Genomic DNA, 45,940 nt, shown 5'->3' on the forward strand with positions numbered 1-45,940 from the left:
AGAACCACGGGCCGCACCCGTTCACCATTCGTGACCTGGTGATGATGGATCGCGTAGGCGATCCTCAGCTGTCGCCCGATGGTCGCTATGCCCTCTACACCGTGCGCGCCACCGATTACGCGGCCAACAAGGGCGTCACCTCGATCTACCTGCTCGACCTCACACGTGGTGGCGAGCCGGTGAAGCTGGTGGAGAAGGCCTCCTCGCCGCGTTGGGCACCGGATGGCAGCGCGTTCTATTACGTCGCCGCCAAGGATGGCGTGGCGCAATTGTGGCGTCGTGGTACTTCGGCATCGGCGCAAGCCGTGCAGGTGACGCACGCGCCGCTGGACGTGGACGGCTTCAAGCTTTCGCCGGACGGCAAGCAGGTGCTGTTGACCTTTGGCGTATTCACCGATTGCGCCGACCTCGCCTGCACCAAGGAGCGCCTGGATGGCCGCGCCGCCGACAAGGCCTCCGGCACGGTGTACGACAAGCTGTTTGTGCGCCACTGGGATACCTGGGCCGACGGCCGCCGCGCGCAGCTGTTCATTGCCGACCTCGACAAGCCCAGTGAGCAGCCCTTGCTGCTGACGCGCGGCATCGATGGCGATGTGCCGAGCAAGCCGTTCGGTGACGAGGGCGAGTTCAACTTCTCGCCCGATGGCAAGACGGTGTATTTCAGCGTGCGCATCGCGGGCAAGAGCGAGCCGTGGTCCACCAATTTCGATGTCTATAGCGTGCCTGCCGACGCCTCGTCCGCACCGCGCAACCTCACCGCCGAGAACCTGGCGTGGGATGCATTCCCGTTGCCCTCGCCGGACGGCAAGACGTTGTACTACCTGGCGATGAAGCGTCCGGTCTCCGAGGCGGATCGCTTCGGCATCATGGCGCTAGACCTGGCTAGCGGCCAGAAGCGCGAAGTCGCGCCGAACTGGGATCGCTCGGCGGGTGGCCTGCAGATTTCCGCGGATGGAAAGACCCTCTACACCACTGCCGACGACAACGGCCAGCGCCCGCTGTTCGCCATTGATGCCGCCAGTGGCAAGGTCACGACCTTGGTTACTAATGGCGACGTGACGGGCTACTCGGCGGGCAAGGGCACGCTGCTGGTGCAGCGTGACGACCTCAAGCGCTCCGCTGACCTCTATGTGGCCGATCTGTCGGGCAAGGGCCTCAAGCAGGTGACGCACTACAACGCTGCGCGCCTCAAGAATGTGCAGATGGGCGAGCCGGAGTTCTTTACCTTCAAGGGTTGGAACAACGAAACCGTGCAGGGTTATGTGGTGAAGCCGGCCGGCTACAAGCCCGGCAAGAAGTACCCGGTGGCCTTCATCATCCATGGCGGCCCGCAGGGTGCGATGAGCAATGGCTGGAGCTATCGCTGGAACCCGCAGACCTACGCCGGTCAGGGTTTCGCGGTGGTCACGGTGAACTTCCACGGCTCTACCGGCTATGGCCAGGCCTTCACCGATTCGATCTCGGGCGACTGGGGTGGCAAGCCGCTGGAAGACCTGAAGGCGGGCTGGGCTGCGGCGCTGTCCAAGTACAGCTTCCTCGACGGTGACCGTGCCTGCGCACTCGGCGCCAGCTACGGCGGTTACATGATTTACTGGATCGCCGGCGTGTGGAACCAGCCGTGGAAGTGCCTGGTCGACCATGATGGCGTGCTCGATGCCCGCGCCATGTACTACGACACCGAAGAGCTGTGGTTCGAAGAGCGCGAGAACGGCGGCACGCAGTACGAGCACCCGGAGAACTACGAGAAGTTCAACCCGGTCAATCACGTGAAGGATTGGCGCGTGCCGATGCTGGTGATCCACTCGGCCAAGGATTTCCGCATTCCCGATACGCAGGGCCTGGGGGCCTTCACGGCGCTGCAGCGTCGCGGCATCCCGAGCAAGTTGCTGCACTTCCCGGATGAGAACCACTGGGTGCTCAAGCCGCAGAACAGCGTGCAGTGGCATGAAACGGTCAATGCTTGGCTCAAGCAGTGGACGGCGGAAGACGCCGACAAGAACGCGGCTAAGTAAGCACGTTGGATAAAAAAATGGCGGCCTCCGGGCCGCCATTTTTTATGGGTGAAGCAGGCCGAGCCCGCGTACCGTTACAGCCACCTCGCCCGCTTGAGAAACGCGTAGATGCTGCCCACCAGGGTGGCCACCACCGCGATGATCAACGGGTAGGCCCAGGGTTTGTGCAGCTCGGGCATGTTCTCGAAGTTCATGCCGTACCAGCTCGTGATCAAGGTGGGGGCGGCGAGCATGGCGGCATAGCCGGCCAATCGCTTCATCACTTCGTTCTGGCCGAACGTCACCAGCGACAGGTTCACATTGATCGCGGCGGCGAGCATTTCGCGCATGGCACTGATGGATTCGTTCACGCGGAACACGTGGTCGTAGACATCGCGGAAATAAGCGCGCAACTCGTCCGGAATAAGTTGGGGGTGCTGGCGCACCAGTTGGCTGATGATGTCCTGCTGCGGCGCCACCGCCAGGCGCAAGGTCATCAGGTCGCGCTGCATGTCGTAGAGGCGGCGAATGGTGCTGCGCTTGAAAGTGTCGGAGAAAATGTCCTTCTCCAGCTCCTGGAGCTCTTCGCGAAAGTCGCGCACGATCGGCAGCAGGTTGTCGACGATGTAGTCGAGCACGCCATAAAGGCCATAGCTGGGGCCAAGCGCGAGCAGCTCCGGCGTGTGTTCGCAGGTGCGGCGTGCCGGCGCGTAGGAGAGCGATGCGCCGTGTCGCACCGTCACCAGGTAGCGCGCGCCCAGGAAGATGTGTGTTTCGCCAAAGGCGATATGGCCGCTGATCAGTTGCGCGGTTTGTACCACGATGAACAACGAATCGCCGTATGCCTCGATCTTGGTGCGCTGGTGTGCGTGCTGGGCGTCTTCGATCGCCAGGTCGTGCAGGTCGAACTCTTCCTGGATCTTGCTCAGCAGTGGCGCATCGGGCTCGTGCAAGCCCACCCAGACAAAGGTGTCGGGCTCCTTGAGCACCTCGCTGATATCGTCGAGGCTGATGTCGCCGATGCGTTGCCCATCGAAGCGATAGGCCACGCAGTTGATCACCATCGCGTTGCTGGGCGTGGATGAAGTCGGAATGATGGATGCCATGCGCGGATCATGCCCGGGCGACTGCGAAGACGCCATGACGGATGCTTAATGAACAGTGCGCATGGCCCCGCGCGGGTGGCGCAGGCACCACGCCAAGGCCAGCCAGATCGGCAGGCCAAACAGCAGCCAGGGTTGATTCTGCTGCACCACGCCAGGCATCAGGTGCAGCAGCACCGCGGCGAGGCCAGCCAGCAATTGCAGCACGATCAGCACATCCGTGAGACGTCCTGCCGCCACGCCGCGACGTGAACGCCACAGTGCCGCCAGCAACGCAAATGCCACCGGGTTGAACAGCAACAGGTTGGCGTTGGCCCAGGCCGAATGATGCGTGGTCAGCGTCCACAGGATCAGCAGGGCGACGCCAACGAATCCGGCGAGCACCAGGTAGATCGAGCCAAGAATGGCGTAGGCCAGCGGCGCGTATCGTCGTGCTGCCAGCAGTACGGCGGCAAATGCCAGGCCGGCGATGCCCAGGGGAAGGCGCAGATCGGGCGCCTGTGCCGGCGGCGCATCCAGGCGGTTGGGCGAGAGCACCTGTTCGGCGAGCACCAGCGGATGCGCATTCCCGGTGTCATCGGGAACGGTCACGCTGGTGATTTCTTTCTGCAGCACCATCGGCAGGAAGCTTTCCTGCCAGGCGTTGATCGGATGATCCGCGTACGGCCCCAGGCCGAGGTCGAGAATGAGCATCAACCACGCCTGCTGGCTCATCAGTCGCGCGGTCTGCTGGCGATAGGTCATGCCGCCAGGGCGAGACTCGAGCTGCTTGTGCAGTGCGCCGCCCAATGCCTTGTCCAGCGCATCGCGTACGCGCGTGGCGCAGTTGTCGGCGTAGTAATCGTAGTCGTAGCGAACGTTTTCGGGGCGCAGGTTCCACAACAGGAAATCACGCAGGTCGGCCGCCTGGGCGGGCGTAAACGCCAACGGCTGGCGCGTGACCGAGCGACCGACGCTGACGTAATACTGCTGGTCGACGTCCGTGGGCGCGGCATCCATCAAGTAATGCATGCGCCCGGCGGCGAAGTGCAGCAGAAAACCCTTCTCGTCAAAATCGAACACACCGTAGTTGAACGTGACGGACTCGCCGCTGGCGGTGTCCCGCAGTTCGATGGCGTCGTGGCCGAAACGCTCCCAGTAGGTGTCGCCGGGGCCGTAGGTGATCAGCGACACTTCGAGGTTGGCGCCGGGCGCGTTAGCGACCCCCGCGCGTGCCGACGGCGCCCAGAGCAGGGCGCCGCACAGGAGCAACAGACAGGTGGCGAGGAGTCGGCCTAGGCCAGGAAAAGCACGGGACGAGGGCGTCCTGCCACGGTGATGCACAGTCAGATGTCCTTGCGACGGGTCACGCGGAACGCTTGCACGCGGCGGTCATCGGCCTCGGTGACGTGGAACAGGTAATCGCCGATGGCGATCTCCTCGCCCACTTCCGGCAGATGGCCGAACTCGGAGGTGCACATGCCGCCGACGGTGTCGAACTCCTCGTCGGAGAAGTGCGCGCCGGTCTGCTCGTTGAAATCCGCGATGGGCGTGAGTGCGCTCACGACCCAGCCACCGCCGGACTGCTCATGCATGAGCGTGGGCTCTACCTCGTCGTCATGCTCGTCGTCGATCTCGCCGACAATCTGTTCGAGCACGTCTTCGATGGTGATGAGGCCGGCCACGCCACCGTATTCGTCCACCACCAGCGCCATGTGGTTGCGCGTGTGGCGGAACTCGGCGAGGAGCACGTTGAGCCGCATCGATTCGGGGATGAGCACCGGCGGCCGCAGCACGCTGGCGATGTCGAAATGATCGCCGTTGCCGTTGCCAACGAAGCGGAGCAGATCCTTGGCGAGCAGGATGCCAAGGATGTCGTCCTTGTCCTCGCCGTGCACGGGAAAGCGGGAGTGGCCGGATTCGACCACGGTACTGATGATGTCGCTCAGGGGCGCTTCGGCCGAAAGCATGACGATCTGTGCGCGCGGCACCATGACGTCGTCCACGCTCAGCTCGGTCACCTTGATCGCACCCTCCACCATGGTGAGGGTATCGATAGACATCAGGCCGTTGGCCTGGGCGGTGCGCAGCTCGTCAATGAGCTCCTTGCGGTTGCGCGGCTCGCCGGAAAACATGTGGCCCAGTCGATCCCACCAACTGCGGTGGGCCGGGCCGCTGGTACTGCCAGGGTCCTCGTTCATTACTCGTGCGGATGCTGCCCCATGCGGGGCGGAACCCTCAGTCTAGCGGAAAATTCGTGACGATTCAGGAACAAGGCCGCGCCGCCCGGTGCCTGGGCACTCTCCGGCCAGCAGGTGAAAGCCCCCGTGGCTGGGCCGTTGCCAGGGCATTTCCCGGCTTTTGGCGGCGCCGGCCGGCAGCGCCAGGCGGGCGTGGCGCTCAGGCCTCGTACGGGTTGGCGATGCCCAGGCCGGCCAGGATGCGCGTTTCCAGGGCCTCCATGGCCTCGGCTTCGGCGTCCTCGATATGGTCATGACCCAGCAGGTGCAGCACGCCATGCACAGTCATGTGCGCCCAGTGATCGCGCGCCGGCTTGCCCTGTTCGGCCGCCTCGCGCAGCACCACCGGGGCGCAGATGGCGAGGTCGCCGATCAGCGGCAGGGCGATGCCCGGCGGCAGTTCGGCGGGAAAGGAGAGCACGTTAGTCGCGTAGTCCCGGCCGCGGTATTCGCGGTTCAGCACGCGGCCTTCCTTGGTATCGACGATGCGGATGGATAGCTCGGTCGCCTTGCGGCGCCGGGCGCCGCGCAAGGCGGCCTCCACCCAGGTGCGAAAGCTGGCGGAGGTCGGCACGCCCTTGCGCGGCGCCGCGTAGCCGACCGAAAGCGTCAAGGCGGGCCCGCTCACTTGGGCTGTTCCTCGGACGCCTGCTCGAAGGCCTCGTACGCACGCACGATCTTGGCAACCAGCGGGTGGCGGACCACGTCGCGCGAGGTGAAGAAGGTAAAGCTGATGCCATCCACGCCGCGCAACACCTCGATGGCGTGCCTCAGGCCCGAGCGCACGTGGCGGGGCAGGTCGATCTGGCTGACGTCGCCGGTGATCACCGCCACCGAGCCGAAGCCGATGCGGGTGAGGAACATCTTCATCTGTTCGACGGTCGTGTTCTGCGCTTCGTCGAGGATCACATACGAGTCGTTGAGCGTGCGTCCGCGCATGTACGCGAGCGGCGCGATCTCGATCACGTTGCGTTCGATCAGCTTGGCGACTTTCTCGAAGCCCAGCATTTCATAAAGGGCGTCGTACAGCGGACGAAGGTAGGGGTCGACCTTCTGGCTGAGGTCGCCCGGCAGGAAGCCGAGCTTTTCGCCGGCTTCCACCGCCGGGCGCACCAGCAACAGGCGCTGCACGCGATTGGCTTCCAGCGCCTCCACGGCGCTGGCGACGGCCAGGTAGGTCTTGCCGGTACCGGCCGGACCCACGCCAAAGCTGATGTCGTGCGTGGTGATGGCGTGCAGGTAGCGGGCCTGGTTGGGGCCGCGGCCCTTGATCACGCCGCGCTTCACCTTGATGGTGACTTCCTGCGCACCTTCGGCGGCATCGTTGACGATGGCGTCGATGCCCGATTCGGCCAGGTGCAGGTTGATGCGGGCGCCGTTGAGTGCCTCGCTGGCGGTGACGTCATACAGCGCGCGCATCACCTTTTCGGCGGCGCGCGCGGCGTCTTCCTCGCCGATCACCTGAAACAGGTTGCCGCGATGGTTGATCTCCACGCCCAGGCGCAGTTCCACTTGGCGCAGATGTTCGTCGAAGGGGCCGCAGAGATTGGAGAGACGGGCGTTGTCTTCCGGCTCGAGGGAAAAATCGCGTTGATTGAGGCCGTTGGTCATGAGAATTCAAAGATGCCTGTGCATCACATAGACGTCGGTGGGGCCTTGCGTGGCGTGGCGAAACGCGCCCGGTACCTGGCCGACGATGCGGAACCCGTGGCGTTGCCACAGGCGAACCGCGGACGTGTTGGTGGATACGACGAAGTTGAACTGCATGGCGGTGAAGCCCGCGTCGCGGGCCTGCACCATCGAGTGCTCGCACATGGCCGAGGCAACGCCCTGGCGGCGCGCCGAGGCTGACACCATGTAGCCGGCGTTGGCGACATGGTCGCCCAGTCCGGGCTGGTTGGGCTTGAGCATGTAGCACCCCAGCACCTGCTTGCCGCGCTCGGCCACGAAGCAGCGGCTGGGCGGCAGTACCCACCAGTCGCGTGCCTGCTCGAAGCTCAGGTCGGGCGGGTAGCTGTAGGTGTCCCCCGCGGCGACCACGCTGTGAAAGAGCGGCCACACCAGCGCGAAATCATCCGCGCCGATTTCACGGATCGTGATGGGGGTTGCCGTCACGAGGCCAGGGCGATGTCATCGGCCAGCTTGACGCGGCCGCGCAGCGAATTGCTCATGGCTTCGGTGATCACCACATCGATGAACTGGCCGATCATGCGCGCATCGCCCGGGAAGTTCACGAAGCGCATGTTCTCGGTGCGGCCGGTGAACTCGTTGGGGTTCTTCTTGCTGGGCTTCTCCACCAGCACGCGCTGCACCGTGCCCACCATGGCCTCGTTGATCAGGCGTGCGTTGTCGTTGAGCTTGGCCTGCAGGCGCGACAGACGTGCGTGCTTCACCTCGGGCGAGGTGTCGTCCGCAAGGTTGGCTGCCGGCGTGCCCGGGCGGGCGGAGAAGATGAAAGAGAAGCTCTGGTCGAAGCCGATGTCGTCGATCAGCTTCATGGTTTTCTCGAAATCGTCGTCCGATTCACCGGGGAAGCCCACGATGAAGTCCGAGGAAATGCAGATGTCCGGGCGCACGGCGCGCAGCTTGCGGATCTTCTGCTTGAACTCCAATGCGGTGTAGCCGCGCTTCATCGCGGTCAGGATGCGGTCGGAGCCCGCCTGCACTGGCAGGTGCAGGAAGTTGCACAGCTGCGGCACGTTGGCATAGGCCTCGATCAGCGAGTCGGAGAACTCCAGCGGATGGGAGGTGGTGAAACGGATGCGGCCAATACCCTCGATCTGCGCGATGGCGTGGATCAGCACGGCCAAGTCAGCGGTGCCGCCGTCATGGGTGGGGCCGCGATAGGCGTTGACGTTCTGGCCCAGCAGGGTGACTTCGCGCACGCCTTGTTCGGCCAGCTGCGCGACTTCGACGATCACATCGTCGAACGGCCGGCTGATTTCCTCGCCGCGGGTGTAGGGCACCACGCAGTACGAGCAGTATTTGGAGCAACCTTCCATGATCGACACGAAGGCCGTCGGGCCTTCGGCGCGCGGCTCGGGCAGGCGGTCGAACTTTTCGATCTCGGGGAAGCTGATGTCCACCTGCGGCTTGCCGCTGTGGCGGCGGGCTTCGATGAGCTCGGGCAGGCGGTGCAGGGTCTGCGGGCCGAACACTAGGTCCACGTATGGCGCGCGCTTGATGATGTCCTGGCCTTCCTGGGAGGCCACGCAGCCGCCCACGCCAATGAGCACTGGCTTGCCGCCCTGCTTGTGTTCCTTCCAGCGGCCCAGCTGGCTGAACACCTTTTCCTGCGCCTTTTCGCGTATGGAGCAGGTGTTGACCAGGATCACGTCCGCCTCGGACTCGTCCATGGTCAACTCCAGGCCATGCGATGCCTTGAGCACGTCCGCCATCTTGGCCGAGTCGTACTCGTTCATCTGGCAGCCGTGGGTTTTGATGAAAAGCTTGCCGGTCATGGGCTTGGGTACCGTTTGATGCAGGGTGGCGATGGGGCGCCGAACCGTACAGTTTACTCGCCTGCCAGAATGGCTGCCAGCCGAGCGCGCAAGGTGGATCAAGCACTTGCGCGCGGGGCGGCCGGTGGCGGGGCGATGAGTTTGTCCTGTCGCACGAAACAGGCGTTTCTGGCTTGGCGAGCCCGTCGCGGAGGGGCAAACTGCGGCCGGAGCGTGGCGCCGGGTAGGCTTGCGCCTTAACGGTGTGGAAGGGGGAGGTATGTCGTCGTGTAACCGTCGGGGGCTTGTTCCCCAGGCCAAAGGCCGTGACTAGCGCGCCCATTGCCCAATCGGGCCGATCGGTGCTGCGGCTGCTGGCTGCCGCGGGCGGCCTGTTGCTGGCATGGGCGTGGCCGTATGGCGCGGCTCAGGCCGGTGCCCTTTACCGGTGTACTGGCAGTGCCGGCGAAGTGGTGTTCAGTAGCACGACAGATGGTTACCGCGGTTGCAGCCGAATCGCGGGTGCGCCCGAGCCGGTGCGCCGCAAGCCTATGCCTTCCAAGCCCGCGCCCATCAAGACGCTCCAGCCCTCGCTGGAAGGCGTGCAGGGGGCGGTGGTGAAGGCCGCTGTGCCCGTGGCTCCGCCGGTCAGCTCGCTGGCCTGGGTGCAGGACTCGGTAGACACCACCGCCAAGATCGTGCCACCCGCCGCGCCCAAGGCACCCGTCGGCAAGCCGGGGCAATGGAGCTACAGCGAGGCCAGTCCGGCACGCAGCGCCACCGTGCCGGACAAGCCTGTGGCCAATGTCTCGACGGATGGCGATCGGGTGTTGCGTGGCGCGGTATATCGCGTCACCCGCAAGGATGGCAGCGTGGAGTACACCAACCTGAAGCCGGCGGGGCAGGGGCCGGCCGTCACCATGCTGTTCACCTACATTGCCACCTGCGTGGCCTGCAATCTGCACTCCAATATCCATTGGGATTCCGTGGCCCTCAACCTCACGGCCTATGGTGATGTGATCGCCCTGGCCAGCCGCGAATCCGGGGTGGACGAAGCCTTCCTGCGCGCGATCATCCACGCGGAGAGTGCGTTCAATCCTCGCGCCATGTCACTCAAGGGCGCGCAGGGCCTGATGCAGCTGATGCCAGGCACGGCCTCGGACATGGGTGTGCGCGACGCCTTCGATACGGCACAGAACATTCGGGGCGGTGCCCGCTATCTGAGCCTGCTGTTGCGCACATTCAACGGCAACGAACAACTGGCCGCCGCGGCATACAACGCGGGCCCGGGGGCGGTGCAGCGCTACAACGGCGTGCCGCCCTACGATGAAACGCGGGTTTATGTGGAGCGTGTGGGAACCTTGCGCCGTCGCTATGGCCAGGCTATCCGCCCGTCGGGCGGCCACGCCCCGGCGGTCGCCGGGGTGTCAACCATCCAATGAGGCGGTTGGGCGCAGTGCCGGTCGCTGCGCCAGGATCACTTCGATATGAAACGGCGCGCCGTTGCGCAGGCCCGACACTTCCACCTTGCTGCCCGGTTTGAGCGCGGCCTCGTGGCGGCGCAGGTCGGCCGGGTCGACGATGTCATCCGAGCCGATGCGTAGCAGGATGTCGTGCGGCTGGAGGCCGGCCTGCGCGGCGGGGCCACCGGGGTAGATATCGGTGACCTGGGCTCCGCGTGCCGCGGCGGGCAGGCCACTATCGGCGGCGACGGGTACGAAGGTGTAATCGGCGCCCATCCAGCCGCGCACCACGTGGCCGCTGTCGATGATCTGGTCGAGCACCCGCTTGGCGTTGCCCACGGGGATGGCAAAGCTGATGCCCTCGGCGTTGGCGGCCTTGCCGATCAATAGCGTGTTGATGCCGACCAGTTCGCCCTCGGTGTTCACCAGCGCGCCGCCCGAATTGCCGAGGTTGATCGCGGCATCGGTCTGGATGAAATCCTCCGGGCTGGCACTGCTCAGCTGGCGGCCGATGGCGCTGACGATACCCATGGTCACGGTCTGGTTGAGGCCGAGCGGATTGCCGATGGCGAGCACCACGTCACCGGTGCGCACTGGGGTGTGGTCGGCAATGCGAATGACCGGCAGGTTGCTGGCGTCGATCTTCAGCACGGCCAGGTCGGTTTCCACATCGGCGCCGACGACCTTGGCCTTGGCGACGCGGCCGTCATACAGCAGCACCTGGATATCGTCGGCGTTGGCGATCACGTGATTGTTGGTGAGTACATAGCCTTCGCTGCTCACGATTACGCCGGAACCCAGGCTTTGCTCGCGGCGCTTGTAGGCAGGGCCGGTAGGGCGACCGCCAAACAGGCGTTGCAGCACGGGGTCGGTGTACATCTGCACGGCCTGCTCGGTCACCATCTTGTTCGCGTAGATGTTCACCACCGAGGGGGCGGCGCGCGCTACGGCATCGGCATACGACACTGGGCCGCTCACCCGTGTCGGCGCGATGGACGCTGCCGGGGGCGCGGTCACGGCGGCGCCGAGGCCGACACGTTGTCGCAGGCGGTTGCCCACATCCGGCCAGATCAGGCTGATGACGAAAGCAGCCGCCAGCCCGAGAACTGCGAAACGGGCGATAAAGGCGAGCGTGCCTGCGGCATGTTTCATGTCGTTATGCGTTTCGTGGCAAGGCGTTAGGGTGGGTGATGCGTTACGGGCACGGGCCTCGCCCGTTGATTGTACGAGTCATGCCCTGACGCTACACTAACGCGATTTTGCGGGAGCCGGGTTCTGCTGGCACTTGCGAAGCGGGTCGTCCCGGGAGCTTCCCGGTGCGCAGGGTGCCCGGGAGCGAAATGTCTGTAGCTTTCGCTACATGCAGATCGTGCTGGCCGCCGCGCGTGCCTGCTGTTTGTTTTTTTGGGGGGAGTTGCTAGGGTTTTCCGGTCAGTGGCAGGGGCAGCTCTGCCGCCGTACGTGTCGACGCGCTTGGCAAGCACCTGTGGAACTTATTAAGTTCCGCGTCTCAGTGGCATGTAAGTACCGGAGAACCTGATGGCGAATGAAGTCGTCGATCATGGTCGCCGCCGCTTCCTCACAGCGACCACGGCCGTGGTCGGTGGTGTGGGAGTCGTTGCAGCTGCCGTGCCTTTCATCAAATCGTGGGAGCCTAGTGCGCGGGCCAAGTCCGCAGGCGCTCCGGTAACGGTCGATATCAGCAAGATCGAGGCGGGCCAGAAAGTCACTTACCCCTGGCGCGGCCTTCCGGTCTTCGTGGTGAATCGCACCCAGGCCCAGCTCGACGCGCTGCCCAGCCAGGACAGTCGTCTGGTCGACGCCAAGTCCTCCGGCAGTTCCGCCGAGCAGCAACCCAAGTACGCGCAGAACGAAAACCGCTCCATCAAGCCCGAGTGGCTGGTGTTGGTGGGTCTGTGCACCCACCTTGGTTGCGTGCCCGACTTCGTCCCGGTGATGAAGCCCGAGCCGTTCGATCCGGACTGGAAGGGCGGTTTCTACTGCCCCTGCCACAAGTCGCGCTATGACATGTCCGGCCGCGTGTATGCCGGCGTGCCGGCGCCCAAGAACCTGCTCGTGCCGCCGTACCACTTCGTGGACGACACGCACATCCAGATCGGCGTGGATCCGAAGGAGGCAGGCTGATGGCCAACGTATTCACGCGTATCGGTGATTGGTTCAACGAGCGGGCACCGGGCCTCATGCCCGCCTACCGCAAGCACATGACCGAGTACTACGCGCCCAAGAGCTTCAACCTCTGGTACTACTTCGGTTCGCTCGCTCTGCTGGTGCTGGTCAACCAGATCGTCACCGGCATCTTCCTCACCATGAACTACAAGACGAGTGCGGCGGAAGCCTTCAACTCGGTCGAGTACATCATGCGCGACGTGGAGTGGGGCTGGCTGATCCGCTACATGCACTCCACGGGTGCCTCGCTGTTCTTCGTGGTCGTGTTCCTGCACATGTTCCGCGGCCTGATGTACGGCTCGTACCAGAAGCCGCGCGAGCTGGTGTGGCTGCTGGGCATGCTGATCTTCCTCGCCCTGATGGCCGAGGCGTTCATGGGCTACGTGCTGCCGTGGGGCAACATGTCGTTCTGGGGTGCCAAGGTGATCATCTCCCTGTTCGGCACGGTGCCCGTCATTGGCGGCACCCTGGTCGAATGGATCATGGGTGACTACCTGCCGGCGGATGCCACGCTCAACCGGTTCTTCGCCCTGCACGTGATCGCGCTGCCCATCGTGCTGCTTCTGTTGGTGGTGCTGCACCTGGCGGCGCTGCACGAAGTGGGTTCGAACAACCCCGATGGCGTCGATATCAAGCATGGCCCGAAGGGCAATCGCTGGGACGCGAACAAACCTGCCGACGGCATTCCCTTCCATCCGTACTACACGGTGAAGGATCTGTTCGGCGTGGGCTTCTTCCTGATCATCGCCGCGTTCATCATCTTCTTCGCGCCGACCTTTGGCGGCTGGTTCCTGGAGCATGACAACTTCGTGCCGGCCAACAACCTGGTCACGCCGAGCCACATCAAGCCGTCGTGGTACTTCACCCCGTTCTACGCGATCCTGCGCATGATCCCGTCGTTCTTCAGCACGGCCTTCTGGGGTGTGCTGGGCATGTTCGGCGCCATTGCACTGCTGTTCTTGCTGCCGTGGATCGACGCGGGCAAGGTGCGCTCCATTCGCTATCGCGGCACGGGTTTCAAGGTGGCGCTGATGGCCTTCGCGATCTCGTTCATCGGCCTGGCCCTGGTGGGCGCGGGCGTGGTGGGCGAGAAGCTGGTCGAATGGGTGCCTGACAACGCGACGTTCTGGGAGAACGCCTTCGGTCGCGTCATGACCATCATCTACTTCGGGTACTTCGTGTTCCTGTGGTTCTACACGCGCCTGGGTTGGGAAAAGACCAAGCCGGTCCCGGAACGGGTGGTGTTCGACCATGACTAAGCGACGGTCCTCGATGAAGAAGCTGATCTCCTCGTTTGCGCTCGCTGTGGGTCTGTGCGCCGCGGTTTCCCCGGTCATGGCGGAAGAGGGCGGGTTCGTGCCGTCGGGCGCCAACATCCGTGACCAGGCCTCGCTGCAGCGTGGCGCCAAGTTGTTCTTCAACTATTGCGTGGGTTGCCACTCACTCAAGTACGTGCGCTATTCGCGCATGGCTGAAGATCTTGGTCTGAGCGAAGACGAGGTGATGAAAAACCTCAACTTCACCGGTGCCAAGTTCGGCGAGCCGGTGATTTCGCCCATGCCTGAAGCCTCTGCCCAGCAGTACTTCGGCAAGGCGCCGCCGGATCTTTCGCTGGAGGTGCGCGCGAAGGAGCAGGGAGCCGACTGGGTGTTCGCCTACCTCAACTCCTTCTACCTGGACCCCACCCGTCCGGTGGGTTGGAACAACACCGTATTCCCCAACGCTTCCATGCCTAACCCGCTGTGGGAGCTGCAGGGCCTGCAAACGGCGGTGAAGAAGGAAGGCGGCGAGGAGGTGGAGAAGCTGGAGATCTCCCACCCGGGCAAGCTCACGCCGGCGCAGTACCAGCAGGCTACCCGCGACCTGGCGGCTTTCCTGGAATACGCCTCCGAGCCGGCCGCGCTGCAGCGCCAGCGCTACGGCATCTGGGTGCTGCTGTTCCTGGCAGGCTTCACTTTCCTGGCGTATCTGCTAAAGAAGGAATATTGGAAGGACGTCCACTGAGACAGCCTTTCAAAGCCTGAGGTACGGCGGCCTGGGGCCGCCGTACCCGTCTAAAGCCGATGGGGAGATCGCGCATGGTCCAAAGCGCTCGCTCGCGTACCGCACTCACCCTCTACACCACCGCTGACGGCATCCAGTGCCATAGAACGCGCCTGGTGCTGGCTGCCAAGGGCGTCAGCTACGAGCGGGTGATGGTGGACCCGGCCAAGCCGCCGGAAGACCTGTTGGACCTCAACCCCTACGGCAGCACGCCAACCCTGGTCGACCGCGACCTCACCCTCTACAACACCGCCGTCGTCTGCGAGTACCTGGACGAGCGGTATCCGCATCCACCGTTGATGCCGATTGACCCCTTGTCGCGCGCCCGCCTGCGTCTGGCGACGGTGCGCATTGAGCTGGACTGGCTGCCGGAGATCGACGCCATACGGGCAGGCGGTCGCCCGGCTGACGCGGCGCGCAAGCGCTTTCGCGAGCACCTCTTGGCCTCGCTTCCGTTGTTCAAGGCATCCAAGTTCTTCCTCAACCCCGAAATGAGCCTGACTGATTGCCTGGTGGCTCCGGTGGTGTGGCGCCTGCCCTGGCTGGGGGTGGACCTGGGTCGGGAGGGTAAGCCGATCCTGGACTACGGCGAGCGCCTGTTCGCCAGCCAGGGCTATGCCCGCAGCATGACCCCCGAAGAAAAGGCCATGCGCCCCTGACGGCTGGGCCGCCTCCCCTGGCGGGAGACCCGTCACGCCTGCGTCACTTTGCCCCGGCTTGGCTTAAACTTGCGCCATTCACATGGCCAGGCCGCGGAGCGATCCGCCGAGCCGGCCCCAAGCAGGCTCCCGAATGACCGACGACAAGCTTCCGCCGATGACGTCCAATCGCCCTTATCTGTTGAGGGCGATCTACGACTGGATCACCGACAATAACCTGACGCCGTATGTTCTGGTGGATGCCGGCCGGGAAGGCGTTCGGGTTCCGCCGCAGGTGGTAAAGAACGGTCAGGTCGTGCTGAACCTGGCGATGCGCGCGGTGGCAAACCTGGACCTGGGCAACGATTGGATCAGCTTCCAGGCACGCTTCTCCGGGGTGAGCCACAACATCCATATCCCCGTTACGGCCGTGCTGGCTCTGTACGCCCAGGAGAACGGTCAGGGCATGATGTTTCCCGCCGAAGAGGGCGGCGATAACCCGCCGCCGCCTTCTGATCCCGATGACACGCCGCCTTCGAGCGATGGCGATCAGGCTGGCGAAAAGCCCAAGCGCAGCGCGCCGTTCCTGCGGGTGGTGAAGTAACCGTGCTCAGTGCTGCCGGCTGTCGGTCGGCAGCCGGCGCCGCAGGGGCACCACGTTGTCCGTTGTGGTCGGCGTGTTGTGCTCGGCCTGCATGCCGGGCAGGTGGCTCTGGATGGTGGGCAGGCTTAGGCCGGTGAGGGTAGGGCCGATCATCCACAGGCGGCCCGGCTCGCGGTCGTCGCCATCGATGCTTACCTCGAAGGCATAGCTTCGCTCCAGTTGCAGGGCGCCATGCCCCCGGCGCAAGCGCAGGCTGCGCAGTCCTACGCTTTCGTCGAGCAGTTGCAGGCCATGCTGGCGGCATTGCCGACGCGCTTCCTCTACGGCTTGCTCGCGAGCACGGCTGAGTTTAAGCCAGGCGCCTACGATGCCCAGCAGGGCCAGCAGCAGGATCAGGTTGGGAAGATCGCTCATGGGGCCAGAGTGTAGGCGGTGGCCGGGGCTTGCAAGCCCCGAGCCAGGTTACGCGCTTGCGCAGTCAGGTGAGGAGCGTGGTTCAGTCCAGTTGGAGGCGAAGCGAGAGATCCACCGCGCGAACATGCTTGGTCAGGGCGCCTACGGAGATGAAATCCACGCCCGTTTGGGCGTATTCGCCGATGGTCGTCAGGTCCACGTTGCCGGAGATTTCCAGCTGCGCCCGCCCTTTGGCGATGGCGACCGCTTCGCGCATCAACGGCAGCGTGAAGTTGTCCAGCATGATGCGGTCGGCGCCGGCTTCGAGTGCTTGCTGCAGCTCATCGAGGTTCTCCACCTCGATCTCCAGTAGCAGCGAGGGGTGCAGTCGACGGGCGGCCTCGGCGGCGGCACGAATGCCGCCTGCGGCGATGATGTGGTTTTCCTTGACCAGAATGGCGTCGTACAGGCCCACACGGTGGTTATGGCCGCCGCCGCAACGCACCGCATACTTCTGGGCCAGGCGCAGGCCGGGCACGGTCTTGCGCGTGTCGAGCACGCGCACGCCGGTGCCTGCCACCGCGGCCACGTAATCCGCCGTGACGGTCGCCGTGCCAGAGAGCAGTTGCAGGAAATTCAGCGCCGAGCGCTCGGCGCTCACCATGGGGCGGGCGCGGCCATGAAGGCGACAGATGACGCTGTTGGCCTGCACGCGATCCCCATCGCCTGCCGACCATTCGATCTGCACCTCCGGGTCCAGGCGCCGAAAGCAGGCATTAAACCAGTCGACGCCGGCGATCACTGCCTCTTCGCGGCAGGTAAGTGTGGCGCTGGCCAGCGCGTACGCCGGCAGCAGGTCAGCGGTGGCGTCGCCGGTGCCGATGTCTTCGACAAACGCGCGCTCTACGTCCGCCCGGATCAGGTCGGACGCAGGAGGAACAAGGTGATGGAAATTCATTCGTGAGTCGGGCTATTGGCCGTGGCGGGCTGGCTTAGGCGACCGACGATGGCATCCAGCGCTCGGTCGAACAGAGCTGTGGATTCAAGCACACGAGCGGTGCCTGCGGCGAGAGCCTCGGCCAGCTCGTGCGGCGCATAGTCGGCTACCTTGAGGCCGCGACGGTTCACGAACAGGTAGCGGCCGCTCATGGGGCTGATCCAGGAGAGCTTGGCGCGTTCGAGATTTTCCGGCCCGCTGGCAAATTCCAGCCAAGTTCCCGGCTTGAGCTCGGCCACCAACTCCATTTCGGGCGAATCCAGTACCGGTTCCGGCTCAGGTTCGCTGCGCGCCAGGTCGGCGTCGCTTTCGGCGATGGGCTGAATGCTTTCGGGGATGGGCAGGTTCGTGGAAGTCTCCACGGCCAGCACCTCCGCCTCGGGCACGGCTTCGCCGAGCTGGTGGCGGTAGTAGGTGTGCAACTGGGCCAGCAGGCGATCGATGTCGCTTTCCTGGAACGCCACATTGGCCAGCCCGCGACGCAGGGCACGCTCGATACCCGGCAGCATCTGACGTAGCGCGCGGCGCTCATCCGGCGTGCGCGCGGGTTTGGTGCTGTCGATAAAGTCGTTGGTGAAGCGCAGCGCGTCGCGGAACTCGCTCGATTCCTCGCCCTGGCGCAGGATGGTGAGTACCAGGTAGTTAGCCCAGGCGCGCGACAGAATGCCGTGGATCAATGGCGGAAGGTTGTGTCCATCGATGCGCGTGAGGATCTCGCGGGCGGCACGGCGACGCGCCTGCTCCAGCTTTTCACGGCCACGAGTGGATTCAGCCACACGCTGCTCGGCCAGTTCGGCGCGGCGACGGCTGATGTCCTGGAATTCCTGCAGCTCGGCGCACAGGCGCTCAAAGATGGACAGGTCGTCGTCGAAATCCTGCAGCAAGCGATCGACGATGGATTTGATCTTGTCGTGCAGGCGATGGTCGCGATCGGACTCGGACGACCAGCCCTTGGCCGCGTCGGCCAGGCTGTCGAGCAGGCGGCGAGCCGGGTGCTGACGGTGGGCGAACAGCTTTCGATCGAGAATCGCGGCTTTCAGATACGGGATCTGCAGGCGCGCGAGCATGACCTGCATGTCCGTGGGCAGGTTGCGATCTTCGAGGATGAACTCGAACAGCATGCCGACCAGGTCGATGGTGTCCTCATCGATGGTGGACACTTGGCTGGGCTTTTCGCCGCGCAGCGAGCCGATCTGGGCGAGCAGGTGCTCCTTGAGCGCCAGCACCTCTCCCGCCAGTTCCGCCGCACTGCTGCCGCCTTGCAAGGCAGGCTGCGGGGTGATGGCGGCCTGGCTTTGCAACACGCTGAGCGCGCCGATCAACTCATTGGCGCTGGGCATCTGGATGGCGCCAGCGGACATGTGCAGGGCGGCTTCCGGTCCGGCGCGGCGAGCACTGAACAGGGTGCGCAGGGTTTGCAGCAATTCGTTCGGGGTGGCGCCTTCCTCGTCGGCAAGGAAGTTGCCGCCTTCCATACCTTCTGCAGCGCTGGCCGCGGCATTCGCCGCTGCGGCAGTACGCGGTGCTCCGCCAGCGCGCGACAATTCGTGGCGCAGTTGCGGTAGCACGCCCGCCCGGACCAGCTCGGCGTTGATCTCCTGGTAGAGCTCGTCCAGCGAGGCCAGCACATAGCGGTCGAACAATTTGTAGATGATCAGCTTGACGCGCATTTCCGCGCTGAGCTCGCGCATGGCCTGGCGAAATGCCTGCGATAGCGCGGCAGGGCCCACCGGGTTGGTGGCGTCTTCGATTTTTACGCCGCCGTAGATCACCGACAGGCGCTGATTGACGGCGAACAGGTCGCGCGTGAGGCGCGATTCGTTCTTGCCGATCATGCTGGTGATGGCTAGCGACTCTTCCAACTCGTTGTCCGCCACCAGCGACAGCTCCACCGAGCCCACGGGCAGTGGCGATACGCCGGGGCCCGCGCTGTTGCGCGCACTGGCGGCGAAGTCGGAGAGTTCGCGGGAAATCTGGGTGAGGAAGCCGCGCTCGATCATCGGGCGGCGCTTGCGCACTTCGCGCATGCCGTCGAAGTAGTGCATCTGGGCCGCGTTGTTCTCGGCCTTTTCGGCCAGGTCGAACAACGCATCATCGACATGCTCGAACATGCCGTTGATCAAGATCTGCAGGCGCCGGCCCGCGATGTCCCGGACATTGTTCAAGAGGGCGCCTCCGCGCTCACTGGACGGGTCCAGGCGCTGGCTCAGGCTGACGATATTAGAAGGTTCACTGGCGTCTTTCATCGCCACACCCCTGAAGTGATGCCGACGTGTGCAGTCCATTCCGACACTTACGCCCGAATACAATACGAGAAACCCCTGGGTTCTGTCAGTTATCGCTTCGATATATGTCGACGCGTTCACACAAGACGTAGGGTTTTACGGACGAGCGTGGGGTGGACTCAGGTGGCGGCGGGAAAGTCCCGCAACTGGACAGTGCCGATACCTTCCTCCGGGAGCATGACGGGGATGCCGTCTTCCACCCGATAGACCACCTTGCGATCGGTGGTGATCAGGCCCTCGGCCAGGGCCTGTTGCACGGCTGTGCCGGCCACGGTTTGCACCTGACCCGTTCCGATGGCGCTGTTCAAGGCCTCCAATTCGGGGCGGCTGAGGGGGCGGACCGGAGCCTTGCTTACCGGGCAGCAAAGAATGTCGAGCAGGCGTTTATCCATGGGGTGTGCGGGATCGTGCCGAAACGCGGAAAGGCCGTACAATAACCCTTTTGGATGGCTTGGGTCATGACGTCGACTTCCCTCCCGCCACGCGTGGGTGTTGTGATGGGCTCCCGTTCCGACTGGGAAACCATGGAACATGCGGCCAACGTGCTGGCCGAATTGGGCGTTGCCCACGAGGTTCGAGTGGTTTCGGCGCATCGCACACCTGACCTGCTGTTCCAGTATGCCGACGAGGCCGTCGAACGCGGCATCCAGGTGATCGTGGCCGGTGCCGGTGGCGCTGCCCATCTGCCGGGCATGCTGGCGGCCAAGACCCGCCTGCCTGTGTTCGGCGTACCGGTGCAGTCCAAGGCGCTCAATGGCATGGATTCGCTGCTGTCGATCGCCCAGATGCCCGCCGGTATCCCCGTGGGCACCCTTGCCATCGGTCGTGCTGGCGCAGTGAATGCCGGCCTGTTGGCGGCGGCCGTGCTGGCCCTGCACGATCCGTCGCTGGCCCGTGCGGTGGAGGCCTACCGCAGCCGCCAGACCCAAAGCGTGCTCGACCACCCGGATCCGCGCCAATGACCGCGCGGCGCCAACCCGTTCTCGGCATTCTGGGCGGCGGTCAACTGGCACGCATGCTGGCGCTCGCGGCCGCGCCGCTGGGCGTGAAGACTCTGGTGGTGGACAGCGCCGTCGATGCCTGCGCCGGCCAGGTGGCGCCCCTGGTCGTGGCGGACTGGACCGATTACGAGGCGCTGGAGCATTTTGCCGCCCAGGTCGACGTAGTCACCTTCGATTTTGAGAACGTGCCCGCCGAGACGGCGCACCGTCTGGCCAAGCGCGTGTCGGTGTTCCCGGCGCCGCGCGCGCTCGCCGTGGCACAGGATCGCCTGGCCGAGAAAACCCTGTTCCGCGAGTGCGGTTTGAATACGCCGGATTTCAAGGCCATCGATACGCGCGCCGACCTGGATCAGGCGCTCGCCGTTATCGGTGCGCCAGCCATCCTCAAGACGCGTCGTCTGGGCTATGACGGAAAGGGCCAGTTCCGCATCAAGACCCTGGCCGACGCCGATGCGGCGTGGGCCGCGCTGGGCGCACAGGCCGTGGCCCATGGACTCATTCTCGAAGCCTTCGTGCCGTTTGACCGCGAATTGTCCGTGATCGCCGTGCGTAGCCGGGACGGTGAATTCCGCACCTGGCCGCTCACCCAGAACTGGCATACCGATGGCGTCCTGTCGCTTAGCCTGGCACCGGCTCCGGATATCGAGGCCTTGCAGGGGCGCGCCACCGAGCTGGCCCTCACGCTGGCCGAAAAGCTCGATTACGTAGGCGTGTTCGCACTGGAGCTGTTCGTGAAGGACGGCCAGTTGCTGGGCAACGAAATGGCGCCGCGCGTGCACAACTCCGGCCATTGGACCATCGAAGGCGCGCACACCAGCCAGTTCGAGAATCATGTGCGGGCGGTGCTTGGTTTGCCGCTGGGTGATACGTCCGCGCGCGGCCTATCAGCCATGTTCAATTGGATCGGCGAGTTGCCCGATGCCGAGCCTGTCCTTTCCGCGGTGGATGCGCACTGGCACGACTACGGCAAGCAGCCGCGCGAGGGGCGCAAGGTGGGGCATGCCACGGTGTGTGCGGCAAATGCTCAGCAATTGGTGGAACGCCTGACCGGCATTGCCCATGCGCTTCATCGCGACCAGCAAGCCAACCCGGCGGTCGGTGAGCTGGCCAGGCACTAAGCAGCGGAGTAGGCGCTCCGCCCAATGTCAGGCAAAAAAACGGGGCCTCGAAGGCCCCGTTTTTCTATTCGAGATCCGGGATCAGGCCAGGTTCTTGGCAGCGAAGTCCCAGTTAACCAAGTTCCAGAACGCCTCGATGTACTTCGGACGGGCGTTGCGGTAGTCGATGTAGTAAGCGTGTTCCCACACGTCGCAGGTGAGCAGCGGCTTGTCGCTGCCGGTGATCGGCGTGGCGGCGTTGGAGGTGTTCACGATGCCGAGCGAGCCGTCCGGACGCTGCACCAGCCAGGTCCAGCCCGAGCCGAAGTTACCCACGGCCGACTTAGTGAACTCTTCCTTGAACTTCTCCACCGAGCCGAAGGCCTTGGTGATGGCGTCGGCCAGCTTGCCGGTCGGCTCCTTGCCGCCGTTGGGGCTGAGCGAGTGCCAGTAGAAGGTGTGGTTCCAGATCTGGGCCGCATTGTTGAATACGCCACCGGAGGACTTCTTGATGATGTCTTCCAGCGCAGCGTTCTCGAACTCCGTGCCCTTGATGAGGTTGTTGAGGTTGGTCACATAGGCCTGATGATGCTTGCCATAGTGATACTCCAGCGTCTCGGCCGAGATGTGCGGCTCGAGGGCATTCTTTTCGTAGGGCAGGGGGGGGAGTTCGATCGCCATGAGGTGGCTCCTGGGCGGTGGCTGAGGAAAAGGGGGTCGTGCCGGCGAGGTCGCAGGATACGCGGCCGCCGAGGGACGACTGTTACACTATCGATCTACGTGCATTGTAATGATGAATGACCAGACTATGGACGTTAACGAGCGAATCAAGGCCGTGCTGGCCGAACATGCCATCGTGCTCTTCATGAAGGGCACGCCGCAGTTCCCCATGTGTGGCTTCTCCAGTCGTGCAGCGCAAGCGTTGAAGGACGCGGGTGCGCAGTTCCACGCCGTGAACGTGCTGGCCGATCCCGAGGTGCGTGCCGCGCTGCCGCACTACGCAAATTGGCCGACGTTTCCTCAACTGTTCATCCAGGGCGAACTGATCGGCGGTTGCGACATCGTGGAGGACCTCAAAGCCTCCGGCGAACTCGCGCGCATGGCCTTGGACGTGGCGGGGGCGGATTCCTGATGGCGCTGCCGCTTACTTCCCTGCCGGCCGACTGGTCGCCGGCCGCAGGCAGCCTTGCCGGGCGCGTCATCCTGGTAACGGGTGCCTATGGTGGCCTCGGCGCCGCGGTGGCGCGTGCCGCCGCCCGTGCGGGTGCCACCGTGGTTATTACAGGGCGCCGCAAGCGCCAACTCGAACAGCTTTACGACGCGATGGTGGGCGAGGGCCTGCCGGAGCCGGTGATCCATCCGCTGGACATGGAAGCGGCCACGCCGCGTGACTACGAAGCGCTGGCGGAAGGCCTGGAGCGTGACTTCGGGCGACTGGACGGCATCGTGCACGCGGCGGCGAGCTTCAATGGCCTCACGCCGTTGGCCATGCACAAGCCCGACGACTGGCTGCGTGCGCTGCACGTGAACGTATCGGCACCATTTGCCCTCACCCAGGCTTGCAACGGCTTGCTTGGCCAGGCGGCGGACAGCGCCGTAGTGTTCGTGCTGGACGATCCCCAATTGATGCAGCGCGCCCACTGGGGCGGTTATGGCGTGTCCAAGGCGGCGCTGGAGCGCATGGTGGAGATCCTGCATCAGGAAACCGAGCGCACACCGCTGCGCGCGCATGCGCTGCTGCCGGCGCCAATGCGCACCACCTTGCGCCGCGCGGCCTATTTCGGCGAAGACACCACGCAGCATCCGCTGCCCGACGCCACCGCCGAGGCGGTGATCTATCTTCTTGGCGAGCAGGGCGCGGCGGCCCGAGGCGCGATGCTGGACCTGCGGGTACCAGCATGACAGTTGGCAAGGAATCGCATTGATGGAAACGCAGATGACCACGCTCTCGGCGGCGATCCTGCTGTTTCTCATCATGGATCCGCTGGGCAATATTCCGATCTTCCTCAGCTTGCTGAAGGATGTCGCGCCCAAGCGCCGCCGTTATGTGATGGTGCGCGAACTGCTGATCGCGCTGGGGGTTCTGCTGTGCTTCCTGGTCGGCGGTCAGCTCATCCTCAAGCTGCTGCAGCTTCGCCAGGAGTCGATCAGCATTGCCGGCGGCATCGTGCTCTTCCTGATCGGCATCCGCATGGTGTTCCCCCCGCATGAGGGTGGCATCTTCGGCAAACAGGGCGAGGGCGAGCCCTTCATCGTGCCCATGGCCATTCCGGGCGTGGCCGGCCCTTCCGCCATGGCGGCGCTGCTGCTGCTCACCAATACCCAGCCCGGCCGCACCGCGGACTGGGCCATCGCACTCCTGGGCGCGTGGCTGGCGACCTCGGTGATCTTGCTGTGCTCGACCTATCTGTTCCGCTGGCTGGGCGAAAGCGTGCTCACCGCGCTGGAGCGCGTGATGGGTATGTTGTTGATTGCGCTGTCGGTGCAGATGTTCCTGGGTGGCGTGGCAGCGTATTTGCATCTGACTGTTTGAAACACGGTCAGTTGCCACTGACGCGATCTTTCGGACCTATCCGCATAACCTTGCTGTCATAATCCGCAACCAGCATTTGGGAAACTTTCCCAGGAGGCGGTCATGCTCAGCGTTGAACAGACCCTCACCGAACGTCTGCCATGGTTGGCGCAACATCCCCTGATTCGTCGGCCGGTAGCCGGCATGCTGGGCCGATTGGCCGACGAGGATGGCTTCAACCGCACCCTGGCGGCCATCGGGGAGGCTGAAGGCTTCGATTTCGTCGAGCGCTCGCTCGACCTGCTCGGCGTCAGCTACTACGTCAATCCGCGGGAGCGTGAGAACATTCCCGTGGAAGGCGCCGCGCTGATCGTAGCCAACCATCCGCTGGGCTTCATGGATGCGTTGGTGCTGCTGCAACTGGTGGGCTCGGTGCGCAGCGATGTGCGCATCCTCGCCAACGATTGGCTGATGTCGATTCCGCAGCTTCACAAGCTGCTGTTGCCGGTGGACATATTCGGCAGCGGCGCGGCCTCGCGCATGCGCAATATTTATCGCGCATTGGACAAGGGCGAGGCACTGATCGTATTCCCCGCGGGTGAGGTGTCGCGCGTGCGCCCGTCAGGCGTCAGCGATGGACGATGGTCGGATGGCTTCGTTCGTCTGGCGCAGCGCAGCCGGGTGCCGGTACTGCCGATCCACGTGGCGGCGCGCAACTCGGCCATGTTCTATGGGTTGTCGATGCTGGCCAAGCCGTTGAGCACAGCCATGTTGCCGCGCGAGGCGATTTCGCCGGTGAGTCGGCGCATCGGCCTGAGCGTGGGCGCGTTGGTGAGCGCCGATGAGTTGGACCAGCACAGTGGAGGATCGCCTCAGCGCGCCGCCAAGCTGATGCGTCGCCATGTCTATCGCGTGGGCCGCCATCGCGGCCTGATCTTTGGCGGACAGACGCCACTGGCGCATCCGGAGCCTACCGAGCGCGTGATGGCTGAGCTGCAGGCGCAGGCCGAGAAGCTCGCCGAGTTGAACGATGGCAAACAATTGCTGCTGTTCAAGGGTGCCTCCGACAGCGCGGTACTGCGCGAGATCGGTCGACTACGCGAACTTACCTTCCGCAAGGTGGGCGAGGGTACGGGTGCTCGCCGCGACCTCGATGCTTACGATCCGCACTACGAGCACCTCGTGCTGTGGGACCCCAAGGCGTTACGCATCGTTGGCTCTTACCGCTTCGGTCATGGCGGTCGCCTCATTGCCGAGCGAGGCATGAGCGCGCTGTATACCTCCAGCCTGTTCAACTACTCGCCCGCGCTGGAGTCGCGCCTGGCCCAAGGCCTGGAGTTGGGTCGCAGTTTTATCGCGCCGGCCTACTGGCGTTCGCGTGCGCTCGATCATCTGTGGCAGGGCATTGGCCTGTACCTGCAGCGTCATCCGGAACTGCGCTACCTGTTTGGCCCGGTGAGCATGTCGGTGAGCCTGCCGCGCGAGGCACGTGAGTGGATCGCCGCAGCCCATCAGCATTATTTCGGTGCACCGGGTCTGGCCTCGGCGCGGCAGCCCTTCGTGGTGTCGCCGGCAGTTATCGATTTAGTGCGCGATGCCCTGGCGGGGTTGGACCCTGCCGCTGGCCTGGGCAAGCTCAAGCATCACCTCGATGCGCTGGGCGTGAGCTTGCCGGTGCTGTACCGCCAGTATGTGGACCTAGTGGAGCCGGAAGGCGTGCAGTTCCTCGACTTCGGCGAGGACCCGGGTTTCTCCGGATGCGTGGATGGCTTGGTGATGCTGGACCTGGCCACGCTAAAGCCGGCCAAGCGCGCTCGCTATCTGGGTAAATGAAGCAGCGTCGGCCGGGGTGGCGCCGGGCCGACGTTGTCGCATGGCAGGGAGGGAGTGCGACGGCGCGTTTTCAAACGAATGATTTCGGCTTTTTTGCGACATTCGTGATCAAACGGTAAATATCTTGTAAAATACTTTTGCAAACCTTAGCGATGCTGGCTCGTGCGCAAGGGGTGTTTCACGCAAAGGCCAGCACGTTAACTGATTTCGTAATTTCGCCCGATCTTCAACCGATCGGGCTTTTTTACGCCCTGAAAAAACGTTTAATTTTACGTTAAATGGCAAGAAATTGCGTTTTAGGGCAATGGGTTGCGTTATATCTTTCGATTATTCCGCGATATTTTCCGAAGAAGTACGCCCCTACAAGTTTCTGGCTGCCTGATGCCTGTTGGCGCAGACAGCCCGCTCCACTTTTGTCACTTACGGAACCGACGATGATGAAACGAAACCACCTTTCCATGGCCATTGCGGTTGTGTTCTGCATGACGGCCGGTTCGGCGTTCGCCCAGGACGCCGCCAGCCAGGGCAACGAGCAGGCGACCACCAAGGAAGCGGCTGCTCAGCGCACCAATGCGTCCAGCACCTCCAACACCACCACCTCCAACGACACCAAGCGCGTGCAGCAGCTGAACACGGTGACGGTGCAGGCCCAGAGCCTCACGCTCGGCGGTGGCTTGATGTCGGTGCAGACCGCGCCGAAGGCGGTTTCGACCATCACCCGTGACGCCATCGAAAAGGCTTCGCCGGGCGCCAACTTCACCCAGATGATCGGTTCGATCCCGGGTGTGAACGCCGCCACGGACGACGTCACCGGCCTGGCCAACGGTCACTACAGCATCCGCGGCTTCGATTCGTCCGACATCGGCATGACCGTGAACGGTGCGCCGATCACCGATACCGGCAGCTACTCCGTGTACGCCACCGAGTACGGCGATTCGGAAAACATGGGTGACATCACCGTGCTGCAGGGCATTCCGGACATCGACATGCCGGACTCGGGCGCGTCGGGCGGCCACATCGCCTGGGCGACCATCGACCCCTCGCACCAGGCTGGCCTGGATTTCACGCAGAGCCTGGGCAACAACGACTATCGCCGCACCTTCATCCGCTTCAACACAGGCGACACCGGCCCGGTGCGCTCCTGGCTGTCGTACTCCAACAACTCGGCCGACAAGTGGCGCGGCCAGGGTGACATGAACGTCACCAAGGTCGACGGCAAGTCGATCTGGACCATCAACGACGACAACTCCATCAGCGCGTCGCTGCAGTACAACCGCCAGAACAACGACAGCTACCGCTCGTTGACCAAGGCGCAGGTGGCCCAGAACGGCTACTACTACGATTACCTGCCGACCTGGTCGCAGGGTTCGTCCGCTGCCGCCATCAGCAACAACACCTACTACTACGGCCTGCGCACCAATCCGTTCAGGAGCTACATGTTCAGCCTGGACGGCGAGTTCAAGCTGAGCGACAGCATGCGCCTGTCGGTGGTGCCGTACTTCTGGTACGGCAACGGCGGCGGCGGTGCGGCGGCCACCATCACCGAGAGCACCGCGGCGACCAATCGCTTCGGTTACGCCAACCAGGACGTCAACAATGACGGCGCGGTGATCAACAACACCAAGGGCGTGGCGTACTCCTACTCCGCTGCCACCACCTACCGCCCGGGCGTGATCGCCAAGATCAACCAGGACTTCGGCCTGGACAACAGCCTGGAATACGGCGTGTGGTACGAGCGCTCGCGCAAGAGCCAGGACAACAGCTACGGCCAGGCGGACAGCCAGGGCAACCCGGCTGACATGTGGGGCAACTCGGCCTACATCTATTACCCCAGCGGTCGCCCGCAGCTGGTGTATGACGAATACACCAACACCGAAATCAAGAAGGGCTTCGTCACCGACAACTGGACCCCGAACGACCAGTGGACCTTCACCGCTGGCGTGAGCTACCTCTGGACGAACCGTAACGGTTTCGTGTGGGAGTACCCGGGCTCCACCGCCGGCTCGCTGACCAAGCAGCAGAACTTCACCAACGTCGACAAGAACTGGAACAAGTTCCTGCCGACCGCCGGCATCAAGTTCCAGCTGGACGAGCGTAACCAGTTCTTCATCGGCAGCGGCAAGACCTTCCGCGCGCCCACCAACACGGTGGCGCTACTGAACGCGCTGGACAACCAGGCCGACGCCAACAAGCCGGAAACCGCATGGAACACCGACCTGGGCTACCGCTTCTACGGTGACGCGCTCTCGGCCAGTGCGGACATCTACCGCAGCAACTACAACAACAAGCAGCAGAGCGCCTACGACCAGGCCACCGGCTACACCTACTACACCTCCGTGCACCGCATGCACATGCAGGGCTTCAACGGTGAAGTGAGCTACAAGCTGGCGAAGGACTGGACGGCCTATGCCTCCTACACCTACACCCAGGCAAAGATCGTCGGCAGCATCGACGGCGGCAGCGGCGACGGCATCTACCCGACCAACGGCAAGACCATGCCTGACACTGCCCGCAACATCGGCAACGTCAGCATGGCCTACGACGACGGCAGCCACCTGTGGGCCACGCTGTCGGCTCGCGTGACCAGTTCGCTGTACGGCGACTACATGAACACCGAGCGCGTGGGTGGCTTCACCACCCTGAACTTCAACGCGGGCTACAAGTTCGGCAGCTGGGATTGGCTGAAGAACCCGTACGTGAAGCTCAACGTGAGCAATCTGACCGATCGCAAGGCGTTCTCGTACGTCAGCTCGGCACAGTTCCTGGCCACCAAGCTGGGTTCGCTGTACACCAGCTCGCCGACCTACGGCCTGCTGCAGCCGCGTTCCTACATGGTCACGTTCGGCGCTTCGTTCTTCTAAGACGAACTCGAGCGACCCCGTGTCGTTCGCAAGCCGGCCCCTTCGGGGGCCGGTTTTTTTTTGCCTGCACGCTGACGATGCGTGGGTCTTGGCCGGTTCGCAATGACGGCAAGTAGTTGCGGAAACGTCCTCTATGGCGCAAGTCCATGTGAGGATTTCGTCAAAAAGTTACGAATTTGTAATATAATGCGATTACATTCGTCGTGATGAGTCCTGGCCGACGGCACTCGCCGGGCACCTTGGGCGCATCAAATTATTTCAGGGAATCAGTCACTTAAGACGGTGGCGGAGGGGCATGGGACTCCTCTGTGCTGGTCCCATGTTTTCTTGCGAATCTCTTAGGGGTCGAATCTCGATGAACAACGCATTGCGCACCAAATTGCTGCCGGTGGCGATCGCCGCGCTGCTCGCGGCGTCGCCGGTCCTGGCACAGGACAACTCCTCCTCGATCAGTGGCCGCATCGTCGATGCCGGCGGTCAGCCGGTCGCGGGCGCCACCGTTCAGATCGTGCACGAACCGTCGGGCACCACCAAGACCGTCACCACCGACGGCAGTGGTCGCTACTCCGCGCAGGGTCTGCGCGTGGGCGGTCCGTTCGACGTGAAGGTTTCCAAGGACGGCACGCAGACCGAACAGGACAACGTCTACCTGCAGCTGGCTTCGGACACCGCGGTGAACCTCACCATGGGCGCCTCGCCGGTGGCCGCACAGAACCTCAGCGGCGTTACCGTGTCGGCGACCACGCTGTCGCAGACCTTCAACTCGGACAACAAGGGGCTGTCCACCAACGTGTCGCGCCGTGAGCTCGAAGCCACGCCGACGCCGAACCGCTCCATCCAGGATGTGGTGCGCCTCGATCCGCGCGTGACCATCTCCGATCGCGACCGTGGTCAGATCTCCGCGCTCGGCCAGAACTTTCGCTACAACAACATCACCATCGACACGGTGAGTGCAGGCGACCCGTTCGGCCTGGAAGACAACGGCCTGGCCAGCGTCGGTACGCCGATCTCGCAGGACACGATCGAGGAATACAACATCTCGACCGCTAACTATGACGTCTCTGCCCGTCGTGGCGTGGGCGCCAACGTCAACGCGGTCACCAAGAGCGGTACCAACCAGTTCCACGGCTCGGTGTACTACACCTTCCAGAACACCAATGACATGGTGGGCGAGCTGAAGAACGCCAACGGCCAGAGCTCCAAGTACACCGGCTTCGACCGCAACTGGACCTCGGGCTTCACCGTCGGCGGCCCGCTGGTCAAGGACAAGCTGTTCTTCTTCGCTTCGTACGAAGAGTCCAAGAAGGTGGGCGTGGGCTCGAGCTACGGCCCGTCCGACTCCGACTACACCAATGGCGTGCAGGGTCTCACCCAGGCGCAGGTGGATCAGATCATCGCTCAGGCGCAGAAGCTGGGCCTGACCCCGGGCAACTACACGGACAAGTTCGACCTGACCGACAAGCGCTACCTGGTCAAGCTGGACTGGAACATCTCGTCCAACCATCGCGCCAGCTTCCGCTTCAACAAGACCAACGAAGTGCAGCCGATCGCCACGGCCAGCGCCGTGGGTTATCTGAACCTGAGCAGCAACTGGTACTCCAAGAACCGCGACAGCAAGAGCTACACGCTGAGCCTGTTCGACGACTGGAACGACAAGTTCTCCACCGAGACCAACGTCTCCTACGCCACCTATGACCAGGCCCGCGCGGCACTGGTGGGTGGCCAGCAGCCGTACATCCAGGTCTACCCGAACAACGACGCCAGCAGCGGCACCAACGTGGCACTGGGCACCGAGCCGAGCAGCCAGGTGAACGCGCTGAGCGTGAAGACCTGGAACGCCTACTTCGCCGGTACCCTCTACCTGGGCGACCACACGCTGAAGGGCGGCGTGGATTACCAGCGCGATGAGTACTACAACGCGTTCCTGCAGCGTTACTTCGGCTCGTACCAGTTCAACCTGGCCAACTGGGCCAACGGCGCCTGGTACAACTACCAGATGAAGCGCCCGGTGAACGGCTACTCGCTCGACGACGTGGCCGCTCGCTACACGCTCAACCAGTACGGCATCTTCCTGCAGGACACCTGGCAGGCAACCGATCGTCTCTCCGTGCAATACGGTGTGCGCGTAGACATTCCGCTGACCGACGACCAGCCGCTGCTGAACCCCTGCTTTGCCGCTGCGCCGGGCAAGGCGTTCACCGCCTACCAGGCTGACGGCAAGACCCCGGCTTGCGTGGCGTCGAAGGGTGGCTTCGGCTACGCCAATAACACCCGCGTGAGCGGCAATCGCGTGATTGAGCCCCGCCTGTCGTTCAACTACCAGTTCGACACCGAGCGCATGACCCAGCTGCGCGGCGGCGCCGGCCTGTTCATCGCGAACAACCCGAGCGTGTGGATCTCCAACGCCTACGCCAACAACGGTTACAACGTCGGCACCTGGAACATCACCGACAGCAAGAGCGGCCTGCCGGGCACCGTGCTGGCCGGCATCGGCACCAAGCCGGCACCGTCGTACGATCCGAACAACCCGATCATCCCGGGCAACTCGACCACGCTGGGTTCCTCGTCGGCCAAGATGGCGGTGGACACCGTCGATCCGAACTTCAAGCAGCCCACCGTGTGGAAGATGAACCTCGCGGTGGATCGCGAGCTGCCGTGGATGGGCATCGTGGGCTCGTTGGAGTGGATCCACCTGCAGGTCCGCGACGCGATCTTCTACAAGAACATCAACATCGGCGCCCCGACTCGTCTGGCCCAGGACGGCCGCAACCTGTACTGGAACGCCAACGTCAAGGGCACCACGGGTTCCGCCAACAGCAACGGGCTGACCTCGAGCAACGAGCGCGCCAATGGCAACCCGGCGTTCGATCGTGCCACCACCCAGCTCACCAACACCCACAAGGGCAGCTCGGACAACATCACGTTGTCGTTCAAGAAGGCCTTCTCGGACGAGTGGTACGGCATGGTGGGCTTCAGCTACAACCGTTCCACGGACGTGAATCCGGGTTCGTCGAGCGTGGCCAACTCCAACTACAGCAACAACGTCTGGGTGAATCCGAACGAAGACAAGGCCACCACCTCGTCGTACTCGATTCCCAGGCGCGTGATTGCCTCGCTGACCTGGCAGCATCGCTTCTTCGGCAACTACGCCACCACCGTGAGCGCGATGTACGACGGCCACTCCGGCTCGCCGTACAGCTGGACCTTCGGCAACGACATCAACGGCGACGGTTACGCCCGCGACTTGGTCTACATTCCGAAGTCGGTTGACGACGTGAAGTGGGCCTCTGCGGTTACCAGTCAGATGAAGCAGCAGTTCATGGACTACGTGAACAACGACGACTACCTGCGCAAGCACAAGGGTGAGATTGCTGGTCGCAACGCCGATCGCGCGGCATGGATCAGCCAGCTCGATCTGTCCTTCCGCCAGGAAATCCCGGGCCTGTTCGATGGCAACAAGGGCATCATCTCGCTGGACATCTACAACTTCACCAACATGCTCAACAAGCGTTGGGGTGTGGAGCGCCGTGCGACCTTCCCGGGCGTGCGTAACCTGGCTGACGTGAGCGGCATCGACGCGAACGGCAACTACTACTACGACATCTCGGGCAAGAACTATAAGGACAAGAACGGCAACTACGCGCCGAACGCGTCCCCGCTGCCGGTGAACGAGTCGCTGAACCCGTCCCAGCGCTGGTCCGCCATGCTGAGCGTGAAGTACACGTTCTAAGCCTGTCGGCAGTTCCGATGGTCTGGCCGGCGCCCGCAAGGGCGCCGGCTTTTTTATGGGGGGCTGAATACCGGCAGCCCCCGCGCTTGACCCTGCCATGCCCGGCGCGGGAAGCTATGCGGTCCGCCGCGTTTTGCCCGGACGTACGAGCCGCGAAGGCGCGGCGAGGAGAATGCTTCAATGAATGATACGAACGCCGGCAAGCCCGGCCGTCCCGCCACCGTGAGCGCGCGCATTTCGCCCGCCGGCGGCCTGGATATCCTGTCCCGCAACGAAGTCGCACGCCTGCGCGACGCCAGCGGGTCGGGCCTGCACGCCTTGCTGCGCCGTTGCGCGCTGGCGGTGCTGACCTCCGGCAACATGAGCGACGACCCCCGCGGCATCCTGGAGCAGTTCCCGGATTTCGACATCCAGGTGCTCCAGCAGGATCGCGGCATCAAAATCGAGCTGTCCCACGCACCGGCCCAGGCCTTCGTGGACGGTCAGATTATTCGCGGTATCAATGAGTTGCTGGTCGCCGTGGTGCGTGACATCGTCTACGTGTCGACGCAGATGGAGCAGGGCAATTTCGATCTCGACGACAGCGTGGGCCTGACCCATGCCGTGTTCGAGATCTTGCGCAACGCGCGCATTCTCAAGCCGCAGATCGACCCCAACCTCGTGGTGTGCTGGGGCGGCCATTCCATCTCGCGCGATGAGTACGAGTACACCAAGCAGGTGGGCTACCAACTCGGCCTGCGCGGCATGGATATCTGCACGGGCTGCGGCCCTGGCGCCATGAAGGGCCCGATGAAGGGCGCCACGATCGCCCACGCCAAGCAGCGTCGCCGCAACAACCGCTACATCGGCATCACGGAGCCTGGCATCATCGCCGCCGAGTCGCCGAACCCCATCGTCAATCACCTCGTGATCATGCCGGACATCGAGAAGCGTCTCGAAGCGTTCGTGCGCATGGGGCACGGCATCATCGTGTTCCCGGGCGGCGTGGGTACGGCCGAGGAAATCCTTTACCTGCTGGGCATCCTGCTGCATCCGGATAACGCCGGCGTACCGTTCCCGCTGATCCTCACCGGTCCCAAGCAGTCGGCGGCCTACTTCGAGCAGATCGACCGCTTCCTGCGCCTGACCTTGGGCGACGCCGTGGCCCAGCACTACCAGATCATCGTGGACGACCCGGCAGCGGTGGCCCGCGCGATGGTTCGTGGCATCGACAAGGTGCGCAACTATCGCCTGGACAACAAGGATGCGTTCTTCTTCAACTGGGCGCTCAACATCCCGTACGCATTCCAACTGCCGTTCCGTCCCACTCACGAGGCCATGCGCTCGCTCGCGATTCATCGCGAACGCCCGCGCCATGAACTGGCCGCCGACCTGCGCCGCGCCTTCTCGGGCATCGTGGCCGGCAACGTGAAAGAGGAGGGCCTGCGCGCCATCGAGAAGTTCGGTCCGTTCGAGATCGACGGCGATGCCAACATCATGCAGTCGCTGGACGAACTGCTGAAGGCCTTCGTGGTGCAGGACCGCATGAAGCTGCCTGGCGGCACCGCCTACGAGCCCTGCTACCGGGTGCTCACCGGCGCGCAGGCCGCCTGAAAGCGCCCAAAAACGTCTTGACAGACCCGAGCTGGATACGCAAACTATCCAGCTCACCCCGCCCGAATAGCTCAGCCGGTTAGAGCACTTGACTGTTAATCAGGGGGTCGTTGGTTCGAGTCCAACTTCGGGCGCCAAATATAACAAGGGCTTGCCTCGCGGTAAGCCCTTGTTTTTTTCTGCTTGTGAAAAACTCCGTGGAAAACTAGCCCTTTCCGGCTGGCTCCACGGTGGGGCGCTCATGGTCATACAGGTGCACCATCTGCATGGACCGGTGGCCACTGGCTAGCTGCTTGTCTGCCTTGTTTCCTGGCGTATCGGTGACTCCGCGATGCTTCAAGCCGTGAAGTCCGAAGCGTTCCTCGGGCGTGATGATCCCCACCTCCACGGTGGCGCCCATAGCGCGGCGCCACGCGCTGGACATGGTGGACTTGCCAACCCGTTGCCCGCCTTCCGTCACGACGAGGGGGCGATCACCTGGCTGGTGTGGCCAGAGGCGGCGCTTTTTTGTCCAGATACGGTTGCGGCGTGCCTTGAGCCAGTCCCAGGCTTCGCGCAATTCGGGTGACCAGCGGGTGAGGTTGCCCAAGCTGCCCTTGCGGCGGTCCACGATGACGCGCTCGGGTGTTTCATCCTGGTCAGTCAGCGTTCGCACCTCCACACCGCGCATGCGGCACCCGTAAGCGATCACAGCGACTGACCACACGTAAGGGGCCAGTGATCCCTTGGTGCGCGTCGCAAGCGTGCCACGGTGCTGGAATAGCGCCACAGCGGCTTTCATCGTGGTCAAGTCCGGCATGCGGTGCGCGCGCCGTTCGGTCGGCATGTCCACGCCATCGGCCGGATTCGTTTGGCAGTGGCCGCGCGGGAGGCCCCACACAAAGGCCGCTGACAGGTAGCGCTGCACGTGCGCAGCGCTCGATGGCGTAGGTTTCGTTGGCGAGTGGTCGTGACTGCGCTTGCCGGCCGCAATGTCGTCCACTAGCACCTGGACCAGGGGCAAGGTGATCTTGCGGAGCTTGAGGGCGGAAAAGGGCATGCTCAGCTTGGTGCGGAAGTTCTGCAGGATCTGCCGGCAGTATCGGTAGTCTTCTTGCGTGGCGGCGGCCAGCTCGGCGTACTGAATCGATCGCTCATGCTTGTCCAACAGGTAGTCAAGCGTATCCCGCTCAATGCCGCCCAGCTGCTCCATGGCGTGGTGCAGGTCAGACAGCAGTGCGTGTTCGTCCCCAATGCGGCGGCGCAGCGGTTTAGTGTCCTCCATTCGGGTGTACCAATAGCAGTCGCGGCTCTGCCAATAGCAGCCCTTTGGCAGGCGCTCCTGGTCGATGTGTTGCGGAATGGATGGGTCATGCTTGCGCTTGCGTCCTGTCGTCATAGCACGTCCTCCGGTCTGTACTGTTTCTGTGGTGCGGGGCGGAGCCCAAGGGACTCGTTCAGTGCGTCAAGCGTCGTCCAAGGACCATTTGCGCTGTCCTTGACACGGATGCCTTGCGCCCGTGCCCAGCGTCGTACGGCCGATGGCGTGGACTTGCCAGATAGCTTTTTGAGCCGCTCGGCATCGAGCACGTGGTGCGGCATGTCATTGGGCATGGAAATTCCTTTCTCCCCACCAGGTGTGGCGTATGTGCCATTGGTCGCGTATGTCCTGGCGTAATTGGTTGGCCGCGCGTTCGCCGCGCTTGCTAGTCACCTTGCGCATCAGTTCATCGACCTTCTCGCGCGTGGTGAATCCTTCCTTGAGGCGGGCGCGTGTCTCCATCACGCGCCGCTGCTGTTCGTGTTCTGCCGGTGTCATGGAGGGTTCGGCAGGGTGATGTGGCGAATTTCGCTGAGCAACAGGCCAGCGTCCTCGTAGAACTGCCGCGCGTCGTCAAACCACTGAGGTCCAGCGCATGATCACTGATTGATTGGGGTGTCCCGTCTACACCAGGGCGAGGCACCTCGATCACGGCACGTCCCCCGTCGTATAGCCCTTGGCGCGCATGCATGGCGGCACAGCGATCTCGTGCACGTAGTGATCGCGCTGATCCGGGCGAATGTTGTTGGGGACGACAACGCTATAGGTACGCGCGGGCGCCGTAGCGGGTCCATAGGCGCACAGATGAGCGATTTGGGCGATTTCGCTTGAAGTGGACGGCTCGTTTGGATTTGGTGCTGCGGCGGACGGTTCCTTCCCTCAACACGAACGAACTCATACGCTTTCAGGTAAGGGGCCCTTACCTGAGTGCCTGCCTGATGCAGGTTATTTCGGCTTGATAAATACGGAACAGAAGCACGCGAGGCCGATAAATCCAAGGAATCGCAAGAAATTGCCGTTGACACGGGCAATAGAATCTTGCGAACTATGACAAGCGGGCAATCCGCCAGAAGACGTCAAGTAAAAGTACCTCTGGGGAGAGGGGTTTATGCAAAGGAACGCGGGGCGTCGATTGGCCACTGTGGTGGTTGCTTGTCGGGTCCATATGCTTGGCCGACAAGCTTGTTCTCGTTTACTAGCTCAGTCTGCTGCATGTTTGCCGCATTTGGTCGGCAAGCCTGCCGGGTAGCAGCGCAGGCTTGCCTCTGAGCCAAAGCCTTGGCTCCCACGCCCTATCCGGGACGCTGTCCCGAACTCCACCTAAAACCTTCGTAGGCATTCGGCATGCACTTTCACCCGTTGCGCCGTGTTTGCATGGCGTCGTTCGCTCTTTCTCTGACACTCTGTGCAGCGTCAAATGCTCTGGGTGGCGATGGAACCCCTATTGAATACAAGGACGGGCTTCCAGTAGGCAGTGATCCAGGTACATCCGTAACCGCTATTGCCCCCAAAGATATTGACACGGCGAGCCTGCACTACACGCCAGGTGTTCTTTTGCCGGGAACGGGCAATGGGAGTGTAAGTAGAACGAAGCTCTTTCGTACTGCGAGTACCACAACTTCCAACGACCACGCCAAAGACAACAAGATTTGCCCTAAAGGCGACCCAATTCAGCCGGAGACAGGTGCAAAACTCGAGACCTACCCCCTGTTCTCACTGCCTGGTGAAATGGGTCTTGCCTACGTTCTGTACTACAACACGTCGCGGATAGGCTCTAAGTGGGCCAGCAATCTTGATTATTCCCTGGACACCACCTGCGAGGACATGGGGGATATCACAGGGCAATGTAGATTTGTGAGCGTCTATAGGCCTGATGGTTCCAAGATCAAATTCAGTGGTGGCCCGCAGGCCACGAGTTACGCGCAGGTATCAGGCAGCAACGTAGTTTCCCTTACTCGCGATCCATCCAGCGGCAACTTCACGTTTCACGATGAAGACGCCACTACGCAGGTTTATTCGCCGAGCGGTGCCTTGGTCTCGATCGTGGATGCCTCTGGAGTGGGCTGGTATATCACTTCCACCAGTGGTGCTAATGCCACTACCACCGTGACCCACACGAATGGTCAGTCGTTCACTGTGACCGGGACGCCGTTCGTGAGTGAACTGGTCAATGGGATTCGTGTGACCGGTTCGTCGACGATCGTTACGGATCCGGCCGGGAACGCCTACACAATCAACTACGGCAACCTCTATACGCCAAGCGCCAGCTCGAATGATGTTGCTTCCATTAGCTATCCGGGCGGTGCCGCAACGACGGTAACGTTCAAGTACCAATCCCTCGCAATTTCCCCGTTTCCGATTGTCCTTTCCGAGGTGGATTACAACGGCGTCCCGCATGCTTATACAACCTATGTCTCCAATTCAGGCCCTTACTACGGCTGGGGTGCAGGCACCTACTTGGCAGACGGCTCGGAGAACTACGCATTTGCCTACAGCGCAGACGGGTCTGGCAATCTCGTAACGGCCATTACGAATCCATTGGGACACCAAACGACTTATAGCTTCGCAGGCCAGGGGGGGCAGTTGAGCTTGGTGAGTGATCCCGCCGTTCAAACATGCGGGGCCACTACTCACGGACAGTCTTACGACGCAAATGGCAACCTTTCGGAAAGCATCGACAATAACGGGAATATACACACCTACACTTACGCGGCAAATGGCCAGCTACAGACAGAGACGCTAGCGCAGGGCGCGGCTATTGCGCGGAAGATTGACTATGTTTGGGATAGCAATGCGCAGCTCAATCGGCTGCTGAGCGAAACGGTCGAAGGTTGGAAAAGTACGTCTTACACGTACAACGCTCAGAATCGCCTCGCTTCTGTCAGTGTTACGAATATATCGGGTGCTGGCGTCGCCAACCAAACCCTTACAACCAGTTATGGTTACACGCTGTACGCCAACGGCCTCGTGCAGACCATGACGGTTACTCAGCCGTCCCCGGGTGGCAGTGATACCACGACTTATGTCTACGATACCTTAGGTAACCTGACCTCTGTAACCAATGGCTTGGGGCAGGCTGCGACCTACAGTGGGTTCAACGGGCTGGGATTGCCTGGTCACGTGGTTGGTGCTAACGGAGACGCAACTGACTTTACGTACGATGCACGCGGTCGCCTTTCTAGCAAGACCACGCACCCGAACGGTTCCTCCGCGACCTGGGGCTATGCTTACGATGGCTTTGGCTTGCTCTATACGCTGACTTCGCCGGATGGTCAGGTTACGACATGGAATCGTGACCCCGCGACCATGCGCGTGATGTCAATCGTACGAAACGATAAGGACGGTCAGTCGACTGAGAGCCTTAGCTACGACGCCAACGGTGACGTCATCGAGCATAAAGTCACTCGCGGCAGCACGGTGGGATTGGATGAGGTGTTTCACTACGACTCGTTGGGACGGCTCTATCAGAGTGTGGGGCAGAACGGCCAGTCGTTGACTTATGCGTATGACGGTAACGGCAATGTTCTTTCCGTGGCGGACGCGGCTGGCCACACCGTGACTCATCAGTACGACGCGTTGGACCGCGTTATCCAGACTCAGGAGGTGGGCGGTGCAAGTCCCCTCATGCCAGCGAGCGCGCCGGCCATTAATGCACCAGGCGGAAGTGTTAACGGGGCATACACGGTGAGCTGGCTGAGTATCACGGGCGCGACGTACTACGAGCTGCGAGAGCAGGTGAACAATGGCGGCTGGTCCACAATTCAAAGTGGGTCCGCACTGAGCTGGTCCGCGAGCGGCAAGGCCAATGGCACCTATGCGTATGAAGCCCACGGCTGCAATGTCACTGGCTGCGGCCCGTGGAGTAGCGTTGCTGTGGTTAGCGTGTTGTATCCGCCGGCTACACCAAGCCTTTCGGCGCCCGCTTCCAACAATACGGGGAGCTACACGGTCAACTGGAGTGGTGTCGCCACGGCCACTAGTTATGCCCTGCAGGAGCAGGTGAATGGTGGCTCATGGTCCACCGTGCAATCGAATACAGCCACGTCGTGGGCCCCCGCCGGCAAAACGAACGGGTCCTATGCCTATCAAGTCCAGGCGTGCAATGCGAGTGGATGCAGTGCATGGAGTGCCGTTAGCACGGTAAGCGTGTTGCTGCCGCCTGCCAGCGCCCCCTCCCTTACGTCACCGGCGAACAACGGTACAGGCGCTTACAGTGTTGGCTGGAGTGCTGTGGGCACCGCAACGAGCTACAACCTGCAAGAGCAGCTTAATGGTGGATCCTGGGCGACCGTGCAATCAAACGGGAGCCTCACTTGGAGCGCCGCTGGCAAATCCAACGGCACCTATACCTATCAGGTGCAAGCCTGCAATGGTGGTGGATGTAGCGCTTGGAGCACGGTCGCGACCACCGTGGTCTTGTTGCCGCCCGGCAGCGCGCCGTCGGTCAGCTCTCCCGGCACCAATAGCTCGGGAAGCTATAGCGTCAGCTGGAGCACGATCACCAATGCGACGAGTTACACCCTCCAAGAGCAATTGGATGGAGGGAGCTGGACGACCGTACAGTCCAGTGGCGCAACCACGTGGAGTGCATCGGGCAAGGTCAACGGCACCTACGGCTATCAGGCACAGTCCTGCAACAGCGGTGGCTGCAGTGGCTGGAGCAGCGTAAGCTCCACGGTTGTTCTGCACCCGCCGGGTAGCGCGCCTAGTTTGTCCGTTCCGGCCAATAGCGCCTCGGGCAGCTATGCAGTGAGCTGGGGAAGCGTTGCCACGGCGACAAGCTACAACCTGCAAGAGCAGGTGAATGGTGGCGCTTGGACGACCGTGCTATCGAGTAGTGCAACGAGCTGGTCTGCAAGCGGCCATGGCAACGGGAGTTATGGCTACCAGGTTCAGGCCTGCAATAGTGGCGGCTGTGGTCCGTGGAGCAGCGTCGGTTCGGCAACCGTCCTGCTGCCGCCGGCGAGTGCGCCTGGCCTTAGTGTTCCAGCCAATAGCACGAACGGTAGCTACGCTGCGAGCTGGAGTGGCGTGGCCACGGCTACCAGCTACACCCTGCAAGAGCAGGTCAATGGCGGTGGTTGGTCCACCATCCAGTCCAATGGGTCCACAAGCTGGAGTGTGAGTGGGCGCGGCAATGGCACCTATGGCTATCGGGTGCAGGCTTGCAATGCGAGCGGTTGCGGCTCGTGGAGCGGTGTCGCCTCCGTGAACGTGCTCTGGCCGCCCGGTAGCGCGCCATCCCTGAGCGTTGCCGCCCGGAACTATGCGGCCAGCTACACCGTGAGCTGGGGCGGGGTTGCTACGTCCTCCAGCTACACCCTTCAGGAGCAAGTCAACGGCGGTGGATGGACAACGGTACAGGCCAATGGCGCAACGAGCTGGACTGCGTCCGGTCATGGTAACGCTACTTATGGCTATCAGGTACAGGCGTGCAATGCGAGCGGCTGCGGCCCGTGGAGTGGCGTGAGCGCGAGCATCGTCATCATTCCCACGCCCATCGCGGCGAACGGTAAGACGTACGACAACATGTACATCATCCCGTCGGGCACGGCGACGTCGACGGTCGGCTTTGACCTCGTCAATGGCAACACATGGGAGGTCTTCAAGTACTCCTCCAAGACCAGCAAGTCGGTGATGGCCTCGGGAGCGCTTCCGCCAGGTGCCGTGACCGTGCAGTACACCTGGACCTATGTGGGCGTACCGGCGGGGGATAGTGGTGCGGGTGGAGCGGTCTCCAACGGCGCAAGTTCCGCCACCCCTGTTGGCAACAATCCCAGCAGCAATTACACGACGGGAAGCGCGAGCTATACCCAGGGCAGTAAGGGGCAGCAGTACACGCTTCGCGTGGACTTCTTTGATGCCAACGGCGTCAACATCTCCTCGTCCACCATGACCATGATTGCTGAGACGCAGGGAGCGCAGGCATGAGCACCAAGATAGCTGGCAGGATGGCTCCTGATGGCGTGCTTCCGCGCGACGGCTCCATGAAGAAGCAAGCGAGTGGCGGGTGGCTGCACGCGTGTTTGGGCGTCTGCTTGGTACTTGTTGCTCCGGGCGCCTTGGCGCAAACGACGACAACGAGTTACACCTACGATGCAGGCGGCCATGTCGCATCGGTCACTGATCCGCGTGGCCTGGTGACAAGCTACACGTACGATGGGCTGGGGCAGAAATGGCAGCAGGTGAGCCCGGATAGTGGGACGACCAGCTACAGCTACGATGCCTATGGTCGCCTCGCAACCTTGACCCGCGCCGATGGTGGTCAAACCAGCTATGGGTACGATGCCATCAGTCGCCGTACCAGTGTCAGCGCGGGAGGTGTCACCCAAACGTTCGCTTACGATGGCTGTACCAACGGTGTGGGGCGACTTTGTTCTGTGGCGGACCCCACGGGGTCGGTGTCCTACACCTATAACCCCGAGGGGCTGATCACGGGTCGAGGGTTCTCGATTCAAGGCACGAACTATGCCTACGGCTATGGTTACAACAGCCTCGATCAGCTTCAAACAGTGGCGTATCCGGACGGCAATCAAGCGATCTATAGCTACAGCAACGGGGTGGTGTCGGCTGTACAGATCAATGTCGGCGGCACGGTGTCCAATGCTGCGACGGCCATCAACTATCGGCCCGGCAACGGACCGATGGCGGGCTGGACCTCGGCGAACGGCCTGACCAACACGCTCACGTACGATGCCGACGGCCGATTGACCAGTATCGCTGTGCCGGGCGTGCAGGGGCTAGGCTTGACCTACGATGCGGCCAATCGCGTCGTGGGCATCAGCAATAGTATGGATGCCACGATGACCCAAAGCTTCGGCTACGACAGCATGTCGCGGCTTGCCTCGGTCTATTCGCAGGCGGACAACGAAGCCTTTACGTATGACGCCAATGGCAACCGCACCAGCCAGGTGCTGAATAGTGCATCCGCTACCGTGACGCCAAGTAGCAACAGTAACCAGATTCTCTCACTCGCCGGAAGTGTCAACACCAGCTATGGCTACGACGCAAAGGGTAACGTGACGACGGTGTCAGGAACGCCGACCTTCAGCTACGACGCGTTTAACCGGTTGAGCGCGGCACCTAATGCCAGTTACTACGTGGATGGCGAAGGTCAACGCTTGCGCAAGACGGTGAGCGGTACGAGCACGTACTTCGCGCCGAGTGAAGCAGGAGCACTTCTCGCGGAAAACCCAGGGGCCTGGACGGACTATGTGTGGCTCAATGGACGCTTGATTGGGCGTATCACTGGGGGGCAATTCCAGTCGATCCACGATGATCAAGTGGGGCGCCCCGAAGCCATCACCGATGGCAGTGGCAATGTGGTGTGGCGGGCCAGGAATTTCGCGTTTGATCGGACCGTGTCGGTGGCCAATACGGCGCCGCTGAACTTGGGATTCCCGGGGCAATACTATGACGCGGAAACTGGGCTCTGGAACAACGGCTTTCGCGATTACAGCGCGGGGTTAGTACGGTACATAGAGAGTGACCCGGTAGGCTTGGCCGCCGGCATCAATACCTATGCCTATGCCTTGGGTAATCCAGTTCAAAGAACCGACCCTAGTGGCCTGGACTCTGGCTACGTGCTGTCGGGGGATATTGGATCGTTAATGAATGGGGGGCGGAAAGCAGGCGGCCCCTTCGTCTTTGCAGCAGCTGCGGCCGAAACGAGCCTTGTTGGTCCAGCACATTGGGAAACAGAGAGCGTGGCGATCGCGGGCTATGACGGGGTTACGGGTGGTTACACAGCTTGGCTTTCGGCGACTGGACCGGTTTATGGGTCCGACAATTTCAATGTTGCCGCGCTTTATGGGAAAGAGACCATGAGTGATGGAACTACCGTTCCGCTTCGCCTTTACGAGCTCAACATCGGAAAGGGCATCCATCGCGCAGGAAAATTTGGCATCGGAGCTGGAGCGTTTAAAGGTTGCGATGGATGGGGCTTCTACCTGCACATAACGGGTGGACTCGGCAAGGGTTCTGGATCGATCGGTTATGGTGTCTCGCCGTGACGAAGCTATCAATCACAGATGTAACCGTGTCATCGGTACCAGACGGTACCGATATCGTGATTCGACCGAGTGGACGCTGGAGCAACTGTGCTGGGTTGGCGATTTGGCTGACGCTTATTGCCTATGCAGTCTCTGACAACCTGACCATGCATGTGGGGCTTGTCGTGGCTGCCCTTGGTTTTGCTCTTTTAGCATGTGTCGTCTGGGCATCGCTCGCTAAGGAAATTGTTTGTTTGCGGCGCCAAAACATCGTCCTGCAGACGATGCTTGGACCTGTTGAGTTGGATGGCCGAGTGAATCTTGCGCGAGCCGACGTTAAAGCCGTCGAATTTCGTATTCAGCACTCGATCGGCAAAGGATCGAAATTCGTGAATCGCAAGCTCGTGCTGTTGACTTCCAAGGGCGAGGTTCGTTTGCGGATGCAATTGAGTCCGTCTGATGGCAAGAGATTGCTCGATGTTTTCCAGAAATATTTAGATTCCCCCTCGACGGAATCGCCCTAGTACTTTGGGTGCGAGGAATCCAACCTATATGCCTACGTGGATGGAAATCCGCTTAGCAATGTCGATCCGTTGGGTTTAGATTTTCATGGAGAATGCCTCGCGCAGCGATATTTGAACAAGTGCGGCGCGGATGCGTGGAACAAGATTCGTGGCGACCGTGATTCGACACAGCCGGTAGTCCCAGGCACGGATTCTGAGGCCATGAGGAATGCTGAGCACTACCTATACAGCTACAGCAACGTTCAGAGCAACTCGTATTCGTGGGGCATCAATCTAGCCCTAACGGTTGGCTACCAAGCAACAAAATTCTGGGCCAACGTTGGTGACTTCTACGGCGTCGTGAAATCGCCCTGGGGGTATAGCGTTCCGACAAACGACGAACTGAAATCCGGTCTTGAGGGCGCAAACGATGCACTGTTCGGAAATTCCACAAGATCATCTTGTGGATGCGGAGGGCATTAATCGATGGCGATGATGGAACGACAGTACATTCTGATTGTAGTCAATCGATTCATTGCCCTGTGCTATTTGGGTGTGGCAGTTGTGTTGGGTCGCGGGCAGTAACGGGTAGAACTGCAGGCATTGGCAACATCGTCCTGATTGCTTTCTTGACATGGCAAGCGTTCGGCCATTTTCGATTGAAAGCATGGGCGCCGAAAGTCACAGCAGCACTAGCTGCGGTAGCAAATGTTTTGGCTATTCCTTACCTGTTGGCCGTCTATGATTCGCAGCTTTTGCCACCACTTCATCAGAGGCTAGTAAATTTCCTGCTCATTACCTTTCTGACCCTCTAGCTAGTTCTGAACTACTATTTTTTTGAGAAACTGCGGCGCATGGTTGGACAGGATGATCCTTCTGACTCGCAGGATTCCTGAATGACATTGACACAAGGCTTGAGCCTCGACCGTGCGTATGTGCATGAGCTGAAGCGCCCATGGAAACTCAGCACCTTTGCTGTAGGCATGGCGTGGCTTTTTTATGGGGCGCTTGTTTACGACTTCGGTGATTGGGATCTGGGCGTTAGTGTGCTCATGGGTGGCTTGACTTACGTGTGTGCACCTTGGACTGTCCAAGCGGTATTGGTTTGCACGCGTGACCGACCACGGTGGTGGCCGCTATCGCTTGTGGCTGCGCTAGTAGTAGCTTGGGCAGTCATCGATGGTAGCTATGTGGCATACAACACACTCATGCACCACCTAATGCTGCGAGCCGAGAACTTCCGCGCCTCGGCTGCACTGTATTTTTTGGCAGGAACCGTCTGGTCTTATCGTGGCTCACTACGACAACTCGCGCAGAACATCCACCATATTTGGGTGAGTCGCCTCTAACGGAAACGAAGGCGCCAAATCAGATGGCAATCCCTCCGCCCAATAAGCGGGCGAAGAAGTGGAATTTCCAACAAAGGGAGTTCTACGCAATGAAGAAGTCAAAATTCACGGATAGCCAGAACATGGATGCGCTCAAGCGAAGTCTGGCTTGGCGGCGCCTGAGATTTGCCGAGAATTGGGGATAAGCACGGCGACGTTCTACAACTGGCGCGGCAAGTACGGCGGCATGGACGTGTCGCTGATGGCACGCATGAAGGAGTTGGAGGCAGAGAACGCACGGCTGCGCAAGATGTACGTGGAAGAGAAGATTAAGGCTGAGTTCGTCGCGGAGGCGCTGGCAAAAAAAGCTTGAGGCCATCTTCTTGCCGCGAGATGGCCAGGGATACAGTGGCGCGCCGAGGAGCATCGATCCGGTTTGCTTGCGAGGCATTCGGTGTAAGCCAGACGTGCTGCCGCTACGAGCGGTACGCAGCGCGGAGAACGATCAGATCGCTGGCTGCTTGCTGCGGCTGACCGACAACCATTGCAACTGGGGATTTGGGCTGTGCTTCCTGTACCTGCGCAACGTGAAGGGTTTCGGGTGGAGTCTCAAGCGTGTTTACCGTGTCTACCGCGAGCTCGAATTGAATCTGCGCATCAAACCGCGTCAGCGGATTGTGCGACAGGCCCCAGAGCCGTTGGTCGTGCCGGTGTCGATGAATGTAATGACCCAGCAGTTCCTGCGCAGGTCAGGCCGCTAAAGCATAAGCCTCAGCGGGTGTCTTCATCCCCAGCGCTTGGTGCGGACGCCGGTGGTTGTAGAACGCG

34 protein-coding genes, 1 tRNA gene and 1 pseudogene (1 of these 36 only partly in view) are annotated in these 45,940 nt (G+C 62.3%); 21 read left to right on the forward strand and 15 right to left on the reverse strand.

All coding sequences use genetic code 11. From position 1 onward, the window contains the following. Positions 1–2,012 carry the 3' portion of a dipeptidyl-peptidase 5 gene (locus AC3G2C_RS08760; RefSeq protein ID WP_488384239.1) on the forward strand. It extends 67 nt beyond the left edge of the window, so 2,012 of the gene's 2,079 nt are visible here — the last part of the coding sequence; its start codon lies off the left edge, out of view; it ends in the stop codon at positions 2,010–2,012. Positions 2,013–2,086: 74 nt separating this feature from the next. Here AC3G2C_RS08760 and corA read toward each other — a convergent pair whose 3' ends face one another. The 7 genes from corA to miaB all read right to left on the reverse strand — a co-directional run bounded on the left by corA (position 2,087) and on the right by miaB (position 8,774). Beyond that, complete coding sequence (gene corA / locus AC3G2C_RS08765) at positions 2,087–3,097, reverse strand: magnesium/cobalt transporter CorA (protein ID WP_488384240.1); 1,011 nt, start codon at positions 3,095–3,097, stop codon at positions 2,087–2,089. Between the two features lie 45 nt (positions 3,098–3,142). Further along, complete coding sequence (locus AC3G2C_RS08770; RefSeq protein ID WP_488384241.1) at positions 3,143–4,417, reverse strand: lipoprotein N-acyltransferase Lnb domain-containing protein; 1,275 nt, start codon at positions 4,415–4,417, stop codon at positions 3,143–3,145. Between the two features lie 2 nt (positions 4,418–4,419). Continuing rightward, positions 4,420–5,274 carry a CorC family transporter gene (locus AC3G2C_RS08775; RefSeq protein ID WP_488384242.1) on the reverse strand — a complete coding sequence of 285 codons (855 nt, stop codon included), beginning with the start codon at positions 5,272–5,274 and terminating at the stop codon, positions 4,420–4,422. Between the two features lie 199 nt (positions 5,275–5,473). Further along, positions 5,474–5,941, reverse strand: a complete 468-nt coding sequence (ybeY, locus tag AC3G2C_RS08780) for an rRNA maturation RNase YbeY (RefSeq protein WP_488384243.1) — start codon at positions 5,939–5,941, stop codon at positions 5,474–5,476. Beyond that, positions 5,938–6,924: a PhoH family protein gene (locus AC3G2C_RS08785; protein WP_488384244.1), complete on the reverse strand. Its 987-nt coding sequence runs from the start codon at positions 6,922–6,924 to the stop codon at positions 5,938–5,940. Before AC3G2C_RS08785 ends, ybeY begins: the two co-directional genes overlap by 4 nt. A 6-nt stretch (positions 6,925–6,930) precedes the next feature. Next, entirely contained in the window at positions 6,931–7,428 is a 498-nt protein-coding gene (locus AC3G2C_RS08790) for a GNAT family N-acetyltransferase (protein WP_488384245.1), read from the reverse strand. Then, positions 7,425–8,774, reverse strand: a complete 1,350-nt coding sequence (miaB, locus tag AC3G2C_RS08795; RefSeq protein WP_488384246.1) for a tRNA (N6-isopentenyl adenosine(37)-C2)-methylthiotransferase MiaB — start codon at positions 8,772–8,774, stop codon at positions 7,425–7,427. The genes AC3G2C_RS08790 and miaB overlap by 4 nt, the downstream gene beginning before the upstream one ends. A gap of 305 nt (positions 8,775–9,079) precedes the next feature. Here miaB and AC3G2C_RS08800 point away from each other — a divergent pair, with 305 nt between their 5' ends. Next, complete coding sequence (locus AC3G2C_RS08800) at positions 9,080–10,195, forward strand: lytic transglycosylase domain-containing protein (protein WP_488384247.1); 1,116 nt, start codon at positions 9,080–9,082, stop codon at positions 10,193–10,195. Here the strand turns inward: AC3G2C_RS08800 and AC3G2C_RS08805 are convergent. Beyond that, positions 10,181–11,368: a S1C family serine protease gene (locus AC3G2C_RS08805; protein WP_488384248.1), complete on the reverse strand. Its 1,188-nt coding sequence runs from the start codon at positions 11,366–11,368 to the stop codon at positions 10,181–10,183. The two genes, AC3G2C_RS08800 and AC3G2C_RS08805, sit on opposite strands and share 15 nt — an antisense overlap. A gap of 387 nt (positions 11,369–11,755) precedes the next feature. On the opposite strand from AC3G2C_RS08805, the gene petA reads away from it, so the two are divergent. The 5 genes from petA (at position 11,756) to AC3G2C_RS08830 (ending at position 15,688) form a co-directional block, all read left to right on the forward strand. Continuing rightward, the gene (petA, locus tag AC3G2C_RS08810) at positions 11,756–12,361 is read left to right on the forward strand and encodes a ubiquinol-cytochrome c reductase iron-sulfur subunit (protein ID WP_488384249.1); all 606 of its coding nucleotides are present in this window, start codon (positions 11,756–11,758) and stop codon (positions 12,359–12,361) included. Next, positions 12,361–13,662 carry a cytochrome b gene (locus AC3G2C_RS08815; protein ID WP_488384250.1) on the forward strand — a complete coding sequence of 434 codons (1,302 nt, stop codon included), beginning with the start codon at positions 12,361–12,363 and terminating at the stop codon, positions 13,660–13,662. Before petA ends, AC3G2C_RS08815 begins: the two co-directional genes overlap by 1 nt. A 13-nt stretch (positions 13,663–13,675) precedes the next feature. Then, positions 13,676–14,407 carry a cytochrome c1 gene (locus AC3G2C_RS08820; RefSeq protein WP_488384286.1) on the forward strand — a complete coding sequence of 244 codons (732 nt, stop codon included), beginning with the start codon at positions 13,676–13,678 and terminating at the stop codon, positions 14,405–14,407. Between the two features lie 74 nt (positions 14,408–14,481). Beyond that, positions 14,482–15,105: a glutathione S-transferase N-terminal domain-containing protein gene (locus AC3G2C_RS08825; protein ID WP_488384251.1), complete on the forward strand. Its 624-nt coding sequence runs from the start codon at positions 14,482–14,484 to the stop codon at positions 15,103–15,105. Positions 15,106–15,238: 133 nt separating this feature from the next. Then, a complete protein-coding gene (locus AC3G2C_RS08830) occupies positions 15,239–15,688 on the forward strand; it encodes a ClpXP protease specificity-enhancing factor (RefSeq protein WP_488384252.1) in 450 nt (149 codons plus the stop codon). Positions 15,689–15,694: 6 nt separating this feature from the next. On the opposite strand, the gene AC3G2C_RS08835 is transcribed toward AC3G2C_RS08830, so the two are convergent. The 4 genes from AC3G2C_RS08835 to AC3G2C_RS08850 form a co-directional block, all read right to left on the reverse strand. Beyond that, positions 15,695–16,102 (reverse strand): DUF3301 domain-containing protein, encoded by a 408-nt coding sequence (locus tag AC3G2C_RS08835; RefSeq protein ID WP_488384253.1) that lies wholly within the window; start codon positions 16,100–16,102, stop codon positions 15,695–15,697. 82 nt (positions 16,103–16,184) lie between these two features. After that, positions 16,185–17,039, reverse strand: a complete 855-nt coding sequence (nadC, locus tag AC3G2C_RS08840) for a carboxylating nicotinate-nucleotide diphosphorylase (RefSeq protein WP_488384254.1) — start codon at positions 17,037–17,039, stop codon at positions 16,185–16,187. Beyond that, positions 17,036–19,324 (reverse strand): DUF1631 domain-containing protein, encoded by a 2,289-nt coding sequence (locus tag AC3G2C_RS08845; protein WP_488384255.1) that lies wholly within the window; start codon positions 19,322–19,324, stop codon positions 17,036–17,038. The genes nadC and AC3G2C_RS08845 overlap by 4 nt, the downstream gene beginning before the upstream one ends. A gap of 158 nt (positions 19,325–19,482) precedes the next feature. Further along, the gene (locus AC3G2C_RS08850; RefSeq protein WP_488384256.1) at positions 19,483–19,755 is read right to left on the reverse strand and encodes a Trm112 family protein; all 273 of its coding nucleotides are present in this window, start codon (positions 19,753–19,755) and stop codon (positions 19,483–19,485) included. 66 nt (positions 19,756–19,821) lie between these two features. Between AC3G2C_RS08850 and purE the strand changes: the two genes are divergently transcribed. Both purE and AC3G2C_RS08860 read left to right on the forward strand, forming a co-directional pair. Next, positions 19,822–20,325, forward strand: coding sequence for a 5-(carboxyamino)imidazole ribonucleotide mutase (gene purE / locus AC3G2C_RS08855; protein ID WP_488384257.1), 504 nt, complete (start codon positions 19,822–19,824; stop codon positions 20,323–20,325). Continuing rightward, positions 20,322–21,482 carry a 5-(carboxyamino)imidazole ribonucleotide synthase gene (locus AC3G2C_RS08860; RefSeq protein ID WP_488384258.1) on the forward strand — a complete coding sequence of 387 codons (1,161 nt, stop codon included), beginning with the start codon at positions 20,322–20,324 and terminating at the stop codon, positions 21,480–21,482. The genes purE and AC3G2C_RS08860 overlap by 4 nt, the downstream gene beginning before the upstream one ends. An 81-nt stretch (positions 21,483–21,563) precedes the next feature. Here the strand turns inward: AC3G2C_RS08860 and sodB are convergent, their stop codons facing one another. After that, positions 21,564–22,142 carry a superoxide dismutase [Fe] gene (gene sodB / locus AC3G2C_RS08865; RefSeq protein ID WP_472875483.1) on the reverse strand — a complete coding sequence of 193 codons (579 nt, stop codon included), beginning with the start codon at positions 22,140–22,142 and terminating at the stop codon, positions 21,564–21,566. Positions 22,143–22,269: 127 nt separating this feature from the next. On the opposite strand from sodB, the gene grxD reads away from it, so the two are divergent. From grxD to AC3G2C_RS08905, 8 genes are all read left to right on the forward strand, one after another. Continuing rightward, positions 22,270–22,593, forward strand: a complete 324-nt coding sequence (gene grxD / locus AC3G2C_RS08870; RefSeq protein WP_488384287.1) for a Grx4 family monothiol glutaredoxin — start codon at positions 22,270–22,272, stop codon at positions 22,591–22,593. Next, entirely contained in the window at positions 22,593–23,363 is a 771-nt protein-coding gene (locus AC3G2C_RS08875; RefSeq protein ID WP_488384259.1) for an SDR family NAD(P)-dependent oxidoreductase, read from the forward strand. The genes grxD and AC3G2C_RS08875 overlap by 1 nt, the downstream gene beginning before the upstream one ends. Positions 23,364–23,397: 34 nt before the next feature. Then, positions 23,398–23,994 carry a YhgN family NAAT transporter gene (locus AC3G2C_RS08880; protein ID WP_488384288.1) on the forward strand — a complete coding sequence of 199 codons (597 nt, stop codon included), beginning with the start codon at positions 23,398–23,400 and terminating at the stop codon, positions 23,992–23,994. 102 nt (positions 23,995–24,096) lie between these two features. Further along, positions 24,097–25,806: a bifunctional ornithine lipid synthase OlsF gene (olsF, locus tag AC3G2C_RS08885; RefSeq protein WP_488384260.1), complete on the forward strand. Its 1,710-nt coding sequence runs from the start codon at positions 24,097–24,099 to the stop codon at positions 25,804–25,806. 458 nt (positions 25,807–26,264) lie between these two features. After that, entirely contained in the window at positions 26,265–28,667 is a 2,403-nt protein-coding gene (locus tag AC3G2C_RS08890; RefSeq protein ID WP_488384261.1) for a TonB-dependent receptor, read from the forward strand. A gap of 355 nt (positions 28,668–29,022) precedes the next feature. Further along, entirely contained in the window at positions 29,023–32,397 is a 3,375-nt protein-coding gene (locus AC3G2C_RS08895) for a TonB-dependent receptor (protein WP_488384262.1), read from the forward strand. A gap of 180 nt (positions 32,398–32,577) precedes the next feature. Then, complete coding sequence (ppnN, locus tag AC3G2C_RS08900; protein ID WP_488384263.1) at positions 32,578–33,990, forward strand: nucleotide 5'-monophosphate nucleosidase PpnN; 1,413 nt, start codon at positions 32,578–32,580, stop codon at positions 33,988–33,990. Between the two features lie 60 nt (positions 33,991–34,050). Next, positions 34,051–34,127, forward strand: a tRNA-Asn gene (locus tag AC3G2C_RS08905). A 68-nt stretch (positions 34,128–34,195) separates the two neighbouring features. On the opposite strand, the gene AC3G2C_RS08910 is transcribed toward AC3G2C_RS08905, so the two are convergent. Together AC3G2C_RS08910 and AC3G2C_RS08915 are read right to left on the reverse strand one after the other, a co-directional pair. After that, entirely contained in the window at positions 34,196–35,368 is a 1,173-nt protein-coding gene (locus AC3G2C_RS08910) for a site-specific integrase (RefSeq protein WP_488384264.1), read from the reverse strand. 204 nt (positions 35,369–35,572) lie between these two features. After that, complete coding sequence (locus AC3G2C_RS08915; RefSeq protein WP_488384265.1) at positions 35,573–35,788, reverse strand: DUF7696 family protein; 216 nt, start codon at positions 35,786–35,788, stop codon at positions 35,573–35,575. An 876-nt stretch (positions 35,789–36,664) separates the two neighbouring features. Between AC3G2C_RS08915 and AC3G2C_RS08920 the strand changes: the two genes are divergently transcribed. The 4 genes and pseudogenes from AC3G2C_RS08920 to AC3G2C_RS08935 form a co-directional block, all read left to right on the forward strand. Then, positions 36,665–41,221 carry a DUF6531 domain-containing protein gene (locus tag AC3G2C_RS08920; RefSeq protein ID WP_488384266.1) on the forward strand — a complete coding sequence of 1,519 codons (4,557 nt, stop codon included), beginning with the start codon at positions 36,665–36,667 and terminating at the stop codon, positions 41,219–41,221. Further along, complete coding sequence (locus tag AC3G2C_RS08925) at positions 41,218–43,302, forward strand: RHS repeat-associated core domain-containing protein (protein WP_488384267.1); 2,085 nt, start codon at positions 41,218–41,220, stop codon at positions 43,300–43,302. The genes AC3G2C_RS08920 and AC3G2C_RS08925 overlap by 4 nt, the downstream gene beginning before the upstream one ends. After that, complete coding sequence (locus AC3G2C_RS08930; RefSeq protein ID WP_488384268.1) at positions 43,299–43,805, forward strand: hypothetical protein; 507 nt, start codon at positions 43,299–43,301, stop codon at positions 43,803–43,805. The genes AC3G2C_RS08925 and AC3G2C_RS08930 overlap by 4 nt, the downstream gene beginning before the upstream one ends. Before the next feature lie 1,417 nt (positions 43,806–45,222). Continuing rightward, a pseudogene (locus AC3G2C_RS08935) lies at positions 45,223–45,834 on the forward strand (transposase); the annotation flags it as partial. Positions 45,835–45,940 lie beyond the last annotated feature (106 nt).

It is taken from the genome of Frateuria sp. sgz306004 (assembly GCF_057750885.1).

Coding starts and splice junctions, on each gene's coding strand:
- grxD (WP_488384287.1), top strand. CDS start 22,270: ATGGACGTTAACGAGCGAATCAAGGCCGTGCTGGCCGAACATGCCATC.
- AC3G2C_RS08875 (WP_488384259.1), top strand. CDS start 22,593: ATGGCGCTGCCGCTTACTTCCCTGCCGGCCGACTGGTCGCCGGCCGCA.
- AC3G2C_RS08830 (WP_488384252.1), top strand. CDS start 15,239: ATGACCGACGACAAGCTTCCGCCGATGACGTCCAATCGCCCTTATCTG.
- AC3G2C_RS08835 (WP_488384253.1), bottom strand. CDS start 16,102: ATGAGCGATCTTCCCAACCTGATCCTGCTGCTGGCCCTGCTGGGCATC.
- AC3G2C_RS08815 (WP_488384250.1), top strand. CDS start 12,361: ATGGCCAACGTATTCACGCGTATCGGTGATTGGTTCAACGAGCGGGCA.
- AC3G2C_RS08860 (WP_488384258.1), top strand. CDS start 20,322: ATGACCGCGCGGCGCCAACCCGTTCTCGGCATTCTGGGCGGCGGTCAA.
- AC3G2C_RS08880 (WP_488384288.1), top strand. CDS start 23,398: ATGACCACGCTCTCGGCGGCGATCCTGCTGTTTCTCATCATGGATCCG.
- AC3G2C_RS08825 (WP_488384251.1), top strand. CDS start 14,482: ATGGTCCAAAGCGCTCGCTCGCGTACCGCACTCACCCTCTACACCACC.
- purE (WP_488384257.1), top strand. CDS start 19,822: ATGACGTCGACTTCCCTCCCGCCACGCGTGGGTGTTGTGATGGGCTCC.
- sodB (WP_472875483.1), bottom strand. CDS start 22,142: ATGGCGATCGAACTCCCCCCCCTGCCCTACGAAAAGAATGCCCTCGAG.
- AC3G2C_RS08895 (WP_488384262.1), top strand. CDS start 29,023: ATGAACAACGCATTGCGCACCAAATTGCTGCCGGTGGCGATCGCCGCG.
- AC3G2C_RS08910 (WP_488384264.1), bottom strand. CDS start 35,368: ATGACGACAGGACGCAAGCGCAAGCATGACCCATCCATTCCGCAACAC.
- AC3G2C_RS08915 (WP_488384265.1), bottom strand. CDS start 35,788: ATGACACCGGCAGAACACGAACAGCAGCGGCGCGTGATGGAGACACGC.
- AC3G2C_RS08850 (WP_488384256.1), bottom strand. CDS start 19,755: ATGGATAAACGCCTGCTCGACATTCTTTGCTGCCCGGTAAGCAAGGCT.
- miaB (WP_488384246.1), bottom strand. CDS start 8,774: ATGACCGGCAAGCTTTTCATCAAAACCCACGGCTGCCAGATGAACGAG.
- petA (WP_488384249.1), top strand. CDS start 11,756: ATGGCGAATGAAGTCGTCGATCATGGTCGCCGCCGCTTCCTCACAGCG.
- ppnN (WP_488384263.1), top strand. CDS start 32,578: ATGAATGATACGAACGCCGGCAAGCCCGGCCGTCCCGCCACCGTGAGC.
- AC3G2C_RS08775 (WP_488384242.1), bottom strand. CDS start 5,274: ATGAACGAGGACCCTGGCAGTACCAGCGGCCCGGCCCACCGCAGTTGG.
- AC3G2C_RS08805 (WP_488384248.1), bottom strand. CDS start 11,368: ATGAAACATGCCGCAGGCACGCTCGCCTTTATCGCCCGTTTCGCAGTT.
- olsF (WP_488384260.1), top strand. CDS start 24,097: ATGCTCAGCGTTGAACAGACCCTCACCGAACGTCTGCCATGGTTGGCG.
- corA (WP_488384240.1), bottom strand. CDS start 3,097: ATGGCATCCATCATTCCGACTTCATCCACGCCCAGCAACGCGATGGTG.
- nadC (WP_488384254.1), bottom strand. CDS start 17,039: ATGAATTTCCATCACCTTGTTCCTCCTGCGTCCGACCTGATCCGGGCG.
- AC3G2C_RS08925 (WP_488384267.1), top strand. CDS start 41,218: ATGAGCACCAAGATAGCTGGCAGGATGGCTCCTGATGGCGTGCTTCCG.
- AC3G2C_RS08845 (WP_488384255.1), bottom strand. CDS start 19,324: ATGAAAGACGCCAGTGAACCTTCTAATATCGTCAGCCTGAGCCAGCGC.
- AC3G2C_RS08785 (WP_488384244.1), bottom strand. CDS start 6,924: ATGACCAACGGCCTCAATCAACGCGATTTTTCCCTCGAGCCGGAAGAC.
- AC3G2C_RS08920 (WP_488384266.1), top strand. CDS start 36,665: ATGGCGTCGTTCGCTCTTTCTCTGACACTCTGTGCAGCGTCAAATGCT.
- AC3G2C_RS08820 (WP_488384286.1), top strand. CDS start 13,676: ATGAAGAAGCTGATCTCCTCGTTTGCGCTCGCTGTGGGTCTGTGCGCC.
- AC3G2C_RS08890 (WP_488384261.1), top strand. CDS start 26,265: ATGGCCATTGCGGTTGTGTTCTGCATGACGGCCGGTTCGGCGTTCGCC.